This window comes from Methylobacterium sp. Leaf456 (assembly GCF_001425465.1).
In the GTDB taxonomy this organism is placed as follows: Bacteria; Pseudomonadota; Alphaproteobacteria; order Rhizobiales; family Beijerinckiaceae; genus Methylobacterium.
Genome location: NZ_LMQV01000010.1, coordinates 1 through 56,483, shown reverse-complemented (window position 1 = coordinate 56,483; position 56,483 = coordinate 1). Strand labels below are relative to the sequence as shown.

Sequence of the window (56,483 nt, the reverse complement as noted above, 5' to 3'; positions counted from 1 at the left end):
GCCCATCTCCAGGCGCAGGCGCCGGGGGTGAAGCTCCTGCTGCACACGGTCGATCGCCACCGCATCCTCGACGACCTCGACAGCGGCCGGGTCGATGTCGGCATCGGCGTGTTCGAGCAGGGGCAGACGCACCACAAGCGGCGCATCCTCAACAAGGAGAGCTATCTCTGCCTGTTCAATGCCGACCTCGTCGGCCTTGAACCGCCGATCTCGCTCGACGACTACCTGCGCTTCCCCCACCTGCTCACCAGCCTCGTGGAGAGCGCCCACGGCGTCGTCGACGACGCGCTGGCCAAGATCGGCCGCAGCCGCGTCATCGCCCTGACCTCGCCGCGCTTTGCCGTGATGCCGTTCGTGGTGCGCCAAGCCCCGGTCATCGCCACGATGCATTCGCGCCTCGCCCGCTTCTTCGCCGACAGCATGGGCCTGACCGTGAGCCCGGCCCCGGTCGATCTGCCGGACGTGTCGATCTCGATGATCTGGCACGCCTCCAACGACGACGTGCCGAGCCAGCGCTGGCTGCGCGAGACCATCGTGGCGCTGCGCCGCGCCGAGCGCCGCCCGCAGGGCTGAGCCCGCGCCTCTCTCGTCAGTCATCGGGGACGGCCCCCTGCCCTCGCCCCATCGATCGCGCCCGAACAACGCGCTCCCCCGGATCATCGCCGAGATCGGCTTCCGTACCGAAGTGTTCATGGACGGCGGCGTCCGCTCGGGCCAGGATGTCCCCAAGGCGACGGTGCCCGGTCGAGACGGCGCGGCGGGCGGGTTGAGCTCTCCGTGCCGCATCGACCGCGGCTGCATCGTCGGTGCCAACGCGCTGGTGCGCGAGGGCGCGGAGTTCCCCGACGGCAGCCTGATCGTCGGCGTGCCGGCCCGCAGCGTCGCCTCGGGCGATGCTGAAGCGAGTGTTCGGGATCCTGACGGAAGAACGTGTGCGCACCTTGGTCGAGCGCCCTACCCTCACAACCGCTCACCCATCGGTTTCCAGATAATCGTCGCAGAGCCGGCGATCGCTCGCCATCGCCATTCCGCAGGTCCCCCGACCTGCGCGCCGGTGACCTGACCGGTATTTTGGACCGAGCCACTTGAGAGGCTCCTGCATGGTGGCGGCCATGGGTAGCCGGCACGCCAGATCCGGGTAGCCGACGGGCGCGGGTGGCCGATAGCCCAGCGACGAATGCGGTCGGACGCGGTTGTCAGTGGTTTGCCATAGACCGATCACGGTCTGCGCCTCCTTCGATGAGTAGAAAATCTCCTGGCGTAGACATTCGTCCCGAAGCATGCCGTTGAAGCTCTCGCAATGCCCGTTCTCCCACGGTGATGCTGGCGCGATGTACTGGATTTGCGAGCCAGCCTTCGACCCATTCGCGCAAAGCCTTCGAGATCATCTCAGGGCCATTGTCGCAGCGGATGTGCTCCGGGATGCCATGCAGGCACATGGCCTCCGCCAGCGCCTCCCGCCGCCTGCCTGCGTCGCTCAGGGGCTACAAGTTTCCCGAGGCGACGTCCGCCAGCACATGCTTCTCCAAACAAAGGTCGGCGACGAGCCGGCGCAGACGAACGTTCTCGCGCTCCAGGTCCTTCATCTTCCTGGCCTGACCGACCTGAAGACCGCCGTACTCCTTGCGCCAGCGGTCGTAACTCTGCTCGGAGATCTCCGCCTGACTGCGCTCGTCTCTTGCACCGGGGACGATGCCACCCCCAGCCCTGTGCCTGCGGTTGCTCCCGGCTCGACGGACATCAGGGGCGACGGAGCGGACTGCGTACCGCCGGGCGGCTTGCCGGCCTTGGAGGATCGTTTGGCGAGGATGGGGCGGGTCATCGAAGGTCTCCGCAAACGACGAAGGCCCCCGGAGTGGGGGCCTTCTGGCAGGTGCGGCGGTGAAGGAGGAATGGCCGGTCTTGGCAATCCCGGCACGTGGGCGGCCGGGGCCGCGAGTGTCGTGGTCGTCGGACCATGGGGCATCTCCTCGCAGTCGTCGAATGAGGCAACGGCCGCGAACCGCACGACCGATCAACACAAGCGGTATGGTCGAAACGCCCGCAATTTCAAGATTTTAATCCTATAATGCTGTTGAACTCATACATTCAGACAACAACTGTCTTGAAGTGCAGCCTGTCTTGCACGTATCGGTGCATATCTGAGTCGTACCCTAATCGTTTTTTCATTGATTGATGCATATGATAAAATTCGTTTCCTTGAGGATCTTTTTGAAGAACCGCGACTTTATCGAATATAAAGCTTCCAAAGTAGCAGCTATATTCACTGTCTCCAAGGCGCCCATCCGACAATCGGGAAAACAGATGGTCGAGGTTTATCCTAAACGTCGGAACATCACATCCGGCTAGTGAGCCAAACATCCGGCCGAGCAAATGGGGCGCTGAACGACATAGGCAGATCCCAAACGTCCAGTGATATCCGTGATCGAAAAGATAATGTGCTGACGCCCATAAGTCATACGATATAGCCATCAGGTCGCTGTCTTCGGCAAAATTTTCGATATCGCGGAGTTTGCTACGGATATCGCCCATATTAACTTTCTCGTTTAAAATAGGTCGAATGTCATCTGCATCAATGTTCCAGAACCATTGCGACTCGGTCTGCGCGAATGGAGTCAAGTTTGCGACGCTTTCCCAGCCAAGCAGATTCAGGGGGCGGCGTGATTGCGAAAAGAAAGTAAGAGCCTCATTCATCCCTTCTCGAATGCTGCAGCTTGCACCTATATTATATTGACTGTAGTGCTCTGCAAGATTGAGACCGGTATCGTCGAGGATCACGATCCTGTAACGGTCCGGATCATTGAAGCATTCCATCCAGAATGATATGAACGCATGGATGTCGAATGGTCGCTTGACACATTTCAAGAAAACGTCGATCCGGCCGTCGGATCGATATGCAGGCCCTTCGGACGGGAACGGATGCCCCAACGGAGCAAGCGCGCTGTCGGTTACGGCCTGTTTGGGACGCAGCGCTCCCAGGTACTCAGCCCAGCCCGGCCGGTTACGGGCGCGGATACCGACGTGAGAGGAGATCCGACAGAAGCCGGCTGTCGCGCAGGCCGTGATTTGCTCGAACCGCTGAGCGTAGAGAAGGGCGGCCTCCATCGCATCGCGATGGACCGCCGAGGCGATTGCATAGTCCAAGATAGTTGTTGTGGATGCTGGCGGGAGTTGGTCCATAGTCAGGTCGAGAAAGTCCATTGCGCAGGCGTCGCGCCCCAGCATTAGAAGATGCCGCAGCGCGCCGAGCACGGCCGCATCGAGGTAGACTCCGCAAGCCTCGAGAGCCTCGGCCAAAGGTTGCGCAAAGCTAGAATCAAGGCGGTCGCAGTATTCCGCGGCCCCGATTACCGCCTGGGTCACAACGCTGTGATGCCATGCGCCAGGCTCATTGAAATAAAACTTATGTAACCCGAACATACTTGCTTCCGAGTGAAGCAATTTCTGGACTTTTTGTCCAATTTCGACTGTTTTTTCAGCGTCGAGGTAGTAGCGCGCCGTAAGTTGCTTCAGCCTCCGTATGGTGGAGGCTGCGTCTTCGAATTGACCGCAATTGCAGGCGACCGTTAGGAATGTTTCCAATACAGAGATGTCAGATGATATGAGCGCCAAAGGCTTCAGAAAGGCATGGCCATCTTTTGAATTAAGAGCACGGGACAAAATGTTTGCAAGAAAGTCTTGGGTCATTGAAGCGCCTGACAGTGTCGTAGAACGTTCGCGCCTGCTGAGTTAACGACCCGAAGCGTCCGAAATCGTATCCCAAACGGCTGCTTATCCAAGTGTGTCAGCACGTCGATTCTTCTAGATAAAATAACCCCAGTGCGTAAGCAGCGATGACGGAGTCATAATCGTCGATAGCGAATCCACTCAAAGACAGCCAGATCAGCGCATGAATGGTCTTTACCGCCGTTAAGTCGTCACTCACGTGGCGTTCGATGATGGGTTTCAAATGACCCCAGCCATGATCATCAATGAAAATGTCGACGGAATCGCCATCGATATGCATCTCAAACTGCTTCGTGTTGAAAAGATCATACCCACCTATGACAGAGTAGTAGAGCTTCGCCCAATCGTAGCGTGGATCGCCGTACAGAGGTAGATCCCCGAAGCGACCGCGTGGATCGATGAACCAGGGCTTGCCGATCGTATCGATCAGGATGTTCGAGAAAGTCGGATCCCCGTGGATCGGCGTGAACGGCTTGATACCGAGCGTATCGACCTGTTCGTGGAACCACGCGACGTGGCGGGGATGGAGGATATTGCGGCAACTGCGGCCATTGATGGATAGCCGCTCGCGATCCGTCAAGTTCGGCGCAAGCTTCCGGACGGCCTCCAGGCGTATCAGTGGCTTCTCGCGGTACATCTGCTCGGCAGATATCACGGATCCGGGATGGGCGCCGCGGCGATGCAGATCGGACAGTGCCTCGACGATACTATCCAGCACGCGTGCCTGGCCGGCAGGATCGAGAGCAAGATCGAAGGGATGAGAGCCAGCCATGCGTGCTAGCGTTAGTGGGACTTCGGCCAGTAGTTCAGGAATATTCAAAAATCCCAGTCCAGTCACAAATTTGTACCAAGATATTTCATCATCAATGAGTTGAGAGAAGTGCGGGTCCCGCGCGTGCTTTCTGACCGTGGTTTGGCAAATTTCTACCACATTAAAATAACGGGCTGAAGTTGAACTTCGTCTTTGTGCCGTCAGTGATGCGACCGTTCCGATCTCGACTGCGTCGTCTATCATTACCGGATCGAGAGGGACGTTGCTCTTGGCAAGCCACTCGACGAATTCTCCCGCGTCTGGGCAGTGCGCTAGAAGGCGGCGGCCGGGTATGCCGAATAGCCCCATGACGCCGAACTTATCGGAGGCTATTTCAACGAGTCCCGCCTCGGCGGACCACGACCAGCGACAAGAGAACGACGATGTCAAACCGACGCGTAAACGATCGTCAATGGTGGTATCGGGCAGGTCTCCAAGGCGTAGATCGCCCCATACCAGCATGAACGGCTCGTGGTCGGAAGGGAGCAGCGCGGCAGCGCTCTTCAATCCTGCCGCAGTACCCTTCTCGCTCGCTCGCACGGTCATGACCCGTACGTGCGGCGGGAAAAGCGCGATGTATCGCTCGAATACATCGGCTAAATGGTCGATGATAACGACGAAGGTGGCTCCGGGAAACCGATCGAATAGGGAGTAGATGATCGGTCGACCGTTTACCGACAACAGGCACTTTGGCTTGTTCCGCGTATGGCGGCCCAGGCGTGTTCCGAGGCCACCAGCTTGTACGATTACGTACCTGACATCAGCAAGATTCAAAATTTTCGGATTTTGGCCACTTTCTGGCATGTACAGCAAAACCCTACTCAAGTTCGCGCTTAATTCATCCGAAACGTGATGCTGCGCTAGGTGCCGGCAAGAAAGCATGTAGCCCCCGTCATGCCTACGAGTACTTTCCAATGTGCCGGATGCTTGCTCCTCCTCATCGAGTTGGAGGGTGCTTGTTGGGGTGATGGTCGTGGGTTAATCGCGTCGGACAGCTGGATCAAGCTGGAATCACACCGAGGCATGTGATGGGGACCGCCCCACCACGATCAGCTACAAGTCTGCAAGCCGACGTTCCGAGCAGCCGAGTTGGGTCGAAAGCGGTCCCCCGAAGGATCGAACTGATCGGGTTTTGACGCACGGATGGGGTTCACCAAACCGGCAGCAGGTCAGTTCGTTACGCCCACAGCATCGCATGCCGCTCAGGAATGTATGCCGGGATCCCGTGGACCAACTCCTGTCTTCGATTTGCGACATCGGAAGCGCGCCCTTAAAACCGAAGGCGCTTAGCCGCGTGCCGGCCGACACGGTTTCCGAGGGGGATTCGGAGTTTTGGTGGCTGATCACGCTGTGAGCATGGCTGAGGTGTTGCGCGATTGCGGCCACGGCGGCCTGGATGCCTGGGTGGAGGCGCTCCAACGTCCGTTCCAATCGGCAGATTTCGCCTCCGCGCTTCAGCACTCGTTAGCGAACCGGGATCTTTATTTGATCCTCCGCTTGGCTTTTGCGTTGAAGGTACGTGGGGTCGCGCTTCCGGACGACAGTCACATCACGCTCGGCCTTTATCAGGCCCGCGCGCTGATGGTGTTGTCTTTGCCACGGCAGGCCATCGAGGTCCTGACGGAGGTGATACCCCGCGCAGCCCGCGTATCGCCTGATACGAAGCAGGCGGATCTGTCCATCCTGCTTGCGCGCTGCCAGTTGAAGGCCGGACAGGTCGAAGCGGGCTTCGAAACCCTCGCCGAGGCCGAACGGCAATGGCCCGATGATCATCGGATTGTCTTCGTCCGTCTCGGAATACTCGCGCGCTCCGACCACAAGGAAGCTCTGGCGCTCCTGCGCCGCCTGGAGGCCGATCCGATCAGAGCCGCGGGCCTGAGCCACAGGCGGGGGCTGGTCGGCGATGTGCTCATCGGCGCCGGATTGGCTGACGAGATCCCGGTCGAAGCACTCGCGAAGACGGCGGACGCCCCTTCGGCGTTGCACGCTCTGGTCAACGCCTATGCCGGACGAGGCGACCGGGTCGCCTGGGCCGAGGCGATGACGCGTTACCTGAAGAGGGTGTCGCATTCAGACGCCGGCGTTTGCGCTCCTGTCGATGCGCACATCCTCCAGGCGTTCCGACGAGAGGGCCCATCCGACCTGCCTTCGGTAACTCCGGTCGCCCGCCTCGCCGTGATCATGTGCGTCCACAACGCCGTCGACACGCTGGCCACAGCGATCGCCAGCGTCCTTGCTCAGACCTATGCGTCGTTGCGACTGATCATCGTCGACGACGGCTCCACCGACGGCTCGGGGGCGGTCATGCGTGCGATCGCGACCACCGATCCCCGCATCTCGATCATCGAGAGCCCGGTGAACCAAGGCGTATACCGTTCCAAGAATCTCGCGCTGCGACTCGTTGCTGCGGAGTTTTACACCTTCCACGACGCCGACGATTGGATGCATCCCGAACGCCTGGAGCGCGCGATGGCTCTGATCGATGCCGATGCCCGGACCATCTGCGTCTATTCGCAATGGGTGCGGATCGACCGGTCCGGCCGGCTCGAATCCGTGCCGCTCCTGAACCGGGCTTCCAGCCTGTTCGCTCGCAGCGTTCTCGACGCGGTCGGGTACTTCGACGGCGTCCGCTTCAGCGGGGATGCCGAATTCGAATGGCGCCTGCGCGCGCATTACGGCTCAGCTGCGATCGCGGTCTCCCCCGATGTCATGACCGTGGGCCTGCGCCTGCCCACCTCCCTCACCACGGCGCCGGACACTGGAATCGATGCGTTCGGCGGCAACGCGTTCCGAGCGGCCTATGCGGACGGCTTCGTCCGGTGGCACTTGGAGGCGCAGACGCTGCGCCTGCCAGCGGACGCCGATGGAGCGCCGCGGGCCTTCCCGGCGCCGCCGGACATGACGGCACCGCCCTCCGGCGAGGAGGGCGTCGATCCGTTCACCCAGGCCTTTACGGCGGCCGCGGAGCGGGGCGGGCCTCCCGTCATAGCCCGCTGGCCCGTCAACCTGCCGGTTGCGTGCAGTTCGGGCGACAAGCTCAACGCCGCGCTCGTGGCGATGCTGGCGGAACAGCAGGTGATCAACACTCTGCACTCCGATGCTGCCGAGTTGGCCCCGATCTATCATGTCGTCGGCAGCGGCATCCGTACCGCTCATCCCGAGGCCGTCGTCTGGGGAGGCGGCTTCATCGGAAGCACCGGCGCGTTGGGCATTCCGGTCGCGAACATCCTTGCCGTGCGCGGCCCGTTGACGGCCCGGCGCATCGTCGAGGCCGGAGGCGAGCCCGGACTCCCGATGGGCGATCCGGCTCTGCTGCTGCCGCTGTTCTACGACCCTGACATCGCCTCGCGTTACGAGATTGGCATCATCCAACGCGTTTGCGAGGCCGGGACCGAGCTCCTTCCACGCCTGCCTGCCGGCCTCAGCGTGCGCCTGATCGACATCACCGGGGGCATCAAGGCGGTGATCGACGCCGTGCTCTCCTGCCGCCGGATCCTGTCCAGTTCCCTCCACGGCCTCATCGTCGCCCACGCCTACGGCATCCCGGCCACATGGCTGAAGATCAGTGATCGGCCCCCGGGAGACGATTTCAAGTTCCGCGACTATTGGGCGTCCATCGGGCGCGCCGACGTGTCCCCGATCGAAGCGAGGGACGGTGCACTGATCGATCCGGAGGCGGGCGTCTCGACACCGGGCGAGGCACTGATCGACCTGTTCGCCCTTCTTGGCGCCTGCCCCTTCATCGACGAGACGCGTCGCCAAGCCCTGATCGCGAGGGCGGAGGCCCGCACGGGCGACCGCACGGTGCTGGGCTGGCACGGAGGCTTGCGTTCTGGCACGCAGGCCGGCTTGGGGCCGGGGCACGGGCGCTGCGACGGCTGAGGCGACGAAGCGCGGCGTGGCGTGGCGGTCGTGTCCGTCGCTCGCGCGCCACGCCCGCCCGTTGCTCCGGTCGGCCCTGCGAAACAGCTGGTCGTCGTTCGCCTTGAAAAGATTGATGATGTCGCGGGTATACTCCAGGCAGGCGGCGATCACGAGGCGCCGCGCAGATCGCAAGTTGGCTCCGGGTTCGTTCGGGCTGCCGCGCCGTCCTGGGCGGGCCGGTCGACGCTTGGGACGGGCCATTGTGGATCGGCGTCGAAACATGAGCGCAGCGCTCTGCCGTCGATGACCTCATAAGACAGGAAACCCTGGTTTGCTGTTGTGTCACGATCCGTGCCGATCGCGGCCCCGCTTCCTGAGCCAATTGGGCATTGATTACAGTGGCGTGAACACAGTCGCGCGACCGGTATACTTCGACGCCGACTCACATCTGACGGCGGCGTTGGCCCCAGCGACGCATCGCGATTGCCAGTAACGCTCTAGTTTTCGGCCACTTTATATTCCAAAAAGATCCCATCACGAGATCCGTATCGTCCGGCTGCAAAGTAACCATTCCGCTGTATGAGTACAAAGTTATTTCGCCAACGTATAATTTCTCATCCACAAGGTAGAAATCGACGCGGCAATGGTCCAACCCAGCACCCAATTTTTCGGCGGCCACCAATGCCAGATCGAAATGTGAAGGCTTTTCGGGGAGTGAGGGGAGGTTGTAACGTCCGCGCCATGGATATCGTTTCCAGTTTCGATCCACGAATCCGAACAGTTGGTTGCGATCCAGCCCCAATTCGACGTATTGAGCGAAACTGGCTGTTCCATCGAAGACAAAAACCTTGAGTTCCGCCGGCGGTTGACCTGTGGTGCAGACCAAGAGGGGTTCGATGACAATCCGACGAGGAACGTCGAGATATCCCGGCTCCCGTGCAACCGTACCGTGGCAATGGGCCAGCCACTGCCTAACCTTGCCCATGATTTGATTTCGGTCGATGATTTGGTCCCGCGCGACAATTACTGTATGGCCGAAGCCATGAGAACTCTTAATGATATAGGGCCGAGGAAGCTCGTCGAAAGGAATATCTTTCGGATCCTCGCCAATCCACAATTGCGGAATCAGCATCGATGAAAGTCCGCGCGATTCAATATAATATCGCACAGAGATTTTGTCCGATAATTGAGTAAACAGCGAAGAATCAATAAATAACTTTCTCCACTGCATCTTTTCGCTAAATCGCACTGGCTTGAAAAGATTCAACTCGCGTTTCAACCGGGTCCGGTAGCGGAGCCTGACGGCATCGATTTGCTTCCGCCAATCCTTCAAGTGCTCGGGCGCCATCGCCCACAACAGGGTCGACAGGTGGACTTTGATTTTCTGCGAAATATCGTGCATCGCATCGCTCAACGGGAAGGACATAAAATCAGCCCAAGCAGGTTACCCATGTTTCATATGGGTTCATGGGAAACGTGCCGGCGGCGCTCGGCGATGTGATGATCAGCGTTTGGAGTCATTGCCGGGCATGCGGATGCATGCTTGCTGTCATCCTGCATTGCGCGAGCCATTCTGATCAGAGTTATTCATCGGAACAACGTCTTGAGTGTTCTCACCTACTCCGGTGCATGGATGACCTCGAGATCCGGCATGCCCCAGCACTGGATTCCCATGTCGGACGCCATGATCCCCAGCCCTTCCGTTTCGATCTCGCCGCGCTCCCCGCAGGAATGGATGGGGCGAACCCTCTCGTTTGAAGCGCCGTAGGGGAATGCCGGAAAGATCAGACCGTCCCTGTGATGGTCTGCCTTGACGAGCAGGACGGTGCCGCCGACGGCATCGAGCCGCACCAGAGACTGTCCGCGATAGTTTTCGAGCCAGCGCGTGCCGTGATGGGTCCAGCCGTTCCGATCGAAGGTCGGGCCGCCGGGGCGTGTCACGCAATGCGGCTGAACGATCTCGCGTCCCGTGGCCAGCAATTGCTGGATCAGGTCTGACTGGAAACGGATGACGTCGACGTCGAGCCACAGAACCCACGTCTCATCGCGCAGCGCCGAGAAAAGCAGGTGGTTGCGCGCCCGCGCGAGCGTCGTGCGACGGGCCTTCTGATAGGCCGGCATCCAGCGCGGAACCTGGGCGGGCATGTTGAAACCGAAGTCCCGCTTCACTAGGCTGACGCGATGGCACCGCCGCTCGAGCCTCTCCACGAGGCTTTGCGCAAGCGGCCATGTCGCATCGGTGCTGTCGCTCTCCAAGAGGCCGATCGATAAGGCTTCGACAGGATACCGCAAGGCCTCGATACGCTCGACGTATGCCGGAAGGTGGGATGCGCAGTTCTTAATCGGCGTCAAAATAACCACGGGCGCTTCGAGCAACGGTTCGTCCATCGGTAACGATTTCCCCCGCAAGTCGCGCCATTGGCAAACGCGATGCCGGATCCGTCTGACCAGAGTCAATGTCCTCCGAGCAACCGGCGATGTCCTCCATGACCGATCCCGCCACGCTCGCCGCCGAACTCGCCGCCTACCGCGAAAGGCTGGAGCCCTACCAGCAAAGCCGTTTCAGGCGCGACGGCATCGTCGTCTGCGCCGGAGGCGCCTCGGTCTTCACCAATGCCTACGTCCTGATCCGCCTCCTGCGGACCGTCCTTCACTGCGCGCTCCCCATCGAGGTCTGGCATATCGGTGCGGGCGAGATGTCGGCGCGGATGAAATGGCTTCTGCGCGATCTTTCGGCCGAACCGGTCGATGCGGAGGCCATAATGATCGCTCAAGGTGTGCTGATCAGCGACGGCTGGCAGTTGAAGAGCTTCGCCTTGGCCCACTCCTCGTTCGCGCGCGTCCTGCTGCTCGATGCCGACATCGTGCCGGAGCGGGATCCGGCGGAGCTGTTCGCGTGGCCGGAGTTCGAGGCGACCGGTGCGGTGCTCTGGCCCGACATCTGTTCCATCTTGGCCGAAAACCAGATCTGGGCCGCGTGCGGCCTTCCGCCTCGTACGATGCGCGCCGTGGAAAGCGGGCAGGTGTTGATCGACAAGTCCCGCAGCTGGGACGCCCTGCAGATCATCGTTTTCTTGAATGCGCGCCGTGAACACTATTATCGCATCGTCTATGGTGATAAAGATCTATTCCTGATGGGGTTTCTGATCACAGGTCAGTCTTATCATCTGGTTCCGCACTTGCCCTACACGGATCAGCCGTGGTGCCTGTTCCAACGGGACTTCGCGGGCGAGCGGCTGTTTCAGCATCGGTGCGGCGCAAAATGGCGCTACCGAGATCCCCAGACGGTCGTACCCGGTTTCCGTTATCAGGAATCGTGCGAAGAGGCCCTCGCGACGCTGCGGCGCACGTGGAGCGGTCGCGTGTTCAACGCACCAGCGCGTTCGCCCGAGGCACAGGAAGAGGAGGCGCGGCTCTCAGCGGTGGGAGCGGTCGAACTCACGACGCCCGGCCAAGCGCCGGTCGCACTCGACCTCCTTCAAGGCGGCGACATCGTCGACAATGGCACCTCCGGCCTCGTCCACTGGTACTGCATCGGCGGCGACCCTGTCACGCTGGTCTTGATCGATCGCTTTCAAAACTCGACGAGGTTCGAGTCCGCCGGCGAGGGGCACTGGAGGGAGGACTGCACATCGGCGTCCGTCCTGATCGAAGGGCGTGGATCGAGACCCGACGACCGTCCGGCGGCACCCGATAAAACATGGAATTGGGCAGAATCGAATTATGGTTTTGACGGCGACGATGGATGATACGGATCGCTGATGAAGCCAATTCATCGACGATCGCACGCACACGGAAGGACGGGATCCGGCGGCGGTCGTCCGCCGCCGGCACAGAACAGGAGCATCGGTCCGGTTCCGTGCGCCTCGGTATGAGACCGCGCCCGCGCGTCCTTGTGATGGCGCCGATCCGCCCGGCACGAAGCGGCAACGGTCTGGCGATGCGAGTCTCGCTCTTCGTCGAGGCCGCCGAAACCTTCGCCGATGTCGACGTCGTCGTGGTTCCCGTCGCTGGGGCGATTTCCGCTCCGCTTCCGTCCTTTCGGGACACGACGCGCCTGCACGACGCGCCGGCCTATCCCTGCAGGACCCTGTCCCTGATGAGCCGCATACCGGTCGATGAGAGGGCCGACGCCCTTCGGGCCTATGGGCGACCCAGCCTGAGCGGCTGCTTGACTGACGAGGCCCGAGAACTCGTCGCCCGTCTCGCTTCGACGCGATCCTTCGATCTGGTCGTCGTCATGCGCAGCTACATGCTGCCGCTGGCGCAGGCGGTCGGGGATACGACGGCCCTGGCACTCGACCTCGACGAGGACGAGCTCGGCTCGGCGCACAGCCAGTCACGGATCGCGCTCGCACGTCGTCAGAAGGCGCGCGCCGCTTGGCTGCTGGCGGACGCCGCCGCCACGGATCGGATCATCGCGCTTCACCAGGGGCGTCTGGCCGCGTCCTTCATCTCCTGCGAGAACGACGCCGCCACGCTCCGGCGGCGCCATTCCGGCCTGCACCCGATCATCGTGAACAATGCCGTGGAAATCCCTCGCGCGCCGAAGCGGCGCCACGACGGGCGAACGCTCCTGTTCGTGGGGGCGTTCGGTCATCTTGCCAATGTCGACGGAATCCTGTGGTTCGCCGAGAATGTGGTCCCACGGCTGCGCGTGCCGCGTGGCTTTCGCCTCGTCGTCGCGGGAAACGGACCGCCGCCCCGCGTCTTGCAACTCGGTCTGCGTCCCTGCGTCGACATCGTCGGCGGTTTCGAGTCCACCGCCCCACTCTATGCTCGAGCGACGGTCGCCATCGCTCCGATGCGGTTCGGCGGCGGAGCGCGGACCAAGATCATCGAGGCGGCCGCGCACGGCGTTGCGTGCGTCGCGCATGAGGCCAGCGTCAACGGGAGGCTGGCGGAAGCCGGCTGGAGCGCCGGTACCGCGCCCGACTTCGCGACAGCCTGCGCCGAAGCCTTGCGGGACCATGAAGGCCGCAGCGCGCGCGAAGCGTCCGGCCGGACTATCGCACGCGCGCGGCACGATCGGACGGCGGTGATCGCTCGCCTTGCCCGGCAGCTTGCGCTCCTGGCATCGCTGTGGTGAGACGGTCCCCCCTGCGAGGAAAAAGTCGAGAAAGCAGTGCCTGCCGATACGCTATTCGAACAGACTTCTGCACTCGAAACCCTCGAGGCAGGCGATGGGTATGTCCTCTACGACGAACTCCGCGACCGTGTGCATTTCCTGAATCCGACCGCGGCGATCGTCTACGAACTCTGCAAGGGCGGAAGCAGCCTCACAGACATCGCGGGGGAACTGAGCGACGGTTTCGGGCTCGATGCACCACCGCTCGACGAGGTGGAGCAGTGCCTCGAAAGTCTCGAAGCGGAGCATTTGATCCGCCGGCTGGGATGATCCTGGCCCGCACGCTAAGGCGGACGTTCCTGTTGCGCGGCTCCCTGCCGGGCGATTGCCTCGCTTTCCTGCATGCCGATCCGTGTCTCCCGACCTCGACGGAGCGGACGGAGGTCATCGACATCGAGCTGCGCAGCGACGGATTGTTGTCGATGAGGTGCTCCTGGGGGCGCCAGGCGACCGGATCGGCGCGCGCGCTCGCCCGAGCCCTCGATGACTCGATCTACCGACTGGCGGTTTCGGACGAAGGGCCGGCGGCGACCATGAATGGGAGCATCCTTCGCATCGGTGAGGTTCGTTGCCTGCTCGTCACGGAGTTTGACGGCGACCTGAGCGATCTCGCTGTCGCCCTGATCCGCCGCGGTGCCGCGTTCGAGGGGATCGCCCGTGTCTTTTTACGCGTCGGCGGGGTCGTGGCCCATCCGGCCAAACCCCGGCTGAAGCATTTCCGCCTCGCCACGGCCGGCCTCTCGCATGCCTACGGCGAGCTGCCCACGCTGCACTTGGACGCCGACTTGAGCCCCAACGCAGCCTTCTGCGCGATCGATCCGCGTATGGCTGGCGTCGAATGGTCGGTGATGGAGGCGCCAGTCGGAATCGTCCTATTCGTCGAACGCAACGAGGGCGGCCGCTCGGCGATCACGAAGCTTCGTTCCGAGACGGCGTTTGCCCAGCTACTACGGAACACGCGACATCCGCAGCGGCCCGACGTGCGGGGGCTTATCGGCCTTCGCACGATGAGCGAGGACGCTCGTGCGTTCCGCCTGACGATGGGAGATCCTATCTCGGCGGCCGCTCTCATCACCACGCGGATATTCCACATGCGCGTTGACGAACCGGGCAGCGTGCGTCAGGAATCCCCTCTGTAAATGGGAGACGACACATGCAGTCGAACGCTGTCGAGAAACAGGAACAGGTTGCAACTCCGGCGCCTCGCAGCCGGGTGGTGAGTGATCGGGCTCGGCGCATCATGGCGCGCACGCGTTACCAGGCTCCTGCCGTCAAGTCCTTCCCGATCTCGGGGCATGATCAGACCGGCCCGATCAGCATGGTCGGCAATATCTAATTGATGTCAGTTACGGCTGCGCTCATCGTTCTCAACGAAGAGCGCTTCCTTCCGGATTGCCTTCGCAGTCTGGAAGGCTGTGTCGATGAAATCGTCATCGTCGACACCGGATCGACCGATCATACCATCGACATCGCCCGTGCCGCCGGAGCCGCCGTGTCGTCGTTCGCTTGGAACGGTGATTTTGCTGCAGCTCGGAACGAGGCACTTCAGCGGGTCGCGACTCCCTGGACGCTTTATATTGACGCTGACGAGAGGGTGTCCGTACCGGGCGGGGGCGGGATTGGGCAGGTTCTCGATCCGGCCGAACACGCTGGCGGCTATGTGCGATTCCGACCGCGTCCCGGCTATTCTCGCTACCGCGAGCCGCGGCTGTTTCGATCGGACCCAGCCATCCGCTTCAGGGGGCGGATCCACGAGACGATGGTGCCGGATCTTCTCTCGTATGCTGAAAAGCATCGCCTGACGATACCCGTGACTCCGGTCTGCATCGATCATTTCGGTTTTGAAGGAGATCAATCCCACAAGGTCGCTCGCAACGTTCCATTGCTGGAGACGGAAGTAGAGACGCGCCCCGACCGCGCCTATTGTTGGCATCATCTCGCCGAGATGCTCGCGCTGGATGGACGCCACGACGAAGCTGTCGCGATCTGTCGACGAGGTTTGGCTGCCACGCGCGACGTCGGTACCGACAAGGATCGTTTGGACCGGCGTCAGCTCGCCCAGACGCTCACCCGCCTTCTCATCGAAACGGGCCAGGACGCCACCCAGGTGATCGGGGCGCTGCTGCGGGAAGACCCCGACGATTTCAGCACACTCTATCTTGCTGGTCGTTCCTCTCTTCTGCGTGGCGATGCCGACGACGCGTTACAGAAGGGCCGGCGGCTCGTGGGTATCGATGCCAGCGCCTTGGAAATCGGTTTAGTCGCCTACGACCTGCGGCTCTTTGAAGAGTTTGCCTGGGCGCTGCTCGGTGCCGCCTACCTTCAAGCTGGACGGCGACCGGAAGCAGGGGAAGCATATCGACAAGCTTGGCTGTGCGCTCCTAACAACACGGCGCATCTCTGCAAGGCCGTCGGTCTTGGCTCGAATGTCGGCCGAACAACCACGGCGACTTACGCCAGTCCAATCTAACTTTGGGCATGTTTATAAGAGGTGATTAGGTCGAATAGGTGTTGGACGGCGGTCGGCTTTGAGCGTCTGTACGAATCTGCCCCGATTGGTGATTCGCTGCTTGAAGCAGCTGAGTTTGCCGCAAGCATCGTTCGCGACCTCGCGGAACACGAGGCCGAGGCAGAGCATGCCCGCCAGCTTCGTCAGGCAATCATCAACGCCAGGAAGGACGACGGATCAGACCCTCATCGCCGCGGTATCCTCGAGCGGCTCATGAGGGAGAGTCTGGATGCGGTGGATCAGTCCTACGACTCGGTCTTCGAGGACGTGATTGAGGTTCGCAAGATCAGCAGCTTCCCATCCACGGATTACGGCGATCAGCCCTGATAGGGCAGCACATTGAGCCGAACCTGCTGATAGGGCTGAAGCTAGGGCACCTGGAAGGCTCTAGCCATTTTCCTACATCAAATCAGTGACTTATCGGAATTTGTGGCGGAGAGGGGGGGATTCGAACCCCCGATGCCCTTGCAGGCATGCCGCATTTCGAGTGCGGTGCATTCAACCGCTCTGCCACCTCTCCAATAGCTATATCAATCGCTTAAGCCCGTATGGGCTGTCACTATGACAATCACTATTGACCGTCACTAGCGACCATCACTAGAAGCCCTAGTGATGGCGGCGGCGGCTGTAAGGGTCATAACGAGGTTGTGGTGGGAGAGCAAGCAGGAAGAGGTGGCCAGCTGCCGGTTTGGTGGACACCCTCCTCAGCTAACTGGGCACGGGTTTCGAACGCGACAAGGCTGAGACGGCCCAAGGTCGAGTGCCGCCGCGCCGGGTTGGAGAAACGCTCGATGTCATCGAACACGTCGGCCCGAGCCTCGTCCCGCGTGCGGTAGGTCCGCCGGGCGGTGCGCTCGGTCTTCAGCGAGGAGAAGAAGCTCTCCATCGCCGCGTTGTCCCACACGTTGCCGGATCGGCTCATCGAGCCGGTCACGCCGTGCTCGGCCATCAGACGCTGGAAGGCTTCACTCGTATATTGCGATCCCTGATCCGAGTGATGCAGCAAAGCATCCGGCTTGCCCCTGCGCCAGATCGCCATGACGAGCGCATCCGTGACGCGTTGAGCCGTCATGCCGGTCTGCATCGACCAACCTACGACGCGGCGCGAGAACAGATCGATGACGGCGGCGACGTAAAGCCAGCCCTCGGCCGTCCAGATATACGTGAAGTCGGCGATCCATGTCCGGTTCGGGGCGTCGTCGCGAACCGCCGCTCCAAGAGATTGGGCGAGGCGGCAGCCCGATCACCCTGGTTCTTCGGTAGCCCCCGTCCGTGCGGCCGTGCCCGCAGGGCGTTCTCGCGCAGGATCCGCTCGATGCGGTGCAGCCCGCACGCGACGCCCTCGGCGAGCACGTCGCGCCAGATGCGCCTTGCGCCGTAGGTGCGGTCGCTGGCCACGAAGCGCGCGCGGGCCTTGCCCAGGATGGCTTCGTCGTCCCGCGCGCGTTGGCTGGGTTGCCGGGTGAGCCACGCGTGGAAGCCGGAGCGCGACACGCTCAGCGCCGCGCACATCCACGCGACCGGCTACACGGCGCGATGCCTTGCGATGAAGGCGAACTTCATATCGCGTCCCTCGCAAAGTACGCGGCGGTCTTTTTTTAGGATATCACGCTCCGCCTTCAGACGAGCGGCCTCCTTACGCAGCCGGTCGATCTCGATCTGCTCGGGCTTCATCTGTCCCTGGCCGGGAAAAGCGCGTTGGGGATCGGCCACCGCCTGCTTCACCCACCGGTGCAGCATCGTCTCGTGAACGTCGAGATCGCGCGCGGCCTGCGCGACACCGACCCCACTCTCCCGAACCAGTCGAACCGCCTCGATCTTGAACTCACGCCCGAACGTGCGACGCTGCAGGGAGCACCTCTGGCTTCACCTTCACACCCAAACCGGGTGTCCGTGAAACCGAAAGCAGGCCAGTCGATGCCATGGGCGCTCGCGGCGGCTGTGGGCTTGGGTCCGGAATAGCCCTGATCGACAAAGGCCAATTCGACGCTGTCGCTCGTCTCCGCCTGAACCTCGGCCGCCAGTCGGCCGACCTCGGCCTGGTCGTCGGTACCCGCGGGCGTCCCGTGTAGCGCCACGACATGGCCGGGCGTGCCCACCGCCAAATGCACCTTCGCACCCGGCTTGCGCTTGGCTCCGTCATAGCCGGGCCGTTCGCCACTCTTGGATGAGGAGCGCAGCGTCCGCCTGTCGAGGATCACCGCCGAGGGCTCCGGCTCCCGCTCGGCCACTATCCGCAGCACTGTCCGCAGATTGCATGGGCCCGCCTGAGCGTCGACGCGAGCAGGTGTTCGCGGCCCCGGCGGAGCGGGCCCGCGCATCACGCCCGCGACCCTCGCGCTCAATCTCGGCCTGAGCTTCGCCGCCCTCTCGGCGCTCTGCCTCAGCCTGAACCGCCACCATGCGGAGATTTTTGGGACCAACCCGAGCGTCGTGGATCGTCCTGCTGCGCGTCCTCGGCTGGGCCGGCCTCTTGCTGGGCCTGCTCGTCGCCGGGGCGGGGGAGGGTTGGGGTTTATGGGCCGGTGCAGTGGATCTCGGCGCTCTGTCGGGCGCGGGGGCCGGCCTCGTGCTGCTATTGTCCTACCGCCCCCGCCTCGTCGCCCCGGCCGGCGCCGCCGCCCTCGGTCGGGCGCTCGCGGGGGGCGCGCTGCTGCACTTTACTCGAGGTTCGATGGCCTACCGCAGGCTCTGCCACAGCAGGACGATGATCGTGAAGCCGAGGACGTTGTAGGCCAGCGCCCAGGCTAGAAAGATGCGCAGGGCGCGGTTCGGCGGTGCGGGCAAGGATCGCGGACGGACCGCGTGCGGGCGCGGATGGGGCACGGGCTGCGCCGGCAGTGCCTGGGGCACCGGATCGGACAGGAACCGCGTCAGGCATTCGGGCAGCGGACGCTGCGGGCGACCGTCATCGGACATGGCGGCAACCTGAGTGGCCTTTGCCTGTAATGCAATGCCCTTTGGCCATGCCCGCCGGCTCGTGCACTTGCCGCTGGCATCCGCGGCGACACTGGCCTATCCTCGTGCTTCATCACTGGGGGGCCACTCGAACGAGGAGCATTCCCATGCGTGCTCTCAATGTTTTCCTGGCAGCCTTCGCGCTGGCCACGGGCGCGTTCTGGTTCACGATGTTGTCGAGCCCGCCCAAGACGGCGGCGGCGCCCCGCGCCATCGCCGACAGCTGGCAGCCGAGGCCGCAGGCACCCCCGATCGCCGACGATTACGACGCGGAGTTCTGAACTCAGCGGTCGGACCGAACCAGGCCGCTGTCCTTCAGGAAAGCGGCTGCGACGTCCCGGATCAGGCGCCGCTCGACATCGACCGCCGCGTTCAGCCGCGTCATCGTCGCGCCGTCGAGCTTCGACGCCAGCGTCTCCAGCGCCTCGACCAGGGCCGGATGGGCCTGCACCGTCTCGGTCTTCACGACCGGCGCGAGGAAGTAGTTGAAGAAGAAGCCCTTGTCGTCGCGGAGGATTTTCAGGTCGTAGCCGTTGATACGGCCGTCCGTGGAGAACACGACGCCGACATCGACGCCGAAGATCCGTAGCGCCTGATAGATGTAGTCGGTATCGACCTGCCGGATCGTCGCGCGCGGGAAGCGGCTGCCGTAGGCGCGTTCCAGCGGCTCCAGCCCGTCGGGACGTTCCGCGAATTCGGTGTTGATGCCGACGATCAGGTTGGCGCCGTTCCCGAAGGCGGCGAAGAGTTCGGAGATCGTCGTGATCTTCGCCTCGTCGGCGGTTTGGGCCCGGATCGCCAGGGCGTAGGTGTTGTTGACCTCCGTCGGCTTGAGCCACGTGTATCCCTTGGCGAGATCGAGCTGGCGCACCCGGGCATACGCCGCGTCCTTGTCGTAGTTCGCCGTGTCGCCGTAGGTCAGGAACAGGCGCGTGGTCGTGTACTCCCAGTAGATGTCGCCCTTCTTGAGATACATGTGCTTGTGCATCTCGGAGGTGCTGAGGCCATGGATTTTCTGGACATCGAAGCCCTTCGAGGCGAGCAGCTGCCGCGTGAGTTCGGCGACGAGCCCCTGTTCGGTGAAGTCCTTACCCACGACGAGAAGGGGCTCGGCCGCGATCGGGTAGGCCGATACGGCCAGGACGACCAGAACGTGCGCCAAACGGGAGGCTAAAGCTTTGAAAAGCGACGCCATAGCTTCGGAAAGCACTTGGAGGCTCCGTGTCCGTCCGCACCGAACCTTTAGCAGAGATCGGGGCGAAAACCGGAATCGTCCGGGCACCGGGCGCCGCGCATGCCCGGACGGCTTGCAGGTTTCGGGCTTCCGGGCTGAATGGCGCCGGTTCGATCCCGGTCACCCGTTCACGTCCGCATGCCGAAGCCTCAAGCCACCCTGTTCGACGCGGTCCGCGCCCGCCTGCCGCTGTTCGACGACCTGCCCGACGGGGTGGTCGAGCGCCTCGCGGCCGGTGGCTACGGCCGTGGGTTGCTGACGGCCTCGGTCCGGGCGCGGCTGCGCAAGGCCGGATTCGCGGATCAGGCGATGTTAGCGCTCGCCTCGCCCGCCGACCTCATGGCAGTGCGCAAGATCGGCCCGTTGCGGGTCGAGGCGATCCGGGATCATCTGCTCGGCGAACTCGCCCGGCTCGTCCCGGGGGCGCGGGCGGACCACGACCGGGAGGCGACCGATCTGCGGCGGCTCGACCGGCTGCGCGCCCAGCCGGGCGCCCGGTTCGGCCGGGCCGGCGAGACCTGCGCCGACCTCGCCTCGCGGTCTTGCGACGCGCTCCGGGCGGAACTGGAGATCCCGGCCGCCGACTTCGACCGCCTCGTGGCCTCCCTCGCCCTGGCGCTCCAGCCACATCGAGCGCCGGTCCTCGCGCCCGAGGACGAGACGGCGCATGCAGCAGATGCCACCCGCACGCACGCCGAACTGCTGCGGGAGCGCGACCGCGAATGGGACGAGGCCGCGCCTTCGGCCGACGCGCCGGAGCACGATGCGGAAAAGTGGAATCCGGTTTTCCGAAATCATCATGCGTCTACAGAGAGATAGAGCGTGCTGCCGTTTCCGTGAAACGGCAGCACGCTCTATCTCCTCGACTGCGACAATCCGGAACAGGCCGCCGCTCCTGCGGTTCTCCCTGAACCCTACGGGGACAACAACAGGAGGAAACCCCATGCGGATCACGGCAGCGATACTCGCCGGCACGCTCCTCGTTGCGACGGCCGGCCCGGCCTTCGCCGGCGGATCGGGATCGTCCGGGACAAGCAATTCCGGCACCGCGAACAGCACCGGGCCGAACGATGCCGGCTCGGGCGCATCGCCCGGCGCCTCGGGCAGCGCGCCGACGACCGGCGACAAGAGCCGGTCCGGCACCTCGAACAGCACGGGCGCGAACGACGCCGGCTCCGGCTCGTCGCCGGGCTCGAAGGGAACGGGCGCCGGCTCGGGAACGCGGTAGGGCGTTTCCCGACAGCTCAGTTCCTGTCGTCCGGCGAAGGCGGTAGGGGCATGACCCCGATGCCCTCCTCTGCGAGTTCCCGCGCCTCGTGCGGGGAAGCCTCGCCGTAGATCGGGCGGCCTTCGGCATCGCCGTAATGGATCGCCCGCGCCTCCTCGGCGAAGCGGTCGCCGACGTGCTCGGCGGTCGCCACCACGTGCTCGCGCACCGCCTTGAGCAGGGCGCGCAGCCGCCGCTCCGGCTCGGCGATCATCGGCACCGGAGCGGCGGGCTGCGGGCTCGCGACCGCCAGAAGCCCGGCCGGTTCGGCGGCGGGGCGGCGGTCGCGGTCGGTGCGGGCCACCGCCGGAGCCATCGGCGCCTTGGTCACCTTCGCCGAATCGCAGACCGGACAGGTCACGAGGCCGCGGGCGGCCTGCTCGTCGTAGGCGGAGCCGGAGGGAAACCAGCTCTCGAAGCCATGGCCGGAATCGCAGACGAGGGTGAAGCGGATCATCGTGTTGGGGCCTTGGACACCGGCAGAGCCGGGTCCGCGGGCTAAGTTGCAAAAGAATCAGGCTCGGCGCACGTCGAACGGGCGGGCATGGGCCAGGGCGGGGATGCGGGCGCGGGCGTCCGCCACGCGGGCGAGGTCGATCTCGGCGAGCACGATGCCCGGTGCGTCGCCCTCGGCCTCGGCCAGGATGCGGCCCCAGGGATCGACGATGAGCGAGTGCCCGAACGTCTCGCGCCCGTCCTCGTGCCGTCCGCCCTGGGCCGCCGAGATCATGAACGAGCCGGTCTCGATGGCGCGGGCCCGTTGCAGGATGTGCCAGTGCGCCTCGCCGGTCTGGCGGGTGAAGCAGGCGGGCGCCGTCAGCACCGTGGCCCCGGCCTCAGCCAGCGCCCGGTAGAGGGCGGGAAAGCGCAGATCGTAGCAGATGGTGAGGCCGAAGGCGGCGAGCGGCGTCTCGGCCACGACGGCGCAGGCGCCGCCGGAATAGGTCGCCGATTCGCGCCAACTCTCGCCGTTGGGCAAATCGACGTCGTAGAGGTGCAGCTTGTCGTAGGAGGCGCGGATCGCGCCCTCCGCATCGATCAGGAACGCCCGGTTGGCGATCTTGTCGCCCTCGCGGATCGCCAGCGAACCGATCTGGAGGATGATGCCGGTCTCGCGCGCGACGGCGCGCAGGGCCGCCAGCGTGGCGTCGGAGTCCTGCGGGCCGACATGGGCGAACAGGGCGTCGCGGTCGCGCTCGATCAGCGAGGTGGTCTCGGGGGTCTGGACGTAGGCCGCGCCCGCGGAGGCCGCCTCGCGCACGGCCCTCACCGCGGCCTCGCGGTTGGCGGCCGGATCGCGCCCTCCGCGCATCTGCACGCAGGCGGCGACGAACTTGGATGCGTCGCTCATGCGGCCAGCAGCGGGTCGAGCCCGCCGGCGCGGTCGAGGGCGTAGAGGTCGTCGCAGCCGCCGACATGGCGGTCGCCGACGAAGATCTGCGGCACACTGGTGCGCCCGCCGGCCCGCTGGACCATCGCGGTCCGCGCGCCGGACGTCTTCTCGACGTCGATCTCGGTGAAGGCCACGCCCTTCTCGCGCAGCAGGCTCTTGGCCGCCGAGCAATAGGGACACCAGGCCGTGGTGTAGAGTGTGACCGGCTGCATGGTCGCTCGCGCGCCCGAGGGGGAAGCAGCCGATATAGGCGAGTGGGGCCGATCTTCCTACAGCGAGAGCGATCGATCTCGCTGTTTTTGCCTTGGCCTCAAGCGCCGGCGGCCGCGTCCGCGGCCTTAGGCTTCTCGCTCCGCTAGACGCCTCGGCAGAGCCGAGGCCGCTGCGCGGGGCGCTCTTCGCGCCCGGCCATACGGCATACCTATCCTGTCAGGCGGTGCCGAGGGTCGGCCTGTCCCGCCTCAAGCCGCGGCGAGCAGCTTCTCGACCTCGTTGACGAGCTCGCGCAGGTGGAAGGGCTTGGAAAGGACCTTTGCGTCCTTGGGCGCCTTCGAATCGGGGTTCAGCGCCACGGCGGCAAAGCCCGTGATGAACATCACCTTGATGTCGGGATCGAGTTCGGTGGCGCGGCGCGCCAGCTCGATGCCGTCCATCTCCGGCATGACGATATCCGTAAGAAGGAGCTCGAACGGCTCCTCGCGTAGCCGGTTATAGGCGGACAGGCCGTTGTCGAACGACAGCACGTCGTAGCCGGCGTTCTGCAACGCCTTGGCCAGGAACCGCCGCATGTCGTTGTCGTCTTCCGCGAGCAGGATCTTCATCGCACGACGTCCCGATGCCTCTACGCCCTGGGGTGTTCATTCCATAAAGCGGCGGCATGGTAAACACGGGGTTAAGGCCATGTCGTCCATCGTGGCGCCCACGGGACCGGCGGCTGTCCCGTGCGTGGCAGTAGACAGCCCGCCCCCGCCGCCGCAAAGTGGCGAAATGTCCCCCGTTCGCCACAGATCGGCGCCCGCCACGCGATGAGCCTCCCCCCCGCCGACGGCACCGAGACGTTCGATCCGCCCTTCGTCGTGGACGAGCCCGCCGCGCACGCCTTTCCGTTCGTGTTCAACGCGCCGCATTCCGGCGCCCATTACCCGCCCGCTTTCCTCGCCGCCTCCCGGCTCGACGCGCTGACCCTGCGCCGCTCGGAGGACGCCCATGTCGACCGGCTGTTCGCCGCCGTGGTCGGGCTGGGCGCGCCGTTGATGCGGGCGAACTTTCCCCGCGCCTATCTCGACCTGAACCGCGAGCCCTACGAGCTCGACCCGCGCATGTTCACGGGCCGCCTGCCCTCCTACGCCAACACCCGCTCCATGCGGGTCGCGGGGGGACTCGGCACCGTGCCGCGCATCGTCGCCGACGGCCAGGAGATCTACCGCGAGCGGCTGTCCGTCGAGGAGGCGGTGAGCCGGATCGAGACGCTCTACAAACCCTATCACCGGACGCTGCGCGGCCTGATCCAGCGCACGGCGCGGACCTTCGATAAAGCGATCCTGATCGACTGCCACTCGATGCCCTCCTCCAGCCTCGGGCGCGACGAGGCCTCCCAGGCCGATTTCGTGCTGGGCGACCGGTTCGGGACGAGCTGCGCCCCCGCGCTCACCGAGAGCGTCGAGGTGCGCCTGCGGGCGTTGGGTTACCGGGTGGTGCGCAACAAGCCCTATGCCGGCGGCTTCATCACCGAGCATTACGGCGAGCCGGGCCTCGGGCGGCACGCGCTGCAGATCGAGATCAATCGGGCGCTCTACATGAACGAGCAGTCGCTCGCCCTCACCGCGGGCTTCGCGCCGTTGGCCAAGCACCTCACCCAGGTGTTTGCGGACGTCGCCGCCGAGACGGTGGATGCGACGCCCCTTCGCATCGCGGCCGAGTAGAAGAATTTTGCCACGCCGCCGTCATTCCGGGGCCGCACAAGCGGAACCCGGAATCCACCCGTGATGCGCGGCTACAAATAGCGCTGCGGCTAATCGTGGATTCCGGGTTCGCTTCGCGCCCCGGAATGACGGGAGTGGGGTGGGTCCCGAAACAAAAAAAGGCCGCCCCGATGGAGGGCGGCCCGAAGTCTAGGGAGGAAACGCCCAAGAAGGGCTGCGGGACCGCGACGCCATCGCGATCTCGCAATGCACAATTCGCATCGCGCCGCACAAAACGCAAGGTCGGTGATAACGTTTTCACCTGCGTCGCATGCATGGCTTGGCTGCGCCGCTGCATGGGACCTGGCGGAAACGGAGGGGCGCCTGGGATGTGGTATCCCAGGCGCCCCTGCAAACCTCTGATGTGCCTCGACTTTCCGGGAAGCCGAGACCGAACGTCCGGCGTGCGGCCTATCCCAGCAGGGCGCGGATTTCCGCCTTGAGAGCGTCGGCCAGTTCCGGCCGCTCCAGGCCGTAGGCGAGGTTGGCGGTGAGGAAGCCGATCTTCGAGCCGGTGTCGTAGGTGCGCCCGTCGAAGCGCATGCCGTAGAACTTCTGCTGCTCGGAGAGGCGGATCATCGCGTCGGTGAGCTGGATCTCGCCGCCCGCGCCCTTCTCGCCCCGCTCCAAAATCGAAAAGATCTCGGGCTGAAGGATGTAGCGGCCGGAGATGATGAAGTTCGAGGGCGCGGTGCCCTGCTTGGGCTTCTCGACCATGCCGGTGATCTCGAAGCTCTGGCCGAAGGTCTCGCCGACGGCGACGATGCCGTACTGGTGGGTTTCTTCCGGCTTCACCTCCTCGACGGCGATGACGTTGCCGCCGTGCTGCTCGTAGGCCTTCAGCATCTGGGCCATGCAGCCGCGGCTCAGCATGTCGGGCAGCAGCACGGCGAACGGCTCGTCGCCGACGATCTCGCGGGCGCACCAGACCGCGTGGCCGAGGCCGAGCGGGGCCTGCTGGCGGGTGAAGCTGGTCTGGCCGGCCTTGGGCAGGTCCTTCTTCAGCTCCTCGTAGGCGGCGGTCTTGCCGCGCTCCTGCAGGGTGTGGTCGAGTTCGAACGCGATGTCGAAATGGTCCTCGATCATGGCCTTGCCGCGGCCGGTGACGAAGATGAAATGCTCGATGCCGGCCTCGCGGGCCTCGTCCACCACGTGTTGGACGACCGGGCGGTCGACCACGGTGAGCATCTCCTTGGGCACCGCCTTGGTGGCCGGGAGGAAGCGCGTGCCGAGGCCGGCGACGGGGAGGACGGCCTTGCGAATCGGTTTCATCTGGCGGGACCCGTGGATGGTGTGGGGCGGGGCAACCTTGAACGGTCAGGGTGAAATAGCACGACGCGCGCCAGCAACAGCCCCGCTTCACGCCCTGCGGCGTGCTTTTCGCGTGAAATGTCTGTCACAACGAGCCGTCACGCCGCCCGGATCGAACCGATCTCGGCGCTGGCCGGGATGGACGGCACTTTAATCGCGTCTGAAACTTTGGTCGTTAGAATGCGGCCGGACTGAGCGAGGGGAACATCCATGGCCGTTCTGGTCACCGGGGGCGCGGGCTATATCGGCAGCCACATGGTGCTGGCGCTGGTCGATGCCGGGCACGAGGAGGTGGTCGTGCTCGACGACCTCTCCACCGGCTTCGATTGGGCGCTGCCGCCGGAGGTGCGCCTCGTCGTCGGCGACGTGTCGGATCAGGCGCTCGTCACCGAGACGATCCTGCGCCACCGGATCGATTCCATCGCCCACTTCGCCGCCAGGATCGTGGTGCCGGACTCGGTGTCCGACCCGCTCGGCTACTACCTCGCCAACACGGTCAAGACCCGCGCGCTGATCGAGACGGCGGCGCGCACCGGCGTGAAGCACTTCATCTTCTCGTCCACGGCGGCCGTCTACGGCGAGCCCGAGACCGTGCCGGTGCCGGAGAACCTCGCCGCCAACCCGATCAATCCCTACGGCCGCTCCAAGCTGATGAGCGAGTGGATGCTCGCCGACGCGGCCGCCGCCCACGGATTCAGCTACGTGGTGCTGCGCTACTTCAACGTCGCCGGCGCCGACCCGCGCGGGCGCACCGGCCAGTCGACGCCGAACGCCACCCACCTGATCAAGGTCGCGACGCAAGCCGCACTCGGCCAGCGCACGCATCTCGACGTGTTCGGCACCGACTATCCGACCCGCGACGGCTCGTGCCTGCGCGACTACATCCAGGTGTCGGACCTCGCCGAGGCCCACATGGTGGCGCTGAACCATCTGCGTTCCGGCGGCGACAGCCTGACGCTCAATTGCGGCTACGGCCGCGGCTACTCGGTGCTGGAGGTGATCGAGGTGGTCAAGCGCATCTCCGGGCGCGACTTCGAAGTGCGGCTCTCGCCCCGCCGCCCCGGCGACCCGGCCCAGATCATCGCGGGCGCCGACCGCATCCGTGCGGAACTCGGCTGGACCCCGAAGCACGACGACCTCGACGCCATCGTGGCCCAAGCCTTGGCTTGGGAGGATTCCCTGGCCAAGCGGAACAGGCGGTGAGGCGGCGCCTCGCCGGCCTCCTCGCGGCTGTCGTCCTCGTCGCCGGCCCAGCCCTGGCGCAGGACGGCGACTTTTCCAGCTTCGTCGCCGCATTGCGCCCTGAGGCCAAGGCGCGGGGCGTCTCCCAAAAAACGTTCGACGCGGCCTTTGCCGGTGTCAGCACGCCTGACGCCGAAGTGATCGCCCGCACCCGCCGCCAGAGCGAGTTCAGCCGCCCGACCTGGGACTATCTCGTCGGCGCGGTCTCGGGCGCGCGGATCGCCAAGGGCAAGGCGCAGGCCGCGCGGCTGTCGGCGACGCTCGCGGCGATCGAGGCCAAGACCGGCGTGCCGCGCTGGGTCGTGCTCGCCTTCTGGGGCGTCGAGTCGGATTTCGGCGCGAGCGCGGGCACCCTGCCGGTGGTGCGGTCGCTGGCGAGCCTCGCCTATGCCGGGCATCGCGGCCGGCTGTTTCGCGACGAACTCTTGGCCGCCCTCCAGATCCTCGAGAACGGCGATGTCGAGCCCCCAAGGATGGTCGGCTCGTGGGCCGGCGCGATGGGGCAGGTGCAGTTCCTGCCCTCGGTCTACCTGCGCGAGGCGGTGGATTTCGACGGCGACGGGCGGCGCGACATCTGGCGCTCCGAGGCCGACGCGCTGGCCTCGATCGCCCACTACCTGCGCGCGCTCGGCTGGAACCCGGCGCTCTCCTGGGGTTACGAGGTCACGCTGCCGAAGGACTTCGACCTGACGCGCTACCGGGGCCCGATTCCCGACTTCGCCGCCCGCGGCGCGCGCCGCACCGACGGCAAGCCGCTGCCCAAAACCGGCGAGGCGAGCCTGTTTCTGCCGGGCGGCCTGGGCGCCCCGGTCTTCCTCATCACCCCGAACTTCGAGGCGATCCGCGGCTACAACACCAGCGATTCCTACGCGCTCGCGGTCGGCCATCTCGCCGACCGGCTCGCCGGCGCTCCGGCGCTGGCCGCCCCCTGGCCGAACGGCGCCGTCCGCCTCGACGGGCCGGGCCTGAAGCGGCTTCAGGCGGGGCTTGCCCGCGAGGGGTTCTACGAAGGCGATCAGGACGGGCGAGCCGGGCCGAAGCTGCGCGAGGCGGTCCGCCGCTACCAGATCCGCGAGGGCCTGCCCGCCGACGGCTACGCCCGGCCGGCCCTGCTGGAGCGGCTGGAGGGCGGGCGCTGACCTGCATTCCGGGGGGCTTCGACGGATGGACTCTCCCGCGCTATCCTGATCGCTTCAGACGGAGCCGGACGGCACACGGCCCGCGCAGCATCGACCCGAGGTTCCCGGATGGATCGTCGCCCGAAAGATCGCCCCGCGCCGTTGAGCGCCGCCGCGATCCTCGGCCTTCTCGCCGTCGCCGCTTGCCTCGCCGGCCCGCCGCCGGCCCTGGCGCAGTGGGGCGACACCTACGACGCGCCGCCGCAGGATCCCTATTACGCGCCGCGCCGCCCCCGCGGCGGCTACCGCGACGACGGCTATGCCCGGCCCCAGCCCCGCCGCCCTGCCCCGCCCCCGCAACAGGAATCGCGCTCGTTCTATTGGCCGTGGGAGGATCAGCCGCGCAGCCAGCCGGCGCCGCAGCCCCCGCCGGGACAGGCGGTACCCGGAACGGCCCCGCCTCCGGGCTATGCCCGCCCCTCGCGCCCCCGCGCCCCGGCGGTGACGACCCGCTCCGACGAGGAGCGCGCCGCCCGCGCCCGCCGCCGCCCGAGCCCGCCGCCGAGCGTCGCCCAGCCGCCCAAGCCCGTCGTGCCGAAGGCCGCCCCGACCACCCAGGTCGCGGTGTTCGGCGATTCGCTGGCGAGCTATCTCGGCAAGGGCGTGGACGAGGCGTTCTCCGACAGCGCCGACGTGGCGGTGATCGACCGCTCCAAGGGCGACAGCGGCCTCGTGCGCAAGGACGTGGTCGATTGGGCGAAGAGCGCCGAGGACTTCCTCAAGGCCAACCCCAACCTGTCCTACGCCCTGATGATGGTCGGGGTGAACGACCGGCAGGCGCTCCGCGACGGCGACCAGAGCTTCGAGGCCCTGTCCGACCGCTGGCGTGAGCTCTATGGCGCCCGCGTCGATGCCGTGATCAAGGCCTTCACCGAGGCCAAGGTGCCGCTGATCTGGGTCGGCCTTCCGCCGGTGCGCAGCGACAGCCTGACCCGCGACTACGCCAGCATCAACGACCTCGTGCGCGAGCGGGTGCAGAAGGCCGGGCAGACCTATGTCGACATCTGGCAGGGCTTCGTCGACGACCGCAACCGCTTCACCGCCAACGGTCCCGACGTGGAGGGCCAGGAGGCGCGGCTTCGCACCGCCGACGGCATCCACTTCACCAGCGCGGGCGCCCGCAAGGTCGCCCACTTCGCCGACGTGGAACTGAAGCGCCTGATGGGCGCCCGCGGCGGCCTGCCCACGGAACAGCCCACCGCCCCGGTCGCCACCACCAACCCGACCGACGGCGCGCCGGCTCCGGGGGCCCCGAGCGACGACACGGCCGCCATCGATCGCAAGATCACCGCGATGCTGCCGAGCTTGCCCGAGCCGCCCGGCATCCCGACGCTCCCCGTGAAGCCCGCCGCCGGCCCCGTGGTGCCGCTGGGCCGAGCCGAGATCGCGCCCGGCGGCACGCTCATGACCGGCCGCCCCTCCGAGGGCGACGCCACCGGCACCCGCGAGCGCAGCTTGCAACGCGGCGCCGCCCCCCTGCCCCAGCCCGGCCGGGCGGATGATTTCCGCTGGCCGCCGGGGTGAGGCCCCCGGTTTCGGCAGGCTGAGGGCGCAGTCTGTGACTGACTTCAGACCGTCTCAGGTGGAAGCGCGGCGAACGGATCGAGCGCCTTTACCCCGAGCGGATGGAAGTGCCGAAGGTTGCGGGTCAGCAGCGTGAAGCCGTGGCGCCCAGTGGTCGCGGCGATCGCGAGGTCCGCCCAGCCGGGATCGTGCCCCTGCCGCCTCGCCCGATCCGTCAGGGCGCCAACCAGCCGTGCGGTGTCGAGGTCGATCGGCAGGATCCGGTTTGCATAGAGGTGCAGCAGTGCCTCCAACCAATCGGCAAGGCGACCTGCCTTACGGCTCGCGCCTTCCCGGCGGCACTTGGCGATGCCGTCCTCGATCTCGGCGACCGTGACGACCGAGAGGAACAGGCCGGCGCTGTTGCGGTCCATCCAGGCCGTCACGTCCTGCGCCGGAACGGGCCTCGTTGGCGCTCCGGCCGAGAGGACGTTGGTGTCGATGAGGTACAAGGGTCAGAGGTCCGGGTCTCTGATCCCGCTCTGACGCTCCGGCAGATCGCCGTCCTCCAGCGGGGCTGCCATCAGCAGCCGGCCGAAAGACGGCACCTGGGAGAGCCGCTGCCACTCCTCGAAGCTCAGCACCACGGCCTCTGGCCGACCGCGCCGGGTGATGATCGAGGGCTGCCCCTGCCGGGCTTGGTCGATGACCGAGGACAGAGTCGCTTTCGCCTCGCGAAGCTGAATTTCCTGCATCGACCCCTCCGTGACCCTTGTGGTCACGATACGGTTGGCGTCCAATTTTGCAAGTTGATCCCTGAGCGTGCCACGGGTTCGGAAAACGCCCAAAAGAAAGGGCCGCCGCTTCGCAGCGACGGCCCCATTCATCTGATCGTTGCGCTCAGCGCGGCAGCACGGTCGAGCCCATCAGTGCCTCGTCGATGGAGCGGGCGGCCTGGCGGCCTTCGCGGATCGCCCACACCACCAGCGACTGGCCGCGGCGCATGTCGCCCGCGGCGTAGATCTTCGGGTTGGAGGTGCGGTAATCGTCCTCGTTGGCCGTGACGTTGCCGCGCTTGTCCACGGCCACGCCGGACTCTTCGACGAGGCCCTTCTGGATCGAGCCGGCGAAGCCGATCGCCATGAAGACGAGGTCGGCGGGCAGCACGAACTCGGAGCCCTCGATCGGCTGGCGCTTCTCGTCCACGCGGGCGCAGACCACGCCGGTGAGCTGGCCCTTGCGGTTGCCCTGGAGCTTCAGCGTCGCGGCCTGGAACTCGCGCTCGGCGCCCTCCGCCTGGCTCGACGAGGTGCGCATCTTGGTCGGCCAGTAGGGCCACACCGTCAGCTTGTCCTCGCGCTCCGGCGGGCGCGGTCGAATGTCGAGCTGGGTCACCGAGAGCGCGCCCTGGCGGAACGACGTGCCGACGCAGTCCGAGGCGGTGTCGCCGCCGCCGATGACGACGACGTTCTTGCCGGCGGCGAGAATCGGCAGCTCGCCGTTGCCCGGCATCGGCTCGGCGCCGACGCGGCGGTTCGACTGGACGAGGAAGGGCATGGCGTAGTGGACGCCGTCGAGCTCCTGGCCCGGCAACTGCGGGTTGCGCGGGTCCTCGGCGCCGCCGCAAAACAGCACGGCGTCGAACTTGCCCGTCAGCTCTTCGAGTGGCACGTTGACGCCGATATTCGCCTTGTAATGGAAGACGACGCCCTCGGCCTCCATCTGCTTCACGCGCCGGTCGATGTGGCGCTTCTCCATCTTGAAGTCCGGGATGCCGTAGCGGAGCAGGCCGCCGGCCTTGGACTCGCGCTCGTAGACGTGCACATCGTGGCCGACGCGGGCGAGCTGCTGCGCCGCCGCCATGCCGGCCGGGCCGGAGCCGATCACCGCCACGCGCTTGCCGGTGCGGGTCTCCGACGGCTCGGGCTTGACCCACCCGTTGTTCCAGGCGCGGTCGGCGATGGCCTGCTCGATCGTCTTGATCGCGACCGGCTGGTTCTCGAGGTTGAGCGTGCAGGCTTCCTCGCAGGGCGCCGGGCAGATGCGGCCGGTGAATTCGGGGAAATTGTTGGTGGAGTGAAGGTTGCGCGCGGCCTCCTGCCAGTCCGACTGGAAGACGAGGTCGTTCCAGTCCGGGATCTGGTTGTGGACCGGGCAGCCGGTCGGCCCGTGGCAGAACGGGATGCCGCAATCCATGCAGCGCGCCGCCTGCTTCGACAGGTCGTGCTCGTCGAGCGGCAGCGTGAACTCGCGGAAGTGCCGCACGCGGTCGGCGGCGAGCTGATACTTCTGCTCCTGCCGGTCGAATTCGAGGAAGCCCGTGACCTTGCCCATCGATCAGTCCAATCGCGCCGCTTTGCCTGTCGCGAAGTTCGTCCGTCGCACCGTGTCGTGCCGATCAATCAGGGCCGCAGCCAATTCTCAATCGTCAGTCCGATGATCCGTTCAAACTCCCTCGTGTTGTCCGTTACCAGAACGCTGCCGTCGGCCAGCGCCTGAGCCCCGATGAGCAGGTCGTTTCCACCGATCGGCGTCCCGGCCCGCTCCAGCCCAAGACGCAATCCCGCGTAAGTCCGGTCGGCAGGCTCGTTCCAGCCGGCAATCCGGATCGATCCGAGCACGGCCTCGACCTGCCGCGACAGCCGATCCGACCCTTTCCGCGCCGCGCCGTAGCGAAGTTCCGCCGCGACGATGACACTCGTATAAACCTGGGTCTCACCGGCCTGTCGAATCCGCTCCGCGACCGGCCCCCGCGGCGCGCGCACCAGCGCCGAGAGGATGTTGGTGTCGAGCAGATACGGCATTCAAAGCGAGACGTCGCTCGGCGCCGTGTCCTCGATCTCCGGCCAGTCCTCATCGAGGTCGTCGAGACCGGAGAGGACGGACAGGAGCGAGGACCGGACCACCGGCTCGACGACGAGCCGCCCATCCTTCGCCGTCAGGATCGCCTCGTCCCCGCCCAACATGAAGCCGGGCGGGATGTCGAGCCGCTGTCCGTCCGGCGTCCGGACGAGGCGGACGCGGGCCGTCTGCTCGCCCATCGCGCCTCTACTCCGCTGCCACCGGCATCCGCGCCATCTCCATCTCGCGCAGGGCCCGGCGGTACTCGACCGGCATCACCTTGACGAACTTGGTGCGGAAGCCCGCCCAGTCGTCGAGGATCTGCTTAGCCTTCGGCGAGCCGGTGTACTTGAGATGGTTGGTGAGGAGTTGGCTGAGCCGCTCCTCGTCGTGGCCCGACATGTCGGCGAGGATGTCGACCCGGCCCTTGGTCTCCAGGTCGCCGTCCTGGTGGAAGCGACGCATGATGTCGTCCTCCTCCTCGACGGGCTCCAGATCGACCATCGACAGGTTGCAGCGGTCGCGGAACGAGCCGTCCTCGTCGAGCACGTAGGCGAGGCCGCCGGACATGCCCGCCGCGAAGTTGCGGCCGGTGACGCCGATGGAGACCACGACGCCGCCGGTCATGTACTCGCAGCCATGGTCGCCCATGCCCTCGACCACCGCGATGGCGCCCGAGTTGCGCACGGCGAAGCGCTCGCCCGCGGCGCCGCGGATGTAGCACTCGCCCGCGATGGCGCCGTAGAGCACGGTGTTGCCGGCCATGATCGTGCGGGCGGGGGGCGCCTTCAGCGCCTCGCTCGGACGGATGATCAGCTTGCCGCCCGACAGGCCCTTGCCGACATAGTCGTTACCGTGGCCGGTCAGATCGAAGGTCACGCCTGCGGCGAGCCACGCGCCGAAACTCTGGCCGGCGGTGCCGGAGAGCTTCACCACGATGGTGTCGTCGGCCAAGCCGTCATGGCCGTGTGCCTTGGCGACCGCGCCCGAGAGCATGGCGCCCGCCGCGCGATCCGAGTTGCGGATCACGTCGGTCAGCGTCACGGCCTCGCCGCTCGCGATCGCCTGCTCGGCGCCCGCAATCAGGCGGCGGTCCAGCACCGTGTCGATCGGGTGGCTCTGCTTCTCGACATGGCGGATCGCCACCTCCGGCCCGACATCGGGACGGTGGAACAGCTTCGAGAAGTCGAGTCCGCGCGCTTTCCAGTGCTCGATGGCGTCGCGCTTGTCCAAGAGGTCGGAACGGCCGATCAGGTCTTCAAGCTTGGCAAAGCCCATCGTGGCCATCAGCTCCCGCAGCTCCTCGGCCACGAAGAAGAAGTAGTTGACGACGTGCTCCGGCGTTCCCTTGAAGCGCTTGCGCAGCACCGGGTCCTGGGTGGCGACCCCCACAGGGCAGGTGTTGAGATGGCACTTGCGCATCATGATGCAGCCGGCCGCGATCAGGGGCGCGGTCGAGAAGCCGATCTGGTCGGCGCCGAGCAACACGGCGATCATCACGTCCTTGCCGGTGCGGATGCCGCCGTCGGCCTGGAGCGCCACGCGACCGCGCAGGCCGTTGAGCACCAGCGTCTGCTGGGTCTCGGCCAGGCCCGTCTCCCACGGGCCGCCCGCATGCTTGATCGAGGTCAGCGGGGCCGCGCCCGTGCCGCCGTCGAAGCCGGAGATCGTGATGTGGTCGGCGCGCGCCTTGGCGACGCCCGCCGCGACGGTGCCGACGCCGACCTCGGAGACGAGCTTGACCGAGATGTCGGCGGCCGGGTTCACGTTCTTCAGATCGAAGATCAGCTGCGCGAGGTCTTCGATCGAGTAGATGTCGTGGTGCGGCGGCGGCGAGATCAGGCCGACGCCCGGCGTGGCATAGCGGACCTTGGCGATCTTGGCGTCGACCTTGTGGCCGGGCAGCTGGCCGCCCTCGCCGGGCTTGGCGCCCTGGGCCACCTTGATCTGGATCATGTCGCCGTTGACGAGGTACTCGGTCGTCACGCCGAAGCGGCCCGAGGCCACCTGCTTGATCGCCGAGCGGCGCGAGCGCCCGTCCGGCCCGGTGACGAACCGGCGCGGCTCCTCGCCGCCCTCGCCCGAATTCGAGCGGCCGCCGAACGAGTTCATGGCGATGGCCAGCGTCTCGTGCGCCTCCTTCGAGATCGAGCCGTAGGACATCGCCCCGGTGGCGAACCGCTTCACGATCTCGACCGCCGGCTCGACCGCCGAAATGTCGATCGGCGCGCGACCGAGATCGGCGGCGGTCTTGATCCGGAACAGGCCGCGCAGGGTCTTGAGGTGGTTCTCCTGCTCGTTCACCAGCCGGGCGTATTCGCGGTAGCGCTCGGGCGCGCCGAGGCGCACCGCGTGCTGGAGCGTGGCCACGGTGTCGGGCGTCCAGGTGTGCGTCTCGCCGCGCAGGCGATAGGCGTACTCGCCGCCGACATCGAGCGCGGTGCGGTAGATCGGAGCGTCGCCGAAGGCGTCGCGGTGTCGCTCCGCCGTCTCGCGAGCGACCTCGGCCATGCCGATGCCGCCGATGGTGGTGGCGGTGCCGAAGAAGTCGCGGGCGACGAAGTCGGCGTTGAGGCCGATCGCGTCGAAGATCTGCGCGCCGCAATAGGACTGGTAGGTCGAGATGCCCATCTTGGACATCACCTTGAGCAGGCCCTTATCGATCGACTTGATGTAGCGGTAGACGATCTCGTCGTCGGTCAGGTCCGGCGGGAACTCGCCCTTCATCGCGATCAGCGTCTCGAAGGCGAGGTAGGGGTTCACGGCCTCGGCGCCGTAGCCGGCGAGGCAGGCGAAGTGATGCACCTCGCGCGGCTCGCCCGACTCGACCACGAGGCCGACCGAGGTGCGAAGCCCCTTGCGGATCAGGTAGTTGTGGACCGCCGCGGTCGCGAGCAAAGCCGGGATCGGGATGCGGTCCGGCCCGACCGCGCGGTCCGACAGGATGATGATGTTGTAGCCGCCGCGCACGGCGACCTCGGCCCGGTCGCACAGGCGATCGAGCGCGCCCTCCATCGCCGTCGCGCCGGCTTCCGCCGCGTAGGTGATGTCGAGGGTGCGGGTGTCGAAGCGGTCCTCGAAATGCGAGATCGAGCGGATCTTTTCGAGGTCGCCGTTCGTCAGGATCGGCTGACGCACTTCGAGCCGCTTGCGGCGCGAGGCCCCTTCCATATCCAAGAGGTTCGGGCGCGGGCCGATGAACGAGACGAGGCTCATCACGGCCTCCTCGCGGATCGGGTCGATCGGCGGGTTGGTGACCTGCGCGAAGTTCTGCTTGAAGTAGGTGTAGAGGAGCTTGGGCTTGTCGGAGAGCGCCGAGAGCGGCGTGTCCGAGCCCATCGAGCCGACGGCCTCCTGGCCGGTCACAGCCATGGGGGCCATGAGCAGCTTGAGGTCTTCCTGCGTGTAGCCGAAGGCCTGCTGGCGATCGAGCAGCGCCACGTCGGTGCGGGACGCCCGCGGCTGGATCGGGTGCAGCTCCTCCAGCACGATCTGGGTGTTCTTCACCCACTCGGCATAGGGGTGCGCACCGGCCAGCTCGCCCTTGATCTCCTCGTCGGAGACGATGCGGCCCTTCTCCAGATCGATCAGCAGCATCCGGCCCGGCTGGAGACGCCAGGACTGGACGATCTTCTCGTCCGGGATCGGCAGCACGCCCATCTCGGAGGCGAGCACGACGAGGCCGTCGTCGGTGACGATGTAGCGGGCCGGACGCAGGCCGTTGCGGTCGAGGGTGGCGCCGATCTGGCGGCCGTCGGTGAAGGCGACGGCGGCCGGGCCGTCCCACGGCTCCATCAGGGCGGCGTGGTACTCGTAGAAGGCGCGCCGCTCCTCGCTCATGAGCGGGTTGCCGGCCCACGCCTCGGGGATGAGCATCATCATCGCATGCGCCAGCGAGTAGCCGCCGGCCACGAGGAATTCGAGCGCGTTGTCGAAGCAGGCGGTGTCGGACTGACCCTCATAGGAGATCGGCCAGATCTTCGAGATGTCGTTGCCGAACAGCTCCGAATCGACGCTCGCCTGACGCGCGGCCATCCAGTTGACGTTGCCGCGCAGCGTGTTGATCTCGCCGTTATGCGCGACCAACCGGTAGGGGTGCGACAGGCGCCAGGTCGGGAAGGTGTTGGTGGCGAAGCGCTGGTGCACGAGGGCCAGCGCCGAGACGAAGCGCTCGTCCTTCAGGTCGAGATAGTAGTGGCCGAGCTGGTGCACGAGCACCATGCCCTTGTAGACCACGGTCCGGCTCGACACCGAGACGGGGTAGAACTCCATCAGCCGCTTGTCGTCGTGGCTGTAGACCTTCCCCGAGATCACCTTGCGGGCGATGTAGACGCGCCGCTCGAAGGCGTCCTGATCGGTGATGCTGGCTGGGCAGCCGATGAAGAGCTGCCGGTGATGCGGCTCGGTCTCCTTCACGGCCTTGCCGAGATCGGTCGAGTCGACCGGCACGTCGCGCCAGCCGAGCAGCGGCAGGCCCTCGTCGGCCAGCGTCTTCTCGACGATCCCCTCGATGATCGCGCGGGCGTCAACCGCCTGCGGCATGAAGAACTGGCCGATGGCGTAGCCGCCGGCGGGGGGCAGCTCGAAGCCGAGGCGCGAGCATTCCTCGGCGAAGAAGCCGTGCGGGATCTGGGTGAGGATGCCGCAGCCGTCGCCCATGGTCGGGTCGGCGCCGACCGCCCCGCGATGGTCGATGTTCTCGAGGATCTTGAGGCCCTGCTGGACGATGGCGTGGCTGCGCCGGTCGTGCATGTCGGCGACGAAGCCGACGCCGCAGGCATCGCGCTCCTGGGCCGGATCGTAGGCGCCCTGCGCCATCGGCAGGGCGGGATCGCGCACGATCAGCGGCGCGGGGCCGGCCCGCGACGGAGCCGGAGCCTCGTGTTCGACCACCGACAGTTCAGACGAAATTCCGCTCATCGTCCGCCAATCTCCGACCCTGCCCGCATGCGAGCATGTTTCGTGCCCGAACACCAACGGTGCCTGGGCCGCGCGCGACTTTCAGCCGATCGGTCCTGTCGGGGTCTTCCTGCCGGAATCGCCCGCGAGACCCGCGGGCTGCAGCGTCCGGCTTCGCTCAGCCGTCGCTCGCCCGGATCGCCTTGACGGTCGCCGGTTTGTCAGCTCGTTCGGACGTCACGTCGATCACGTGAGGAATCCCCAAAGCCCGCCCGGCGGCCAGCGCGACAAATGGGACAGTGTTGCTGTCCTATAGGGGACGTTGCCAGATTTTAGGGTTTCCAGCAAGGGGCGCGGAGCCGCAGGCGCAGGGCTTTCAACCATGTGCCGAAGCATGCCCCCAATTCGCCCGACGCGACCCTCCGCCGCGCGCCGCAATCAGCCGGTGCGCGGGCCGGCGGCTTCGCAATCTCGCCCCATTCGAAGGCTTCAACCCTACGGGCCGACACGGAGGGAATGCGGGGAAGCGCGACCGCCCGTGACGCCGGGAGACCCGCGGAGAACAGCGGGCTCCCGGATACCCGTTCATACCCGTTTCGATCCAGCGAGGTCCGCATGGCTCCGAGCCGTCCCGTCTCCGGTCGTGCCGTGACGATGCTGCGCCATGTGGGCGCCGCCGCTCTCCTGATGGGCGCCAGCCTGCAAGGGGCCGCCGCGCAGGGCTATTCCTGGGGCTACGGCCCGGAGGAGGTCTACGGTGCGCCGCGGGCGGTCTACCGGGCCGAGCCGGCCCTGTCGCCGCGCTCGGTCGCCTACAGCCTTCAGGATCGTGGCTTCACCGAGATCGGCCGTCCGCGCTTCGACGGGCGGGCCTACGTGGTCGAGGCCACCGGTCCGCGCGGCGCGCGGCTGCGTCTCGTGGTGGATGCCCGCGACGGCGCCGTGATCGGCCGCGAAGTGGTCGGCGAGCCCTACTTCCCGACCGCGATCCGCCCGCGCCCGGTGACGCCGGGCTACGGTTGGACCGAGGAGGACGACCGGCCCCGCCGCTTCCGCGAAGCCGAGCGGCTGGTGCCGCCCGCCGACATCCCCTCCGCCGTACCCGCCCCCACCTATCGCGGTCCCGCCCTGGACGATGGCCGCGTGCGCGCGGCGCCCTCGCGCCCCGCCCTGCCGCGCCAGGAAGCCAATGCCGGGATCGCGCCGCCGATCGCGCCGGAGGCCAATCCCTACGGCGTCAATCCCGACGCGGCCGCCCGGCCGGACGCCGCGCGCCGCGCCGTGAAGGCGCCCCCGCCGGCCAAGCCCCCGGTCGCCCGCGTTGCGCCGCCCGCCCCCGCGCCGAGCCTGCGCCCTGCCGAGGCAGCCGCGCCTGCGGCGAAGGCCGAGGAGAAGCCTGTGGAGATCGCGCCCGCGAAGAGTGCGGAGCCGGCCGAGACCGCCAATTCGGTGAAAACCGCCGAATCTGCCCCGGCGCTGGCACCCGCACCGAAGGATCGCACGTGGCAGGACCCGCCCGCCGACCGCAAGCCGGTCCGCGTCATCGGCGGGGCGACGATCGTCCCCGGCGGTACGGGCGAGGCTGGCGCGAACTGATCAGCCCGCTTCGCCGGCCAAGACCAAACGCTCGCGGCCGGAGAACACCGTGAGGGTGTCGGAGCGGGCGATGGCGCAGAGAGTCAGTCCGTGACAGCGCGCACGCTCGATGGCGAGCGAGGTCGGCGCCGAGATCGCCACCAGCACCGAGGCGCCGAGCACCGCGGCCTTTTCGGCCATCTCGAACGAGCAGCGGCTGGTGATGACGAGAAAGCCCTCGTCCGGCCGCACGCCGTCCCGCATCAGCGCGCCGATCAGCTTGTCCAGCGCGTTGTGGCGGCCGACATCCTCGCGGACCGCGAACAGCGTGCCGTCGAGCCGGGCCCAGCCGGCGGCGTGAACCGCGCGGGTCTCACGGTTGAGCGTCTGGAGGTCGAAGAGCGCATCGAGCGCCGCCTGGATCGCCGAGAGCGAGACGCGCGGCCCGCTCGACGCGCCGTCCTCCCGTGCCTTCGCCATGGGCAGGGCGGCGAGGTCGTCGATGCCGCAGACGCCGCAGCCGGTGCGGCCGGAGATGGCGCGCTTTCGGGCAAGATGCTCGCGCAGCCGCCCCGGGGCGAGATCGACGAGGAGCCGCAGGCCCCCCTCCCCGTCCTCGACCGAGACGCCGCGAATCTCGTCCGCAGACTCGACCACGCTCTCGGTCAGGCTGAAGCCGTAGGCGAAATCGGTGAGGTCGCCCGGCGTCAGCATCATGACGGCGTAGGGCACGCTGCCGTAGACGACGTTGACCGGAGTCTCGACGGCGAGCGCCCGCGAATCGGCCTTCGGCTCGGGGGAATCGTAGGCCACGACCAGCGTTCCGACCCGAACCGAGACGGGTGGAAGGCCCGACACGATGCCCGTTCCGCCCTGCCCCATCGTCGCACCTTCAGATCCCGCCGGATGTCACCCCGGTCCCATTGACCCGCGTCCAACCGACGCGAAGCGACGCCGTTGCGGTTGCGGTTTTACGATCAGTATGGTTCTACGTCGCGACCGCCCGTCCGGCAGCGCCAGACCAAGCCGAACAACCGGCATGGCACGCCAGGGTCGGGCCGCCCACCGGATTTGCGATCAGGCTTCGCGAATTCAAGGGCTAAGAACTCAACAGGCACTTCGGGGAGCCAGGCGGGGAACATGCGGAAGACGCAGGCGCAACATTGGTCACTGAGAGGGGCCGCCGCTCTCGGCGCCCTCCTCGTCCCGTCTTCCATCGCGCTGGCGGCCGGCATCGGCCAGCCCGAGCCGTGGCAGATGGACCGTCAGGTGGCGGTGACGGCGGAGGCCCACGACCTCCACATCTTCGAGAACTGGCTGCACTGGCTCGCGTTCGGCATTTCGCTGTTCGTGCTGGCACTGATCGTCTACGTGATCTTCAAGTTCAACGAGAAGTCGAACCCGACGCCGTCGCGGACGACTCACAATACGATGATCGAGGTGGCCTGGACCATCATCCCGGTCCTGATCCTCGTGGCCGTCGCGATCCCGTCGTTCCGGACGCTGCGCACCCAGCTCTCCGACCCGAAGGCCGACGTGCTGGTCAAGGTGATCGGCCATGCGTGGTACTGGTCCTACGAGTATCCGACGAGCGAGGGCGACAAGGGCGGCTTCACGTTCGACGCCAACCTCGATGACGAGAAGCAGCCGAAGCTGCTCGCCACCGACAACGACATGGTCGTGCCGGTCGGCAAGATCGTGAAGGTGCAGGTCACCTCCGGCGACGTGATCCACTCCTGGGCGATGCCGTCCTTCGGCGGCAAGATCGACGCGATCCCCGGCCGCCTGAACCAGTGGTGGTTCCGCGCCGACCGCGAGGGCACCTATCACGGCCAATGCTCCGAGCTGTGCGGCGCCCGCCACGCCTACATGCCGATCACCGTGCGCGTGGTCTCCGAGCAGGCCTACGCCGAGTGGCTCACCGAGGCGAAGACCAAGTACGCCGCCATCGACAACGGCTCGCGCCTCGCGGACGCCCGCTGACGCTTTCGTCGGGCCGGGGCAAAGCTCCGGCCGAAACCTGAATTCGCCAGAGGCGACAGAGATCTGAGCAAGGCATAGAGATGGCCACAGCCGCAGCACATGCCGGGCACGACGCCCACGACGACCACAAGCCCTCGTTCTTCTCCCGGTGGTTCCTCTCCACGAACCACAAGGACATCGGCACGCTTTACCTCGTGTTCGCCTTCATGGCCGGCACGATCGGCGCGTTCCTCTCCTTCGGCATCCGCATGGAGATGGAAGAGCCGGGGCTCCAGTACTTCTCCAACCCGGCCACCTACAACGTGTTCGTGACCGGCCACGGCCTCATCATGGTGTTCTTCATGGTGATGCCCGCCCTCATCGGCGGCTTCGGCAACTGGTTCGTCCCGCTGATGATCGGCGCGCCGGACATGGCCTTCCCGCGGATGAACAACATCTCGTTCTGGCTCACCGTGTCGGGCTTCGCCTGCCTCGTCTGCTCGCTGTTCGTCGAGGGCTCGCCCGGTGCGTCCGGTGCCGGCACCGGCTGGACCGTCTACCCGCCGCTGTCCTCCTCGGCCGGTCACCCCGGTCCGGCGGTCGACTTCGCGATCTTCTCGCTCCACCTCGCCGGTGCGGGCTCGATCCTCGGCGCGATCAACTTCATCACCACCATCCTGAACATGCGCGCGCCCGGCATGACGCTGCACAAGATGCCGCTGTTCGCCTGGGCCGAGCTGGTCACCGCCTTCCTGCTGCTCCTGTCGCTCCCGGTTCTCGCCGGCGCGATCACGATGCTGCTGACCGATCGTAACTTCGGCACGACGTTCTTCGACCCGGCCGGCGGCGGCGACCCGGTGCTGTACCAGCACCTGTTCTGGTTCTTCGGTCACCCCGAGGTGTACGTGATGATCCTGCCGGCCTTCGGCATCGTCTCGCACATCATCGCCACCTTCTCGCGCAAGCCCGTCTTCGGCTACCTCGCCATGGCCTACGCCATGGTCGCCATCGGCGTCGTCGGCTTCGTCGTGTGGGCCCACCACATGTACACCGTCGGCCTGTCGCTCCAGACGCAGTCCTACTTCGTATTCGCCACGATGGTGATCGCGGTCCCGACCGGCGTGAAGATCTTCTCGTGGATCGCGACCATGTGGGGCGGCTCGATCCGCTTCACCGCCGCGATGCACTGGGCGGTCGGCTTCATCTTCCTGTTCACGGTCGGCGGCGTCACCGGCGTCGTGCTCGCGAACTCGGCGGTCGATAAGTACCTGCACGACACCTACTACGTGGTCGCGCACTTCCACTACGTGCTCTCGCTCGGCGCCGTGTTCATCATCTTCGCCGGTGTCTACTACTGGTTCCCGAAGATGACCGGCCACATCATCCCCGAGTGGGCGGGCAAGCTGCACTTCTGGCTGGCCTTCGTCGGTGCGAACATCCTGTTCTTCCCGATGCACTTCCTCGGCCTCGCCGGCATGCCGCGTCGCTACGCCGACTACCCGGAGGCCTTCGCCGGCTGGCACAAGGTCGCAACGCTCGGCGGTCACGTCTTCGCGCTGGGCATGGTGGTCTTCGTGATCGGCATCGTGCTCGCCTTCCGCTCCAAGACCCGCGCCGCGGACAATCCGTGGGGCGAGGGTGCCACCACCCTGGAGTGGACGCTGTCGTCGCCTCCGCCCTTCCACCAGTTCGAGACGCTCCCCAAGATCGTCGACGAGCCGGCCCACTAAAACGAGACGCGAGGACCGCCCCGGCGGTCCTCGCCCTTTCCCCGAAGCCTTCGTCATCACCGAAGGCCTCCGGCAAAGGGCGGCGATCCAAAAAATCTCCCTCCCCGCCTCCATCCAAGCGTCAGAACACGGTTTTCATGACGACCCTGTCGAACAGCGTCACCGCCGACACCCATTCCTTCGCCCCCGCCGTGGGCGGCGAGGTGCGCGACTTCTTCGCGCTGCTGAAGCCGCGGGTGATGGTGCTCGTCATCTTCACCGCGCTCGTCGGCATGGTGGTGTCGGATGCCACCGTGAACCCGGTGATCGCGGCGATCTCGCTCTTGATGATCGCGGTCGGCGCGGGCGCTTCGGGCTGCCTCAACATGTGGTGGGACGCCGACATCGACGCCTTGATGACCCGCACCGCCAAGCGGCCGATCCCCGACGGGCGCATCCGCCCCGACGAGGCCCTGTCCTTCGGCATCGTGCTCTCGGTCGGCTCGGTGCTGATCCTCGGGCTCGCCTCGAACTGGCTCGCCGCGGGGCTTCTCGCCTTCACCATCGTCTTCTACGCCGTGATCTACTCGATGTGGCTGAAGCGGGCGACGGCGCAGAACATCGTCATCGGCGGCGCCGCTGGGGCGCTTCCCCCAGTGGTCGGCCAGGCCGCGGTGACCGGTCATGTCGGCATCGAGTCGCTGATCCTGTTCGCGATCATCTTCATCTGGACGCCGCCGCATTTCTGGGCGCTGGCGCTCGTGAAAAGCGGCGAATACGCCAAGGCCGGCATCCCGATGATGCCGAACGTCGCCGGCCCGGATTCCACCCGCCGCCAGATCGTCTGGTACACCCTGCTGCTCGCCCCGCTCGGCCTCGCGCCGGTGTTCTTCGGCTTCGGCGGTTGGCTCTACGCGCTGGTGGGCGTGCTCGGCGGCCTCGGCATGCTGGCCGGCGCCGTGCAGGTGTTTCGCCTGCGCCAAGGCGAGTCCGAGCGCAAGGCCGCGATGGGCCTGTTCGCCTTCTCGATCCTCTACCTGTTCCTGCTGTTCTCGGCGCTGCTCGCCGAGCAGGGGCTCGGCCTCTACCGCGCGGTCCTGGTCTGAGGCCCGGCATGAGCGATCTCCCCGACGGCATCCGCCCGCTGACGCCCGAAGAGGCCCAGACCCGCCGCAAGCGCTCGCTCGCCATCGCGCTGACGCTCGGCGCCCTGGTGATCCTGTTCTTCGTGCTGACGATCGCCAAGCTCGGACCGCAGGTCCTGCAGCGGCCGCTCTAGGGACGAGGCGATGTTGCAAGGCAGCGACAGGCAGAATCAGGCGGCCCGCGGCGTGCGTCGCACCGTGGCGGCCTGCGCGGGCATGGTGCTCGCCATGGGCGGCCTCGCGCTCGCCTCGGCGCCGCTCTACGACATGTTCTGCAAGGCGACCGGCTTCAACGGCACGCCGCTCGTTGGCAGCGCCCCCGCGGTCACCGACGGCGAGGCGCTCGCACCCGTGACCGTCCGCTTCGACACCAACGTGTCGAAGACTCTTTCGTGGCGCTTCCGGCCCGAGCAGGCGAGCGTGGAGGCGGTGCCGGGCCGGACCGCGACCGTGTTCTTCAAGGTGACGAACACGGGGACGGAGCCCGCCAAGGGCATCGCCGTGTTCAACGTGCAGCCCGACCTGATGGGCCCGTACTTCGTCAAGGTGCAGTGCTTCTGCTTCGACGAGCATACGCTGCAGCCGGGTGAGTCGGCGGAGTTCCCGCTGGTGTTCTACGTCGATCCGGCCCTGCGCAAGGATCCGGACATCGGCACGCTGCCTGAGATGACCCTGTCCTACACCTACTTCCCGTCGCGGAACGGGGCGCCGGTGGCGGAGGTGGCGAAGCCGACCAAGACCACGAATTTCTGAGGCCCCAAGCGTGACAAGGGCGCGGGGCCCGCAGTAGAGCTTCACCGGGATCGGGCTTCAGGCACGATCCTCAACAAGGCAAGAGAAGGCCCGGCCGTCGATGCGGCGACGGGTAGGGCGAAGGGAGACCAGTTGCGATGGCCGGGGCGCACGCCAAGAATCACGACTACCACATCATCAACCCGAGCCCGTGGCCCCTTCTCGGTGCGTTCTCCGGGTTCCTGATGGCCTTCGGCGCCGTCTTCTGGATGAAGGGCCTCTCCGCCGGCGGCCTCGCCATCGGCCCCTACGTGTTCGGCGCCGGCACGCTCGGCGTGCTCTACACCATGCTGTCGTGGTGGAAGGACGTCACCCACGAGGCGAATTCCGGCGACCACACCCGCGTCGTCCAGCTCCATCACCGCTACGGCATGATCATGTTCATCGCCTCCGAGGTGATGTTCTTCGTGGCGTGGTTCTGGGCCTATTTCGAGGCCGCGCTCTACACCGCCGACCCGATCCAGGCGACCCGCGTCGAGTTCACCGGGGGCCTCTGGCCGCCCAAGGGCATCGAGTCGTTCGACCCCTGGCACCTGCCGCTGCTCAACACGCTGATCCTGCTCACCTCCGGCACCACCGTGACCTGGGCCCACCATGCCCTGCTGCACGGCGACCGCAAGGGCCTGAAGTACGGCCTGTGGCTGACGATCATCCTCGGCGTGCTGTTCACCGCCTGCCAGGCCTACGAGTACGCCCACGCCCATTTCGGCTTCTCGGGCTCGATCTACTCGGCGACCTTCTTCATGGCGACGGGCTTCCACGGCGCCCACGTCATCATCGGCACGATCTTCCTCGCCGTCTGCCTGCTGCGCACTTACCAGGGTGACTTCACCCCCAAGCAGCACCTCGGCTTCGAGTTCGCCGCTTGGTACTGGCACTTCGTCGATGTGGTGTGGCTGTTCCTGTTCGCCGCCATCTACGTCTGGGGCGCGGGCGCCTCGGCCCACTGAGGCCCGGCATCCTTCGCCGCCCTGCGTGGGCGGCAACCCCGAAGGGCGGCGCGAGCCGCCCTTTTTTGCGTGCGCTCCCCGCGCCGGGGCGGCATACCCGGCCGACGCCAGGATCTCGAGCCCGTGAACCGAACCGTGACCACCCCCTCCCCGATCACGACCGGCCTGCGCGGGCGTTGCCCGGCCTGCGGCGAGGGACACCTGTTCCGCGGCTTCCTCGCGGTCCGCCCGGCCTGCGAAATCTGCGGCCAGGACTTTTCGCGCTTCGATTCCGCCGACGGCCCGGCCTTCTTCGTGATGTCGATCACCGGCTTCGTCGTGGCCGGCACCGCCCTGTGGCTGGAATTCGCCTACGAGCCGCCGATCTGGGTCCACGCCCTCGTCGCCGGCACCCTCGCGGTGGGCCTGAGCCTGGGGCTGGTGCGACCGCTCAAGGGCGTGCTGACCGCCGTCCAATTCGCCAACAAGGCCGAGCAGGGACGTTTCCGCTCGTGACCGCGACCGCCGCCGACCGTTCCGCGCGCCTGCGCAGCCTGATCGCCCCCGGCATCGCGGCGCTGGTCTGCCTCGCGATCCTGCTCGGCCTCGGATTCTGGCAGCTCGCCCGCAAGGGGGAGAAGGAGGCGTTGATCGCCCGCATCATCGAGCGCTCCCGCGCTGCGCCGCCGGCCGCGCCCCCGGCGTTCGATGCCTGGAATCCGACCGCCGACGAGTTCCGCCGGGTGCGGGCGACCGGCACCTTCCTCCACGACAAGGAGGCGCTGGTCCACGGTCTCGCGCCCGGCGAGCCCGGCCGCGCGCTCCAGGGGTTCTACGTGCTGACCCCGCTCAAGCGCGACGACGGCAGCCTCATCCTGGTCAACCGCGGGCTCGTGCCGACCGAGCTGAAGGACGTCAAGAGCCGCACCGCCGGACAGGTCGCGGGGAAGACGAGCGTGACCGGCATGCTGCGCGGCAGCGAGGTCCGCACGCTGTTCGTGCCGGAATCCGACCCCGCCCGCGACCAGTGGTACACCCGCGACATCGCGGCGATCGCGGCCGCCCGAGGGCTGAGCAACGTCGCCCCCTACCTGATCGAGGCAGACGCGACCGAAAACCCCGGCGGCTGGCCCCGCGGCGGGAACCTGCGGGTCGATCTGCCCAACAACCACCTGCAATACGCGTTCACGTGGTTCGGCATCGCCGCCTGCCTCGTCGGCGTGTTTTCCGTCTTCGCGTGGCGGCGCGTGCACGATCCGGTGGAGCCCGAAGCGCCTTGAGCGCGTTGGCCCGCGGCCTGCTTCACGAAAGGCAGGCCGCGCCGGGTTCGGCGCCGGAAGCACGGAGCGCCCCCGCGATGCGCACAGCCGTTGTCCTGATCACACTGGCGCTCGCCGCCCTCTCGCCCGCTCGGGCCGACGACACGTCGCAGAAGGCTGCCCGCGCCACCATCGAGCGCCAGATCGAGGCGTTCCGCCGGAACGATTCGGGCGCAGCTTTCGCCGAGGCCGCGCCGCAGATCCGCAACCTGTTCCCCTCCCCCGACACCTTCATCGCCATGGTGGAGAAGGGCTACGCTCCGGTGCTGCGCCCGCGCAGCTACCGTTTCGAGACCGCCGAGGAGACGGCCGACGACGAGATCGCGCAGGGCGTGAGCCTACAGGACGAGGCCGGCATCGACTGGGTCGCGCTCTACACGCTTCAGCGGCAGGTAGACGGCCAGTGGCGCATCACCGGCTGCCAGTTGAAGAAGGCGCCGGGCGACGCCGCCTGACGCCCGGCGCGGGCTCGCCCTCTACACGCCAATCGGGGATGATCCTTTCATCGCCGATCGCCCCCGCGACTGCGGGGCGGCGGTCGTCCGCCGGACGCGCGGAACAGGAGCATCGGTCCTGTTCCGCGCAACCAGGCATCATTCGTACGAGCGGGGCCGGACGCGCTTGTAATGCAGGCCGTCGGCGGTGGTGTAGATATCGACCGTCGCCAGCGTCTTCTGCAGGTCCTCGCGGGCGTGCTCGAACGAGAAGCGCTGGGCGCGCTTCAGGGCGCCGGCGCTGATGCGCTCCCACAGCGCCTCGTCCTGATAGAGTCGCAGCACCTGCTCGGCCCAGACCCGCGGCTCGTCGGCCACGAGGCAGTCGAGCGAGTCCGACAAGCCGGTGCCCTCGATGGCGATCGGCGAGAACACGCCGGCCAGCCCGTAGGACAGGCTCTCCAGCACCTTGCCCTTGATGCCCGCGCCCGAGCGCAGGGGCGCGACGAAGACGCGGGTCGAGGTCAGGACCGCCTCGAGGTCCGGCACGTAGCCGTGCACCTTCACGCTGTCGGAGGCGAAATCCATCACCTCCTTGGTCGGGTTGCTGCCGACGATGTGGAACACGATCGACGGGTCGCGCGCCAGCAGTTCGGGCATCACTTCCGCCACGAAGAAGCGCGCCGCCTCGATGTTGGGCGGATGGCCGAATCCGCCGAGGAACAGGATGTCCTTGGTCTGGTCAAAGCGCGGCTTGATGTCGTCGCGCACGTCGATGACCCACGGCACCCGCCCGAGCTTGGCCGCCGGAAGGTGGCTCTCCAGCACCGTCAGCTCGACGTCGGAATAGCTCAGCGTCAGGTCGGCCTCGGCGATCATCTCCAACTCGCGGCGCTTGGTCTCCAGCGCGCCCTCGATGCTGTAGTTCGGCTCCTGCGCCTTGGCCGCCCGCATCTCCCGGAGGAAGTGCAGGTCGGCGAGGTTGAGGATCACCTTGATGCTGCGCGAGTGCTCGCGGATCAGCGAGATGACGCTGCCGAAGGTGTAGTAGCGTGTCACGTAGACGAGATCGAACTCGCCGATGCGGTCGCGGATGAAGGCCGAGATGTCGGTGACGAACGGCGCGTAGAGGCACTCGACGCCGATCTTCTGCAGCGCCCGCGTGTGCCGGTCCATGAAGGCGAGGTTGAGCGGCAGGAAGGTGACCTTCATGCCCAGACTCTGAAAAAGCCGGATCTCTTGGAAGGCGGCGTAGCTGCCCGCGTCGTTGTCGACCATCGGGTAGTGGTTGTCGATCACCAGCAGCCGCTGGCGGACGTTGCGATCCTTCTCGCGATCGACGTTGACGCCCTCGCGGCCGTGATCCTTGAACAGGTTGACCCACTTCTTCTTGAACTTGGGTCGGTTGACCTCCTGATACTTCTTCATGCCCGACGAGACGTCGGTGCCCGACGACTGGCCCTCGTAATGCACCACGACCGAACTCGGCACGTAGAGCACCCGCTTGCCGGCGTGGCGCACCTTCATCGCCAGGTCGGTGTCCTCGAAGTAGCCGGGGATGAACTCGCGGCTGAAGGAGCCGATCTCGCGCAGGAACTCTGTCTCGATCAGCAGGGCGGCGCCGGAGACGTAGTCGGCCTGACGCAGGTAGTTGAACTTCGGGTCGTTGTTGTTCTGGTTGCGGCCGTAGTTCCACGGGTTGCCGGTGCCCCAGACGACGCCGCCGGCTTCCTGCAACGTGCCGTTGGGGTAGATCAGCTTGGATCCGACGAGGCCGACGTCGTTGAAGTCCTCGTGGGCGTGGATCAGCTCGTCGAGCCAGTTGGCAGTGACCTCGGTGTCGTTGTTGAGAAACACCGTGTAGCGGCCCCGCGCGGCGGCCGCGCCGCGGTTGCAGCTCTCGACGAAGCCCTTGGCGGTCGGGTTGCGCAGGCAGGTGATGCCGGAGACGGTCTCGCCGATCCGGACGGTGTCGTCGCTCGAGCCGTCGTCGACGACGATCACCTCGAAGCTGTAGGCCGTGTAGGCGAACAGCAGCGACGACAGGCAGAGGTAGGTCACCTCGAACTTGTTGTGCAGCGGGATGACGATGCTGACGTCCGGCGTCTCGACCGCGGGGAAGGCGAGCGGCCGATAGCTCGCCCGCTTGCGGATGCCGTCGAGCAGCGTCTCCTGCAGGGCGTACAGGTTCGGGATGCGCTCCGCGTCGCGTGGGCTCCGGTGCCAGTTGCGGTACGACTTGAGGTGATAGGCGGCGAGCGCCGACAAGGTCGCGTCGAAGGGCTTCTTGGCGTAGGTCTGCAACGCCTCCCAGGGGGTCATCTGGAAGTCGAGCGACACCGTCGTGTGGTGCAGCACCGTGTCGTCGTCGGCGTCGCGGATCGAGACGACGTGATACTGCCCGTCGAAATGCCTGCGGTCGATCTTGATGTTGTGGCTGACCTGATCGGCCCCCAGCAGCAGCTCGACCTGGCCGATCGGGTCGTCATCGACGTAGACGCCGAGCCGGACATAGGCGTGGTTGGCCGAACTGCGCGAGACCGAAACGGCGACCTGATCGAAGTTGACCCGGAACTCGTTGATCCTGAAGTCGAACCCGTAAGAGATCGCGTTCTTGATGACGTGCTCGTGCGGGCCGATCACGATGACGATGTCGTTGGTGCCCTTGCGGCCCTCGAAGGCGACGAGCGGCAGCTTTACCCGGTAGGCCAGCATCTGGGCCGGGCCGTCCTCGCGGGTGAGGCGGAGGAACTCGCTCGACAGGACGATCGGCTCGTCCGTCTCCACCGCCAGCGCCGGCTTGGCGAAGAAAAAGTAGCTGTTGTTCTGGCTGGTGCTGGCCCCCTTCTCGATCAGGACCCGCAGGCGGTTCGCGTTGCCCGGGACGTCGAGACGGGTCGTGAGCGGCTGATAATCCCCGATCCGGGTGCCGCCCTTGCGGACGGTGGCGACGTCGTGGACCTGCCGATGCACGACCTGTCCCTCGGGATCGAGGAACTGGAAGACGAAGCAGGCGTCGCAGCGATGGGTCGCCACCAGGGTGGAGAACAGGTAGGTCCGGCCCGGCTCGACCGCGAGATCCTCGCCGTCGAGCGGGTCGAACAGCCGCGCCACGGCCCCCGCGGGCCGGTCGTCGCCGGTGTCGTTCTCGGTGAAGATGAAGTAGGTGTCGCTGCCCGCAAGCGTCCAGTTGCGCACGTTCTTGCCGATGCGCGCGCCCGTCGGCGTCTCGACGAGGCGCCAGATCAGGCCCTTGTCGGAGGTGACGATGTGGTTGACGATCCGCCGGTCGAGGGCGCGCCGGCTCAGGACGACGCCGCTCTCCTGGAAGCCGTAGCGGTCGCGCAGGATGACGGACGCCTCGACCTGTGGCGCCCCGGCCTGGATGAACTCGATCGTCTTGTCAGGGCAGATCTTGTAGGACGCCACATGCCCCTGAGAATCGTGTCCCTTCGTATCATGGCCCTTCGCATCTTCCAGATCGCGATGGATGGTCATGTTCCGAAGCCCTGCCGGCAGAAGATTTTTTGGCGCCGTTCCGGGGGCCGGTTCGGGCGATCCCCGTCGTGACCCCGCCGCCCCGACAGCCGTCGGCGATGTCAGTATGGGAACCGCTCCGCCCGGTCAAGCGACGGAGGACTGTGTAACGCTGTCGAACAGATGCCTCTTGCATTGATGTCGCGTCAAGAATTAGGGCATTATTGCGAATGATCTTTTGTCGAAGGGTGACGATATTGCGGTTGATCTTCGGGGTGTAATTTGATTGTTGCGGCGTCTAGCCGGATCAACGGTCCGATTCAACCATCGGTTCTGCGTTCGCACGCACCGCTTGACGATCCTGAAGCCGTTCCACCGCCGCCGCGATCAGAGCGGGCGCGGCGTGCAGGGTGCCGAGTTCGACCGCCGACATCGCCCGCAGCACCGGCAGGAGGTTCGCCCCCGCCCGGCCGTCCCCGTCGAACAGCCGCAGATCGTCCTCGGACCCCATCCCGACGCTTCCCGCGATGCGCGCGGCGTAGTTGCGGATGCGGGTCTCGTCGCCCGAGCAGAGCGGGGCCGGAACGGACAGATCGAGCAGGCTCCCCTTGGGCAGGGCGGCGAGCGCCGGCAGCGCCGCCGCCTCCGCAGTCAGCCGGCTCGCATCCAGGGGACGGCTCGAGGCCAGCACGGCGGCCGGATCGGTTACGGCGCGGGGGGCCGGAGCGGCGGACGCCGCCTTGAGGCCGGTGACGATATCGGCCGTGGGCCTCAGGGGCGGCAGGGCCGCGGCGCGGGGGGCACGTCCGGGATGGCCGGCGAGCCGCGCGCGAGCCGACCACGGCTGGACCCGCAGGCTCCCCGCGACCGGCGGCAGCGCCCGCGCCACCCCGCCGCGGCCGTGGCGGGCCAGGAAGCGGGCCCGCAGCGTCCGGCCGATGCCCTGCGGCGCGAGGCCGGCCGAGACCGCGGGTGCTGTCGTCCCGCCCCGCGGGACCGAGCGGGCGACGGGGCGCGGCGCCCCGCATTCGGCAGGTGCCCAGCGCCGCACGATGGCAAGCGCCGTGCGGCGGCCGTAATCGCGGTAGTAGCGGCGCAGGAGCCCCGCGGCGGCATCCGCCCCGTCGGCGGCGGTGGCGAAGCCCGTGTGACCCTCCGCGTCGCCGCCGAGTTCGCCCGACCAGCGCGCCTGCTTCACGCACCAGTAATTGTTGAGCCGCACGCAGCGGGCGACGAAGCCGGGCTCGGTGGCGGCGTAGCGGACCACGAGGGCGAGCGAGGTCGGCGCGAGGTTCTGGCCCGCCTCCTCGCGCCAGTTCGACACCGCGCGGGCGACGAGACTGAGGCTCGGCGGCAGAGTCGGCGCGGCCTCCGGTGCCGGGAGCGCCGGGAGACGGGCCTGCACTGAGAGCGCGGCGGCCCGCCCCGCCGTCTCGGCCTCGCGCGGCAGCATCGTCAGGACCAAGAGGGCTTCGAGAAGCAAGCGATCCCCCGTCGGGCGGGCCGGACACGGCCTCGCCCGGAAACGGCGCAGCCGAGCGAAGGGTTCTGTGTGGCGCCGCCATCTTCCAGGCGGTGCGGCGGGCGCCTTCAGTCGTCGTCCATCTCCGCCGCGAGCTGGCGCGGGCGAAGGTAGCGCTGCAGCGTGCCGTCGCCCTCGTGGATCGCCGCCCAAGTCTCGGCCTCGAACGTGATCACCGCCAGCGCCGCCGTCGGGAATTTTTCGCGTAAGCTCCGGCGCAACTCCGTCTCGCCCTCGCCGACGAGGCGTGAAGCCGCGTCGCCGATCCCCGGATTGTGGCCGATCACCATCAGCGTGCCGACGGTGTCGGGCGCCGAGCGGATCGCGTCGAGGATGCGGCGGGAGGGCGCCTCGTAGATCGAGGGCACGGTCTCCTCGCGGGTGCCGTCGAGGAACGGGCGTACGGCCGCCCAGGTCTCCTGCGTGCGCCGCGCGGGCGAGACCATGGCGAGGTCGGGCCGCAGGCCCTCGCGGGCGATGACGTCGCCCATCAGCGGCGCGGCCTCGCGTCCGCGGGCGTTGAGCGGCCGGTCGATGTCGGCCACGCCGTGCGGATAGGCGGACTTGGCGTGGCGCAGGAGCAGCAGGCGGCGGGTCATTTGAAGCCCACCACGGCGTGCGGCACGTAAGGGGCTTCGAGCGCCGCGATCTCGTCCGCCGTCAGGGCGAGGTCGAGGGCCGCGACCGCGTCGTCGAGATGCTGCGGCTTCGAGGCGCCGATGATCGGCGCGGCGACCTCCGGCTTCTGGAGCACCCAGGCGAGCGCGACCTGCGCCCGCGACACGCCGCGCGCCTGCGCGATCGCGGCCACCGCCTCGACCACCTTGCGGTCGGCCTCCACGGTCGCGTCGTAGAGCCCCTTGCCGACGAGGTCGCTCTCCTGCCGGGCGCTGCCCGCGTCGAAGTCGCGGGTCAGGCGTCCGCGGGCGAGTGGGCTCCACGGGATCAGCGGGATGCCCTGGTCGGCGCAGAGCGGGATCATCTCGCGCTCCTCCTCGCGGTGGAGCAGGTTCAGGTGGTTCTGCATCGTGGAAAACCGCGTCCAACTTTTGCGGTCGGCGGTGTAGAGCGCCTTGGCGAACTGCCACGCGTACATCGACGAGGCGCCGATGTACCGGGCCTTGCCGGCCTTCACCACGTCGTGGAGGGCCTCCAGCGTCACCTCGATCGGCGTGGCGTAGTCCCAGCGGTGGATCTGGTAGAGATCGACGTAATCGGTGCCGAGCCGCTTCAGCGAGGCGTCGATCGCCGAAAAGATCGCCTTACGCGACAGGCCGCCGGCGTTCGGCCGGTCGGTGAGCGGGTAATAGACCTTGGTGGCGAGCACGATGTCGTCGCGGCTGGCGAAATCCTTCAGCGCCCGGCCGACGATTTCTTCCGAGGTGCCGTCGGAATAGTAGTTGGCGGTGTCGAAGAAGTTGATGCCGAGGTCGAGCGCGCGGCGGATCAGCGGCCTGCTGTCTTCTTCCCGCATCGTCCAGGGATGGGGCCCGCGCTCGGGCACGCCGTAGGTCATGCAGCCGAGGCAGAGGGGCGAGACGTCGAGGCCGGTGCGGCCGAGTTTCTTTGTTTTCATGGTGGGGCACCACGGGGTGAGCGATGCGCCCTTAACTGGGGCGGCGGGGGCAATCGTCACCGCGACCCAGCCCAGCATCCACGATATGACGTGCCCGTGACGACCAAGGTGCTTGCAAAAGGATTGCGCGCAATTCACGAGTGGACATGCGCTCCCTGGCGCGATTCCAAAGTGAGAGACGAGACGATCATGAGCCGAACCCGCGCGCTCCTCGGCGGCCTCGCCGCGACCGCCTGCCTCCTGACTGCGGCCCACGCGGAAGAAACCGATCCGGCGGCCATCGTCGCCGGGCAGTTCGCGGCCGGCGGCAACCACAAGGGCGTGCGCGCCAGCGGCGCCAAGGGCGTCTGCCTCAAGGGCAGCTTCGCGCCGGCTTCTGGCGCCGCGGCGCTGTCGAAGGCGCCGCATTTCGCGAAAGAGGTGCCGGTGACCGCCCGCTTCTCCATGGGTGGCAGCAATCCCAAAATCTCGGACAAGACCAAGCCCGTCACCCGCGGCCTCTCGGTGCGGATGAGCGCGGATGCCGGCGACATGGTGTTCGTGACGATCTCGGCGCCGATCTTCTCGACCCGGACCCCGGCCCAGATCCTCGAATTCGTGCAGGTTCGCGCGCCGGGCCCCGACGGCAAGCCGGATGCCGAGAAGGTCAAGGCGTTTGCCGCCGCCAACCCCGAGACGACGCGCCAAGCGGCGTGGCTCAACGCCCGCCCGGTGCCGGCGAGCTATGCCGGCGTCGATTACTGGGCGGTCCACGCCTACACGCTAACGAACGCCAAGGGCGAGACCAAGACCGCCCGGCTGAAGTTCGTCGCCGCCGAGAAGGCGAATCTCACCGACGACGAGGCGAAGGCCAAGCCCGACAGCTTCTACGCCGACGAACTGAAGGAGCGCCTGGCCAAGGGCCCGGCCCGGTTCGACCTCGTCGCGATCCTGGCCGAATCCGGCGACACGACCAGCGACCCGACGGTGGCGTGGCCGGAGGAGCAGCGCAAGGCCGAGACCCTCGGCACGCTCTCGATCACGGCGATCGAGCCGGATGCCACCTGCGACGCCCGCACCTTCGACCCGGTGGTGGACCTGCCCGAGGGCGTGGCCGGACCGTCCGACGACCCGATGTTCGCGATCCGCTCGCCGGCCTACGCGGTATCGGTCTCGCGCCGGGCGAATTGAGTGTGGGGGCGGCTCAGCCGCCCCTGCCCTCCCGCCGCATCATGAAGGCGAGTTTTTCGAAGATGCTGACGTCCTGCTCGTTCTTGAGCAGCGCCCCGTGCAGCGGCGGGATCAGCTTGCGGCCGTCACGCTCGCGCAGGGTCTCAGGCGAGACGTCCTCGGCCACCAGTAGCTTGAGCCAGTCGAGCAGCTCCGAGGTCGAGGGTTTCTTCTTGAGGCCCGGCACCTCGCGGGTTTCGAGAAAGACCCGCAGGGCCTCCTCGACGAGGCGGTGCTTGATGCCCGGATAGTGCACCTCGACGATGGCCTGCAGCGTCTCGGCATCCGGGAACTTGATGTAGTGGAAGAAGCAGCGCCGCAGGAACGCGTCCGGCAGCTCCTTCTCGTTGTTCGAGGTGATGATGACGATCGGGCGCACGGCCGCCCGCACCGTCTCGCCGGTCTCGTAGACGTGGAACTCCATCCGGTCGAGTTCGGTCAGGAGGTCGTTGGGAAACTCGATGTCGGCCTTGTCGATCTCGTCGATCAGCAGCACCGGCCGCTCCGGGGCGGCGAAGGCCTCCCACAGCTTGCCGCGGCGGATGTAGTTTGAAATGTCCGACACCCGCGGGTCGCCGAGCTGCGAGTCGCGCAGGCGCGAGACCGCGTCGTACTCGTAGAGCCCCTGCTGCGCCTTGGTGGTCGATTTGACGTTCCACGTCAGCAGCGGCGCGTTCAGCCCCTTGGCGATCTCCTCCGCCAGCACGGTCTTGCCGGTGCCGGGCTCGCCCTTCACCAAGAGCGGGCGCTCCAGCACGATCGCAGCGTTGACCGCGGTGGTGAGATCGGGCGGCGCGACGTAGGTGTCGGTTCCGGAAAATCGCATGGCGGCTCGCGTCGAGACAGGAAGTTTCACCCGGACTAACCCGGTGCATTCCGCTTCCGCAACCGTCGCCTGCTTGAGCTAGAGCTATTGCCGATCAGGTTGGATCGTATGCGTCGTATCCGGCCGCTGTGAGGCAGTTGCGGCAGGCCTTTGGGGTGAGGCTGTCGAAGGCGGATCGGATTG

At 66.7% G+C, this 56,483-nt stretch carries 52 protein-coding genes, 1 tRNA gene and 3 pseudogenes (1 of these 56 running past the window's edge); 29 read left to right on the top strand and 27 right to left on the bottom strand.

The features are described from left to right. Both ASG52_RS09625 and ASG52_RS28755 read left to right on the top strand, forming a co-directional pair. Positions 1 to 573 carry the 3' portion of a LysR family transcriptional regulator gene (locus ASG52_RS09625; RefSeq protein ID WP_056242268.1) on the top strand. The gene continues 363 nt to the left of window position 1, outside the view, so 573 of the gene's 936 nt are visible here — the last part of the coding sequence; the start codon falls outside the window, past its left edge; it ends in the stop codon at positions 571 to 573. 22 nt (positions 574 to 595) lie between these two features. Further along, positions 596 to 1,063, top strand: a complete 468-nt coding sequence (locus tag ASG52_RS28755) for an alpha-hydroxy-acid oxidizing protein (RefSeq protein WP_502691043.1) — start codon at positions 596 to 598, stop codon at positions 1,061 to 1,063. Positions 1,064 to 1,096: 33 nt separating this feature from the next. Here the strand turns inward: ASG52_RS28755 and ASG52_RS27060 are convergent. The 3 genes and pseudogenes from ASG52_RS27060 to ASG52_RS26175 form a co-directional block, all read right to left on the bottom strand. Beyond that, positions 1,097 to 1,664 (bottom strand): annotated as a pseudogene (locus ASG52_RS27060) (integrase core domain-containing protein); the annotation flags it as partial. A gap of 424 nt (positions 1,665 to 2,088) precedes the next feature. After that, positions 2,089 to 3,687 carry a hypothetical protein gene (locus ASG52_RS27055; RefSeq protein WP_156383875.1) on the bottom strand — a complete coding sequence of 533 codons (1,599 nt, stop codon included), beginning with the start codon at positions 3,685 to 3,687 and terminating at the stop codon, positions 2,089 to 2,091. 97 nt (positions 3,688 to 3,784) lie between these two features. Further along, positions 3,785 to 5,341 carry a phosphotransferase gene (locus ASG52_RS26175; RefSeq protein WP_162249989.1) on the bottom strand — a complete coding sequence of 519 codons (1,557 nt, stop codon included), beginning with the start codon at positions 5,339 to 5,341 and terminating at the stop codon, positions 3,785 to 3,787. A gap of 552 nt (positions 5,342 to 5,893) precedes the next feature. Here ASG52_RS26175 and ASG52_RS09610 point away from each other — a divergent pair. After that, positions 5,894 to 8,419, top strand: coding sequence for a glycosyltransferase (locus tag ASG52_RS09610; protein WP_056242262.1), 2,526 nt, complete (start codon positions 5,894 to 5,896; stop codon positions 8,417 to 8,419). A 424-nt stretch (positions 8,420 to 8,843) separates the two neighbouring features. Here ASG52_RS09610 and ASG52_RS26170 read toward each other — a convergent pair whose 3' ends face one another. Then, positions 8,844 to 9,803: an ATP-grasp fold amidoligase family protein gene (locus ASG52_RS26170; RefSeq protein WP_210170405.1), complete on the bottom strand. Its 960-nt coding sequence runs from the start codon at positions 9,801 to 9,803 to the stop codon at positions 8,844 to 8,846. 215 nt (positions 9,804 to 10,018) lie between these two features. Then, complete coding sequence (locus ASG52_RS09605) at positions 10,019 to 10,789, bottom strand: glycosyltransferase family protein (protein ID WP_056242259.1); 771 nt, start codon at positions 10,787 to 10,789, stop codon at positions 10,019 to 10,021. A 98-nt stretch (positions 10,790 to 10,887) separates the two neighbouring features. Here ASG52_RS09605 and ASG52_RS09600 point away from each other — a divergent pair, with 98 nt between their 5' ends. From ASG52_RS09600 to ASG52_RS09570, 7 genes are all read left to right on the top strand, one after another. Then, positions 10,888 to 12,150: an alpha-mannosyltransferase gene (locus ASG52_RS09600; protein ID WP_162249988.1), complete on the top strand. Its 1,263-nt coding sequence runs from the start codon at positions 10,888 to 10,890 to the stop codon at positions 12,148 to 12,150. A 149-nt stretch (positions 12,151 to 12,299) separates the two neighbouring features. Continuing rightward, positions 12,300 to 13,490: a glycosyltransferase family 4 protein gene (locus ASG52_RS09595; protein ID WP_056242253.1), complete on the top strand. Its 1,191-nt coding sequence runs from the start codon at positions 12,300 to 12,302 to the stop codon at positions 13,488 to 13,490. Positions 13,491 to 13,526: 36 nt separating this feature from the next. Next, positions 13,527 to 13,799 (top strand): PqqD family protein, encoded by a 273-nt coding sequence (locus ASG52_RS26165; RefSeq protein WP_082552468.1) that lies wholly within the window; start codon positions 13,527 to 13,529, stop codon positions 13,797 to 13,799. Beyond that, entirely contained in the window at positions 13,796 to 14,668 is an 873-nt protein-coding gene (locus ASG52_RS09585; protein ID WP_056242244.1) for a hypothetical protein, read from the top strand. Before ASG52_RS26165 ends, ASG52_RS09585 begins: the two co-directional genes overlap by 4 nt. A gap of 14 nt (positions 14,669 to 14,682) precedes the next feature. After that, entirely contained in the window at positions 14,683 to 14,865 is a 183-nt protein-coding gene (locus ASG52_RS09580) for a hypothetical protein (RefSeq protein ID WP_056242241.1), read from the top strand. A gap of 3 nt (positions 14,866 to 14,868) precedes the next feature. Next, on the top strand, positions 14,869 to 15,999 hold the full coding sequence (locus ASG52_RS26160) for a tetratricopeptide repeat-containing glycosyltransferase family 2 protein (RefSeq protein ID WP_082552467.1): 1,131 nt from the start codon (positions 14,869 to 14,871) through the stop codon (positions 15,997 to 15,999). A gap of 21 nt (positions 16,000 to 16,020) precedes the next feature. Beyond that, entirely contained in the window at positions 16,021 to 16,365 is a 345-nt protein-coding gene (locus ASG52_RS09570) for a hypothetical protein (protein ID WP_056242237.1), read from the top strand. A 103-nt stretch (positions 16,366 to 16,468) separates the two neighbouring features. Here the strand turns inward: ASG52_RS09570 and ASG52_RS09565 are convergent. The 3 genes and pseudogenes from ASG52_RS09565 to ASG52_RS26150 form a co-directional block, all read right to left on the bottom strand. Then, positions 16,469 to 16,558, bottom strand: a tRNA-Ser gene (locus ASG52_RS09565). A gap of 186 nt (positions 16,559 to 16,744) precedes the next feature. Next, positions 16,745 to 17,889: pseudogene (locus tag ASG52_RS26155) on the bottom strand (IS3 family transposase); the annotation flags it as partial. Positions 17,890 to 17,954: 65 nt separating this feature from the next. Continuing rightward, positions 17,955 to 18,293, bottom strand: a pseudogene (locus ASG52_RS26150) (transposase); the annotation flags it as partial. A 146-nt stretch (positions 18,294 to 18,439) separates the two neighbouring features. Here ASG52_RS26150 and ASG52_RS09550 point away from each other — a divergent pair. After that, positions 18,440 to 18,772 (top strand): DUF3325 family protein, encoded by a 333-nt coding sequence (locus tag ASG52_RS09550; protein WP_286159000.1) that lies wholly within the window; start codon positions 18,440 to 18,442, stop codon positions 18,770 to 18,772. Here ASG52_RS09550 and ASG52_RS27050 read toward each other — a convergent pair. Then, entirely contained in the window at positions 18,718 to 18,957 is a 240-nt protein-coding gene (locus ASG52_RS27050; RefSeq protein WP_156383874.1) for a hypothetical protein, read from the bottom strand. The genes ASG52_RS09550 and ASG52_RS27050 overlap by 55 nt on opposite strands. A 146-nt stretch (positions 18,958 to 19,103) precedes the next feature. Between ASG52_RS27050 and ASG52_RS27835 the strand changes: the two genes are divergently transcribed. After that, a complete protein-coding gene (locus ASG52_RS27835) occupies positions 19,104 to 19,277 on the top strand; it encodes a hypothetical protein (protein WP_200945592.1) in 174 nt (57 codons plus the stop codon). Positions 19,278 to 19,279: 2 nt separating this feature from the next. On the opposite strand, the gene ASG52_RS09545 is transcribed toward ASG52_RS27835, so the two are convergent. Beyond that, on the bottom strand, positions 19,280 to 20,158 hold the full coding sequence (locus tag ASG52_RS09545) for a glycine betaine ABC transporter substrate-binding protein (RefSeq protein WP_056242234.1): 879 nt from the start codon (positions 20,156 to 20,158) through the stop codon (positions 19,280 to 19,282). A 210-nt stretch (positions 20,159 to 20,368) separates the two neighbouring features. Between ASG52_RS09545 and ASG52_RS09540 the strand changes: the two genes are divergently transcribed. Continuing rightward, positions 20,369 to 21,049, top strand: coding sequence for a hypothetical protein (locus tag ASG52_RS09540; protein ID WP_156383873.1), 681 nt, complete (start codon positions 20,369 to 20,371; stop codon positions 21,047 to 21,049). A 124-nt stretch (positions 21,050 to 21,173) separates the two neighbouring features. Next, positions 21,174 to 21,458 (top strand): hypothetical protein, encoded by a 285-nt coding sequence (locus ASG52_RS09535; RefSeq protein ID WP_056242231.1) that lies wholly within the window; start codon positions 21,174 to 21,176, stop codon positions 21,456 to 21,458. 16 nt (positions 21,459 to 21,474) lie between these two features. Here ASG52_RS09535 and ASG52_RS09530 read toward each other — a convergent pair whose 3' ends face one another. The 4 genes from ASG52_RS09530 to cpdR all read right to left on the bottom strand — a co-directional run bounded on the left by ASG52_RS09530 (position 21,475) and on the right by cpdR (position 23,711). Next, positions 21,475 to 21,954: a DUF1178 family protein gene (locus ASG52_RS09530; protein ID WP_056242228.1), complete on the bottom strand. Its 480-nt coding sequence runs from the start codon at positions 21,952 to 21,954 to the stop codon at positions 21,475 to 21,477. Between the two features lie 57 nt (positions 21,955 to 22,011). Continuing rightward, entirely contained in the window at positions 22,012 to 22,848 is an 837-nt protein-coding gene (locus ASG52_RS09525) for a carbon-nitrogen hydrolase family protein (protein ID WP_056242225.1), read from the bottom strand. Further along, complete coding sequence (grxC, locus tag ASG52_RS09520) at positions 22,845 to 23,102, bottom strand: glutaredoxin 3 (RefSeq protein ID WP_056242223.1); 258 nt, start codon at positions 23,100 to 23,102, stop codon at positions 22,845 to 22,847. Before grxC ends, ASG52_RS09525 begins: the two co-directional genes overlap by 4 nt. Positions 23,103 to 23,351: 249 nt before the next feature. Next, the gene (gene cpdR / locus ASG52_RS09515; RefSeq protein ID WP_056242220.1) at positions 23,352 to 23,711 is read right to left on the bottom strand and encodes a cell cycle two-component system response regulator CpdR; all 360 of its coding nucleotides are present in this window, start codon (positions 23,709 to 23,711) and stop codon (positions 23,352 to 23,354) included. Positions 23,712 to 23,915: 204 nt separating this feature from the next. Here cpdR and ASG52_RS09510 point away from each other — a divergent pair, with 204 nt between their 5' ends. Then, complete coding sequence (locus ASG52_RS09510; RefSeq protein ID WP_056242218.1) at positions 23,916 to 24,812, top strand: N-formylglutamate amidohydrolase; 897 nt, start codon at positions 23,916 to 23,918, stop codon at positions 24,810 to 24,812. Between the two features lie 450 nt (positions 24,813 to 25,262). Here ASG52_RS09510 and galU read toward each other — a convergent pair whose 3' ends face one another. Continuing rightward, positions 25,263 to 26,123, bottom strand: a complete 861-nt coding sequence (galU, locus tag ASG52_RS09505) for a UTP--glucose-1-phosphate uridylyltransferase GalU (protein WP_056242216.1) — start codon at positions 26,121 to 26,123, stop codon at positions 25,263 to 25,265. Between the two features lie 249 nt (positions 26,124 to 26,372). On the opposite strand from galU, the gene galE reads away from it, so the two are divergent. The 3 genes from galE to ASG52_RS09490 all read left to right on the top strand — a co-directional run bounded on the left by galE (position 26,373) and on the right by ASG52_RS09490 (position 30,106). Then, the gene (galE, locus tag ASG52_RS09500; RefSeq protein ID WP_056242213.1) at positions 26,373 to 27,365 is read left to right on the top strand and encodes a UDP-glucose 4-epimerase GalE; all 993 of its coding nucleotides are present in this window, start codon (positions 26,373 to 26,375) and stop codon (positions 27,363 to 27,365) included. Continuing rightward, entirely contained in the window at positions 27,362 to 28,543 is a 1,182-nt protein-coding gene (locus ASG52_RS09495) for a lytic murein transglycosylase (protein WP_056242212.1), read from the top strand. The genes galE and ASG52_RS09495 overlap by 4 nt, the downstream gene beginning before the upstream one ends. Positions 28,544 to 28,651: 108 nt before the next feature. Then, positions 28,652 to 30,106 carry an SGNH/GDSL hydrolase family protein gene (locus tag ASG52_RS09490; RefSeq protein WP_056242210.1) on the top strand — a complete coding sequence of 485 codons (1,455 nt, stop codon included), beginning with the start codon at positions 28,652 to 28,654 and terminating at the stop codon, positions 30,104 to 30,106. 44 nt (positions 30,107 to 30,150) lie between these two features. On the opposite strand, the gene ASG52_RS09485 is transcribed toward ASG52_RS09490, so the two are convergent. The 6 genes from ASG52_RS09485 to gltB all read right to left on the bottom strand — a co-directional run bounded on the left by ASG52_RS09485 (position 30,151) and on the right by gltB (position 37,846). After that, positions 30,151 to 30,597 (bottom strand): type II toxin-antitoxin system VapC family toxin, encoded by a 447-nt coding sequence (locus ASG52_RS09485; protein ID WP_056242206.1) that lies wholly within the window; start codon positions 30,595 to 30,597, stop codon positions 30,151 to 30,153. A gap of 3 nt (positions 30,598 to 30,600) precedes the next feature. Next, on the bottom strand, positions 30,601 to 30,840 hold the full coding sequence (locus tag ASG52_RS09480) for a type II toxin-antitoxin system Phd/YefM family antitoxin (RefSeq protein ID WP_056242314.1): 240 nt from the start codon (positions 30,838 to 30,840) through the stop codon (positions 30,601 to 30,603). Positions 30,841 to 30,985: 145 nt separating this feature from the next. Beyond that, complete coding sequence (locus ASG52_RS09475; protein WP_056242204.1) at positions 30,986 to 32,419, bottom strand: glutamate synthase subunit beta; 1,434 nt, start codon at positions 32,417 to 32,419, stop codon at positions 30,986 to 30,988. Positions 32,420 to 32,487: 68 nt separating this feature from the next. Continuing rightward, positions 32,488 to 32,889: a type II toxin-antitoxin system VapC family toxin gene (locus ASG52_RS09470; RefSeq protein WP_056242202.1), complete on the bottom strand. Its 402-nt coding sequence runs from the start codon at positions 32,887 to 32,889 to the stop codon at positions 32,488 to 32,490. Then, complete coding sequence (locus ASG52_RS09465; protein WP_056242197.1) at positions 32,890 to 33,126, bottom strand: hypothetical protein; 237 nt, start codon at positions 33,124 to 33,126, stop codon at positions 32,890 to 32,892. Positions 33,127 to 33,133: 7 nt separating this feature from the next. After that, positions 33,134 to 37,846: a glutamate synthase large subunit gene (gene gltB / locus ASG52_RS09460; protein ID WP_056242194.1), complete on the bottom strand. Its 4,713-nt coding sequence runs from the start codon at positions 37,844 to 37,846 to the stop codon at positions 33,134 to 33,136. 594 nt (positions 37,847 to 38,440) lie between these two features. Here gltB and ASG52_RS09455 point away from each other — a divergent pair. Continuing rightward, positions 38,441 to 39,421, top strand: a complete 981-nt coding sequence (locus ASG52_RS09455; protein ID WP_056242191.1) for a hypothetical protein — start codon at positions 38,441 to 38,443, stop codon at positions 39,419 to 39,421. On the opposite strand, the gene fdhD is transcribed toward ASG52_RS09455, so the two are convergent. Then, a complete protein-coding gene (fdhD, locus tag ASG52_RS09450) occupies positions 39,422 to 40,282 on the bottom strand; it encodes a formate dehydrogenase accessory sulfurtransferase FdhD (protein WP_056242188.1) in 861 nt (286 codons plus the stop codon). A 258-nt stretch (positions 40,283 to 40,540) separates the two neighbouring features. On the opposite strand from fdhD, the gene coxB reads away from it, so the two are divergent. The 9 genes from coxB (at position 40,541) to ASG52_RS09405 (ending at position 47,711) form a co-directional block, all read left to right on the top strand. Continuing rightward, positions 40,541 to 41,383, top strand: coding sequence for a cytochrome c oxidase subunit II (coxB, locus tag ASG52_RS09445; protein ID WP_056242187.1), 843 nt, complete (start codon positions 40,541 to 40,543; stop codon positions 41,381 to 41,383). An 80-nt stretch (positions 41,384 to 41,463) separates the two neighbouring features. Continuing rightward, positions 41,464 to 43,092 (top strand): cytochrome c oxidase subunit I, encoded by a 1,629-nt coding sequence (gene ctaD, locus ASG52_RS09440; RefSeq protein WP_056242184.1) that lies wholly within the window; start codon positions 41,464 to 41,466, stop codon positions 43,090 to 43,092. Positions 43,093 to 43,229: 137 nt separating this feature from the next. Then, on the top strand, positions 43,230 to 44,177 hold the full coding sequence (locus ASG52_RS09435; protein WP_056242182.1) for a heme o synthase: 948 nt from the start codon (positions 43,230 to 43,232) through the stop codon (positions 44,175 to 44,177). 8 nt (positions 44,178 to 44,185) lie between these two features. Beyond that, positions 44,186 to 44,350, top strand: a complete 165-nt coding sequence (locus tag ASG52_RS27830; protein WP_056242179.1) for a cytochrome c oxidase system small membrane protein — start codon at positions 44,186 to 44,188, stop codon at positions 44,348 to 44,350. Between the two features lie 10 nt (positions 44,351 to 44,360). After that, on the top strand, positions 44,361 to 44,969 hold the full coding sequence (locus ASG52_RS09425; protein ID WP_056242177.1) for a cytochrome c oxidase assembly protein: 609 nt from the start codon (positions 44,361 to 44,363) through the stop codon (positions 44,967 to 44,969). 137 nt (positions 44,970 to 45,106) lie between these two features. Further along, on the top strand, positions 45,107 to 45,958 hold the full coding sequence (locus tag ASG52_RS09420; RefSeq protein ID WP_056242174.1) for a cytochrome c oxidase subunit 3: 852 nt from the start codon (positions 45,107 to 45,109) through the stop codon (positions 45,956 to 45,958). 123 nt (positions 45,959 to 46,081) lie between these two features. Next, positions 46,082 to 46,453 (top strand): DUF983 domain-containing protein, encoded by a 372-nt coding sequence (locus tag ASG52_RS09415; RefSeq protein ID WP_056242171.1) that lies wholly within the window; start codon positions 46,082 to 46,084, stop codon positions 46,451 to 46,453. Continuing rightward, entirely contained in the window at positions 46,450 to 47,217 is a 768-nt protein-coding gene (locus ASG52_RS09410) for an SURF1 family protein (RefSeq protein WP_056242168.1), read from the top strand. The genes ASG52_RS09415 and ASG52_RS09410 overlap by 4 nt, the downstream gene beginning before the upstream one ends. Positions 47,218 to 47,294: 77 nt before the next feature. Beyond that, the gene (locus ASG52_RS09405) at positions 47,295 to 47,711 is read left to right on the top strand and encodes a DUF4864 domain-containing protein (RefSeq protein ID WP_056242165.1); all 417 of its coding nucleotides are present in this window, start codon (positions 47,295 to 47,297) and stop codon (positions 47,709 to 47,711) included. 138 nt (positions 47,712 to 47,849) lie between these two features. Here the strand turns inward: ASG52_RS09405 and ASG52_RS09400 are convergent, their stop codons facing one another. The 4 genes from ASG52_RS09400 to ASG52_RS09385 form a co-directional block, all read right to left on the bottom strand. Then, the gene (locus ASG52_RS09400) at positions 47,850 to 51,119 is read right to left on the bottom strand and encodes a glycosyltransferase (protein WP_162249987.1); all 3,270 of its coding nucleotides are present in this window, start codon (positions 51,117 to 51,119) and stop codon (positions 47,850 to 47,852) included. 355 nt (positions 51,120 to 51,474) lie between these two features. Continuing rightward, positions 51,475 to 52,650 (bottom strand): hypothetical protein, encoded by a 1,176-nt coding sequence (locus tag ASG52_RS09395; RefSeq protein ID WP_056242159.1) that lies wholly within the window; start codon positions 52,648 to 52,650, stop codon positions 51,475 to 51,477. 107 nt (positions 52,651 to 52,757) lie between these two features. Next, a complete protein-coding gene (locus ASG52_RS09390) occupies positions 52,758 to 53,288 on the bottom strand; it encodes a SixA phosphatase family protein (RefSeq protein ID WP_056242157.1) in 531 nt (176 codons plus the stop codon). After that, positions 53,285 to 54,265, bottom strand: a complete 981-nt coding sequence (locus ASG52_RS09385; RefSeq protein WP_056242154.1) for an aldo/keto reductase — start codon at positions 54,263 to 54,265, stop codon at positions 53,285 to 53,287. Before ASG52_RS09385 ends, ASG52_RS09390 begins: the two co-directional genes overlap by 4 nt. Positions 54,266 to 54,454: 189 nt before the next feature. Between ASG52_RS09385 and ASG52_RS09380 the strand changes: the two genes are divergently transcribed. After that, positions 54,455 to 55,435: a catalase family peroxidase gene (locus tag ASG52_RS09380; RefSeq protein WP_056242151.1), complete on the top strand. Its 981-nt coding sequence runs from the start codon at positions 54,455 to 54,457 to the stop codon at positions 55,433 to 55,435. 13 nt (positions 55,436 to 55,448) lie between these two features. Here the strand turns inward: ASG52_RS09380 and ASG52_RS09375 are convergent, their stop codons facing one another. Continuing rightward, positions 55,449 to 56,300, bottom strand: coding sequence for an AAA family ATPase (locus ASG52_RS09375; RefSeq protein WP_056242147.1), 852 nt, complete (start codon positions 56,298 to 56,300; stop codon positions 55,449 to 55,451). Positions 56,301 to 56,483 lie beyond the last annotated feature (183 nt).

Coding starts and splice junctions, on each gene's coding strand:
- ASG52_RS27055 (WP_156383875.1), bottom strand. CDS start 3,687: ATGACCCAAGACTTTCTTGCAAACATTTTGTCCCGTGCTCTTAATTCA.
- ASG52_RS26175 (WP_162249989.1), bottom strand. CDS start 5,341: ATGCCAGAAAGTGGCCAAAATCCGAAAATTTTGAATCTTGCTGATGTC.
- ASG52_RS09610 (WP_056242262.1), top strand. CDS start 5,894: ATGGCTGAGGTGTTGCGCGATTGCGGCCACGGCGGCCTGGATGCCTGG.
- ASG52_RS26170 (WP_210170405.1), bottom strand. CDS start 9,803: ATGCACGATATTTCGCAGAAAATCAAAGTCCACCTGTCGACCCTGTTG.
- ASG52_RS09605 (WP_056242259.1), bottom strand. CDS start 10,789: ATGGACGAACCGTTGCTCGAAGCGCCCGTGGTTATTTTGACGCCGATT.
- ASG52_RS09600 (WP_162249988.1), top strand. CDS start 10,888: ATGACCGATCCCGCCACGCTCGCCGCCGAACTCGCCGCCTACCGCGAA.
- ASG52_RS09595 (WP_056242253.1), top strand. CDS start 12,300: ATGGCGCCGATCCGCCCGGCACGAAGCGGCAACGGTCTGGCGATGCGA.
- ASG52_RS09585 (WP_056242244.1), top strand. CDS start 13,796: ATGATCCTGGCCCGCACGCTAAGGCGGACGTTCCTGTTGCGCGGCTCC.
- ASG52_RS09580 (WP_056242241.1), top strand. CDS start 14,683: ATGCAGTCGAACGCTGTCGAGAAACAGGAACAGGTTGCAACTCCGGCG.
- ASG52_RS26160 (WP_082552467.1), top strand. CDS start 14,869: ATGTCAGTTACGGCTGCGCTCATCGTTCTCAACGAAGAGCGCTTCCTT.
- ASG52_RS09550 (WP_286159000.1), top strand. CDS start 18,440: ATGCGGAGATTTTTGGGACCAACCCGAGCGTCGTGGATCGTCCTGCTG.
- ASG52_RS27050 (WP_156383874.1), bottom strand. CDS start 18,957: ATGTCCGATGACGGTCGCCCGCAGCGTCCGCTGCCCGAATGCCTGACG.
- ASG52_RS27835 (WP_200945592.1), top strand. CDS start 19,104: ATGCGTGCTCTCAATGTTTTCCTGGCAGCCTTCGCGCTGGCCACGGGC.
- ASG52_RS09540 (WP_156383873.1), top strand. CDS start 20,369: ATGCCGAAGCCTCAAGCCACCCTGTTCGACGCGGTCCGCGCCCGCCTG.
- ASG52_RS09535 (WP_056242231.1), top strand. CDS start 21,174: ATGCGGATCACGGCAGCGATACTCGCCGGCACGCTCCTCGTTGCGACG.
- ASG52_RS09530 (WP_056242228.1), bottom strand. CDS start 21,954: ATGATCCGCTTCACCCTCGTCTGCGATTCCGGCCATGGCTTCGAGAGC.
- ASG52_RS09525 (WP_056242225.1), bottom strand. CDS start 22,848: ATGAGCGACGCATCCAAGTTCGTCGCCGCCTGCGTGCAGATGCGCGGA.
- grxC (WP_056242223.1), bottom strand. CDS start 23,102: ATGCAGCCGGTCACACTCTACACCACGGCCTGGTGTCCCTATTGCTCG.
- cpdR (WP_056242220.1), bottom strand. CDS start 23,711: ATGAAGATCCTGCTCGCGGAAGACGACAACGACATGCGGCGGTTCCTG.
- ASG52_RS09510 (WP_056242218.1), top strand. CDS start 23,916: ATGAGCCTCCCCCCCGCCGACGGCACCGAGACGTTCGATCCGCCCTTC.
- galU (WP_056242216.1), bottom strand. CDS start 26,123: ATGAAACCGATTCGCAAGGCCGTCCTCCCCGTCGCCGGCCTCGGCACG.
- galE (WP_056242213.1), top strand. CDS start 26,373: ATGGCCGTTCTGGTCACCGGGGGCGCGGGCTATATCGGCAGCCACATG.
- ASG52_RS09490 (WP_056242210.1), top strand. CDS start 28,652: ATGGATCGTCGCCCGAAAGATCGCCCCGCGCCGTTGAGCGCCGCCGCG.
- ASG52_RS09480 (WP_056242314.1), bottom strand. CDS start 30,840: ATGCAGGAAATTCAGCTTCGCGAGGCGAAAGCGACTCTGTCCTCGGTC.
- ASG52_RS09475 (WP_056242204.1), bottom strand. CDS start 32,419: ATGGGCAAGGTCACGGGCTTCCTCGAATTCGACCGGCAGGAGCAGAAG.
- ASG52_RS09470 (WP_056242202.1), bottom strand. CDS start 32,889: ATGCCGTATCTGCTCGACACCAACATCCTCTCGGCGCTGGTGCGCGCG.
- ASG52_RS09465 (WP_056242197.1), bottom strand. CDS start 33,126: ATGGGCGAGCAGACGGCCCGCGTCCGCCTCGTCCGGACGCCGGACGGA.
- gltB (WP_056242194.1), bottom strand. CDS start 37,846: ATGAGCGGAATTTCGTCTGAACTGTCGGTGGTCGAACACGAGGCTCCG.
- ASG52_RS09455 (WP_056242191.1), top strand. CDS start 38,441: ATGGCTCCGAGCCGTCCCGTCTCCGGTCGTGCCGTGACGATGCTGCGC.
- fdhD (WP_056242188.1), bottom strand. CDS start 40,282: ATGGGGCAGGGCGGAACGGGCATCGTGTCGGGCCTTCCACCCGTCTCG.
- coxB (WP_056242187.1), top strand. CDS start 40,541: ATGCGGAAGACGCAGGCGCAACATTGGTCACTGAGAGGGGCCGCCGCT.
- ctaD (WP_056242184.1), top strand. CDS start 41,464: ATGGCCACAGCCGCAGCACATGCCGGGCACGACGCCCACGACGACCAC.
- ASG52_RS09435 (WP_056242182.1), top strand. CDS start 43,230: ATGACGACCCTGTCGAACAGCGTCACCGCCGACACCCATTCCTTCGCC.
- ASG52_RS27830 (WP_056242179.1), top strand. CDS start 44,186: ATGAGCGATCTCCCCGACGGCATCCGCCCGCTGACGCCCGAAGAGGCC.
- ASG52_RS09425 (WP_056242177.1), top strand. CDS start 44,361: ATGTTGCAAGGCAGCGACAGGCAGAATCAGGCGGCCCGCGGCGTGCGT.
- ASG52_RS09420 (WP_056242174.1), top strand. CDS start 45,107: ATGGCCGGGGCGCACGCCAAGAATCACGACTACCACATCATCAACCCG.
- ASG52_RS09405 (WP_056242165.1), top strand. CDS start 47,295: ATGCGCACAGCCGTTGTCCTGATCACACTGGCGCTCGCCGCCCTCTCG.
- ASG52_RS09390 (WP_056242157.1), bottom strand. CDS start 53,288: ATGACCCGCCGCCTGCTGCTCCTGCGCCACGCCAAGTCCGCCTATCCG.
- ASG52_RS09385 (WP_056242154.1), bottom strand. CDS start 54,265: ATGAAAACAAAGAAACTCGGCCGCACCGGCCTCGACGTCTCGCCCCTC.
- ASG52_RS09380 (WP_056242151.1), top strand. CDS start 54,455: ATGAGCCGAACCCGCGCGCTCCTCGGCGGCCTCGCCGCGACCGCCTGC.
- ASG52_RS09375 (WP_056242147.1), bottom strand. CDS start 56,300: ATGCGATTTTCCGGAACCGACACCTACGTCGCGCCGCCCGATCTCACC.